The organism is Streptomyces sp. NPDC037273, from assembly GCF_055603625.1.
Genome location: NZ_JBVJVO010000007.1, coordinates 114070 through 170034 on the forward strand (window position 1 = coordinate 114070; position 55965 = coordinate 170034).

The following is a 55965-nucleotide window of genomic DNA, read 5'->3' on the forward strand; positions in this document are numbered from 1 at the left end:
GGCGCTGCTGGGGGTCGGCGGCCTGTAGCGGGCGGGCGACCTCGGGGCATGGGGCTGCTTATGGAAGTCATAAGTTCGCCTTATGGGCTCATAGACCGGGCCCGGGTACCACTTCGCGCGAAGAATTATTTAGGGTGACCTAAGTGTCGGCGGCTTCGCCGCCACGTCGCTTGCGAAGGGAATCCGTCATGCCCCGCCCCCTCCGGGTCGCGATCGTCGGCGCCGGCCCCGCCGGCATCTACGCCGCCGATGCGCTGCTGAAGTCCGACGCCGCCGCCGAGCCGGGCGTGTCCATCGACATCTTCGAGCGGATGCCCGCCCCCTTCGGCCTGATCCGCTACGGCGTGGCGCCTGACCACCCGCGCATCAAGGGCATCATCACCGCGCTGCACCAGGTGCTCGACAAGCCGCAGGTCCGCCTCTTCGGCAACGTGAACTACGGCACCGACGTGCACCTCGACGACCTGCGCTCGTTCTACGACGCGGTGGTCTTCTCCACCGGCGCGATGTTCGACCGCGAGCTCCGGATACCCGGCGTCGAGCTGGACGGCTCGTACGGCGCGGCGGACTTCGCGTCCTGGTACGACGGGCACCCGGACGTCCCGCGCACCTGGCCGCTGGAGGCCGAGAAGGTCGCCGTCCTGGGCGTCGGCAACGTGGCGCTCGACATCGCCCGCATCCTCGCGAAGACGGCGGACGAGCTGCTGCCGACCGAGATCCCGGCCAACGTCTACGAGGGCCTGAAGGCCAACAAGGCGCTCGAAGTGCACGTCTTCGGCCGTCGTGGCCCCGCGCAGGCGAAGTTCAGCCCGATGGAGCTGCGCGAGCTCGACCACTCGCCGAACATCGAGGTCATCGTCAACCCCGAGGACATCGACTACGACGAGGGCTCGATCGCCGAGCGCCGCAAGAACAAGCAGACCGACATGGTCGCCAAGACCCTGGAGAACTGGGCGATCCGCGACATCGGCGACCGCCCGCACAAGCTCTTCCTGCACTTCTTCGAGTCGCCCGTCGAGATCCTCGGCGAGGACGGCAAGGTCGTGGGCCTGCGCACCGAGCGCACCGAGCTCGACGGCACCGGCAACGTCAAGGGCACCGGCGCCACCACCGACTGGGACGTCTCCGCCGTCTACCGCGCGGTCGGCTACCTCTCCGACGAGCTCCCGAAGATCCCGTGGGACACCACCACCGGCACCATCCCCGACCAGGGCGGCCGCGTGATCGAGGAGTCCGGCGAGCACATGGCCTCCACGTACTGCACCGGCTGGATCCGGCGCGGCCCGGTCGGCCTCATCGGCCACACCAAGGGCGACGCCAACGAGACCGTCGCCAACCTCCTGGACGACTTCGCCAGCGGCCGTCTGCTCACCCCCGAGACCCCCGAGACGGACGCCATCGTGTCCTTCCTCGAGGGCAAGGGCCTCACCTACACGACGTGGGAGGGCTGGTACGCCCTGGACGCGGCCGAGAAGGCGCTGGGCGAGCCCCAGGGCCGCGAGCGCGTGAAGATCGTCGAGCGCGAGGACATGCTGCGCGCGAGCGGCGCGATCCAGTAGCCACGAGGCCCTCGCCTCTTCCCGGTCCTACCCTGAAAGGACCGGGAAGAGGTGAGGGCCATGTCCGCACCCACGACGCACACGGCCACGGGCGCCATGGCGGCCACCGGCGCCCGGACCGCCGCCACCGCGTCCGCCGTGGCCGACGCGGTCGAGCGGGCCCGCGCGGCCGCCGGGCGGGAGTCCTGGGCGGAGGCGTACGCGCTGCTGCGCGCCCACGACCGGCACCCCTCGCGCGCGCTGACCGCCGACGACCTGTCCGTGCTCGCCGACGCCGCCTGGTGGTCGGGGCACGTCGACGAGTCGGTCACCGCACGGCTCCGCGCGCACGCCGCCTACCTCGCGGCCGGGGACCACAGGGGCGCCGGGCTCGCCTCCTGGTGGCTGTTCTTCGAGTACCGCTCCCTGGGACGGCCCGCGGCGGCGGCCGGCTGGCTGCACCGGGCGAGGCACCACCTCGAAGACCTGCCGCCGTGCCCCGAGCAGTGCTTCCTGGCCTGGACGGACTCCGAGGAGGCCGAGCAGCACGGCGACCGTGCCGCCGCCCTCGCCGCCACCCACCGGATGACCCGCCTCGCCCTGCGTTCCGGCAACCCGGACCTGCTCGCCCTGGCCCGCCAGGCCGAGTCCGCCGTCCTCCTCGCCGGCGGCCGCCGCGCGCAGGCCCTCGCCCTCCTCGACGACGCCATGTGCGCCGTCTCCGCCGGCGAGCTCACGGGCATGTTCACCGGCCTGCTGTACTGCCTCGCCATCACCCAGTGCATGGAGGCCGCCGACTTCGGCCGGGCCGTGGAGTGGACGGACGCGGCGATGGAGTGGTGCGCCCCGCCCTGGTCGGGCCGTACGACGAACGACACGACGGACGACACGACGGACGGCACGGCGAACGGCACGGCGACCGACGCGGCCCCCATGGCCGTCCCCTCCGGGGAGAACCCCTTCCGCGGGGTCTGCCGGGCGCACCGGGTCCAGGTGCTCGACCTCCTCGGCGCCTGGGACCTCGCCGAGGCCGAGGCGCGGCTCGCGTGCCGGGAGGTGCCGGTGGACTGTCTGGAGTCGGCGGCGGCCGCGTACTACGCCGCCGGGGACGTACAGCGGCGGCAGGGGCGGCTGGACGCGGCGGCCGTGTCCTACGCGCACGCGCACGAGCTGGGGCGCATCCCGCAGCCGGGGCTCGCGCTGCTGCGCCTGGCGCAGGGCAGGGCCGACGCGGCGGTCGCGGGCGTCGAGCTCGCGCTCGCCTGCCAGAGCGACCCGCGCCACGACGTCCTGGGCCGCGCCCGCCTGCTCGCCGCCCGCGCGGAGGTGGCGCTCGCCGTCCGGGACGTGCCCGGCGCGACGGAGGCGGCGGCCGGCCTGGACGCGCTCGCCGGGGACGTACCCCTGCTGCGGGCGATGGCCGACACGGCGTACGGCGCGGTCGCCCTCGCCTCCGGCGGAGCCCCGCTGCCCCCGCTGCGCCGGGCGCTCGCCGGCTGGCTCGACCTGCGGGTGCCGTACGAGGCGGCGCAGGTACGGATGCTGCTCGCGGCGGCCTGCCGGGCGGCGGGTGACGAGGAGGCGGCCCGGCTGGAGCTGGCGGCCGCGCGGGCGGTTTTCGAGCGGCTCGGCGCGGTGCCGGACGCCCGGCGCGCGGCGGCGCTGCTCTCCGGCGGCAAGCGGCGGCGGCTGCCGGGCGGTCTGACGGCCCGCGAGGCGGAGGTCCTGCGGCTGGTCGCCACCGGCGGCACCAACCGGGACATCGCGCGGACCCTGGTGATCAGCGAGCACACGGTCTCCCGCCACCTGAACAACATCTTCGCCAAGCTCGGCGTCGGCTCCCGCGCCGCCGCCACGGCGTACGCCTACGCCCACGACCTGGTCTGACCGGGCCGGCCGTCCTCGGAACGTGGTGCGAACGGCCCATCCCGCGCACCACCGCTTCCATGGGCGGTTCGGGCGATGTGCGGCAGGGTCCCCCGGGGCTAGACCGGAGGCATGACCACCACGACCGAATCCCTGGACACGCTTCGCGGTGCCGTGCGCGGCACCGTCGTGACCCCCGGAGACCCGTCGTACGACGTCTCCCGCCGGGTCTACAACGCCCTGCACGACCGCCGTCCCGCCGTCGTCGTCCACGCCGTGGACGCCGGGGACGTGATCGCGGCGGTGCGGTACGCCCGGGACCACGAGCTGCGGCTCGCGGTGCGGGGCGGCTCCCACGCGGTCGCCGGTTTCGGCACCGTGGACGACGGGCTCGTGGTCGACCTGTCCCGGATGCGGGGCGTCCGGGTCCAGCCCGAGATCCGCCGGGCGCGCGCCGAGGGCGGCGCCACCTGGGGCGACTTCAACCACGCCACGCACGCCTTCGGGCTCGCCACCACCGGCGGCGTCGTCTCCACGACCGGTGTCGGCGGTCTGACGCTCGGCGGCGGCATGGGGCATCTGGCCCGCAGGTGCGGCCTGAGCTGCGACAACCTGGTCGCGGCCGATGTGGTGACGGCCGAAGGGACGCTGGTCTCCTGCGACGCGGAGCGGGACCCGGACCTCTTCTGGGCGCTGCGCGGCGGCGGCGGGAACTTCGGGGTCGTCACCTCGCTCGCGTACCGGCTGCACCCGGTCGACGACATCTTCGGCGGGATCACCTGCTATCCGCTGGACGGCGACGTGGCCCGGGCCTGGCGGGCGATGATCGCGGAGACCTCGGCGGAGCTGAACTCGATCTTCGTGCTCGCGCTCGGCCCCGAGGAACCGTTCCTGCCCGAGCGCTGGCACGGCCGCCCGATCTGCGCCGCGTTCACCTGCTTCTCCGGCCCGTCCTCGGAGGACGAGAAGGTCCTGGCGCGCCTGGACGCGCTCGGCCCGGTCGTCGGCCGGTTCATGGACCGGATGCCGTACCCGGTGATCAACACCCTCTTCGACGAGCAGCTGCCGCCGGGGCTCTACCACTACTGGAAGGGGAACTTCAGCCGCGAGCTCTCCGACGGCGCCATCGCGGTCCACACGGAGTACGGCGAGACGATGCCGTCCATGGAGTCGGACACCGCGATCTTCCCGATCGACGGCGCCTGCCACGACGTGGGCCCCGAGGACACCGCCTTCGCCTACCGCGACGCCTTCTACTCGCACTCCTTCGGCGGCACCTGGACCGACCCGGCGGACAACGACCGCAACATCGCCTGGACCCGCGCCTACGACAAGGCGCTCCGCCCGCACACCCAGGAGGGCGGCTACGTGAACTTCATGGACACCGACGACCAGGACCGGGTCCGGGTCAACTACCGGCAGAACTACGACCGGCTGCGCGAGGTGAAGCGGAGCTACGACCCGGACAACGTGTTCCGGCTGAACCAGAACATCACGCCGTGAGGGGTTCTACGGCACCGTCCGCGCCGAGGCGAGGAGCCGGACGGTGTCGTCGGGCGCGAACGCGAGGGCGTTCCCGACGGTACCGAGGACCTCCATCTCGGCCGGGCTGTACGCCCCGTCGGCGAGGGCGATCCGCGCGGCCTGCAGCAGGATCGACTCCCGGCCGGCGGGCGCGAGGTGCGGGGTGAGCGGTTCGAGGGCCTCGTGGAGCTCGATCGCGAGGAGCGTGCCCTCGGGGTTCACCTCGGGCATGAACCGGCCGGTGTCGGCCGCGAGCGCCTCGACGAGGTCGACGAGCTGGACGGCCGTGCACTCGGTGAAGCCCGCCGCGCGGACGGCGCTGACGGCCCGGTCGAGGACCGCGCGGGAGTCCGTGCCCCCGGCCGCGAGGACGGCCAGGGCGACGGTGTGGACGCCGTCCCTCAGCATCGCGGAGAAGCGGCTCGTCGTGGGGTGGTCGAGGACCTCCGTGCCGAAGTGCGTGTGACAGGCCGCGCACTCGACGACGGGGCCCGTACAGCCCCGGGGCAGGACGGGGACGCCCAGGACGGCGAACCTGCGGCGGCCGGTGCGCCGCCGGTAGTTGCGGTCGCCTCCGCACTCCTCGCAGAAGAACTCGCCGTCTCCGACGGTGTTCCAGGAGGTGCGGATTCCGCAGACGCCCACTTTCCCACCACGTGAATTCCGGGCAGACCGCACACGCACCTCCTCAACGGCCCGGCTGCACTGCCGGCGTTGGCGTGATGTTAGCCACATCCATGATGCGACGTCAGCACCCCGTCAGGAGTTCACCGAGGAGTTGGCCGAGACACGTCACCGCGACGGATTCCGCATCAGGCGCGGCGACGACGCTTTGCGAAGGCCAGGAAGCCGCCGCCGATCACGACGGCGGCCGCCGCCGCGCCGATCACGCCGGGGCCGATGGCCGATCCGGTCGTCGCGAGATCACCCTCCGGGGTGGCGGACGGCGCCGGCGTCGGGGCCGTGCCGGGCGTCGTGGCGGACGCCTCCGGGGTGGCGGGCGCCGACGGGGACGCGGAGCCGCCGGGGGTCTCGGAGGCGCCCGGCGTCGCGCCGCCCTCGCTGGGGGTGGGCGCGGGGGTGTCGGTCGGCTTCGGGGCCTCGGGGGTGACGACCGGGCCGGGGGTGGTCACCTCGGGGAGGCAGCCGGTGAAGTTCATCTGGTGGGTCTCGGCACCGGGGACGGTGACGAGCTCCTCGGCGATGACCGAGCCGTTGATGTGTCCGCTGGTCATCGTGACGGTGGCGTGGGGCGCCAGGATCGTGCCGGGCCAGGCGGAGGAGTTCTTGTCGACGGTCTCAGCCTGCGGGAAGTTCCACAGCAGCTTGGAGCGGATGCTCTTGTGGCCGGCGGTGTGCCGGTCGTAGTCGTCCTGGACGTACGCGCCGCCGTCCCAGATCCACACGCCGGAGGTGGGCTTGGCCCGCATGTCGTACGAGGTGCCGACGACGTTCACGAGGGTGGAGGAGCCGACCGGGACCTTGAGGTAGATCTCGCCGGCCTTCTCCAGGTCGGCACCGCTCACCGCGAAGACGTTCAGCTTCGCGTCGGAGCCGGTGAGGTAGAGGCTCCGCCCGTCGGTGGACACCTCGCCGTCGGGCCGCGCGCCCGCCCAGCCGGTCGAGAGCGTGCGCAGCGCGGCGAACTCCTTGCCGAAGTCGACCGGGGAGGGCCCCGTGCCGACCTTGTCGCCGTCGACGTCGAAGCCTTCGCCCCGGGAGTTGTCCACGACCTTGCCGGCGATGCCGGAACCCTTGACCAGGACCACGCCGTTGGCCTTCAGGGTGCCGCCGACGACGAGGCTGTGCCCGCCGGGCAGCTTCGCGAGGTCGGCCCCGGAGAGACCGGAGCCGACCGAGAAGCCGGACCGGCCCGGGTCACCGAACGTCGCGTCGCCGCCGACCGCGACCGCGCCCTCGGAGTCCGAGTGGCGGGTGGAGTCCTTCTCGACGAACTCGGCGTACAGACCGGCCGTGCCGAGCGGGTTCGTCGCGCACTCCGCGGGGTTCGTGGCGGAAGCGGCGGGGGCCCAGGCGAGGGCGGCACCGGTCACCGCGAGAACGGCGGCCACGGCAGCGGTCGTGCGCATACGAAACTCCAGGTCAGGGAGGTATGGAGGGGGCGCGTGGGGGGATGTCCGACGGGGACGGACCGACCTTCCGCCATTCCCCGATCTGCCGTCAACTCACCTGATATGACGCCGAATCCGACATGGCGCCACCATCTTCCTTAAGCGAACCTGAAACCGTGACGCAGCTCACATACGGCGGCCGCCCCGCACCCTCCGGGAGGAGGGGTACGGGGCGGCCGTCGGGCGCGGTGGAGGTCAGCGGGCGGAGCGGTTGACCGCCGAGATGACCGCCTTCAGGGAGGCGCGGGTGGTGTTGGCGTCGATGCCGATGCCCCACAGGACCTGGCCGTCGATGGCGCACTCGATGTACGAGGCGGCCTGCGCGGAGGCGCCCTCGCTCATCGTGTGCTCCTGGTAGTCCAGCAGGCGGGCGTCGACGCCGATGGACTGCAGCGCGGCGAAGAACGCCGAGATCGGGCCGTTGCCGGAGCCCGTCAGGACGGTGTCGACGCCGTCCACGACCGCCTCGACGGTCAGCGTGTCCGTGCCGTCGGTGTCGGAGGTCGACTGGCCGGAGCGCAGCTGGATGCGCCCCCAACGAGCACCAGCGTTGTCGGGGTTGGGCAGGTACTCGTCCTGGAACACGGACCAGATCGCGGCCGGCGTGACCTCGCCGCCCTCGGCGTCGGTCTTCTGCTGGATGATCTTCGAGAACTCGATCTGCATCCGGCGGGGCAGGTCCAGCTTGTGGTCGTTCTTCAGGACGTACGCGATACCGCCCTTGCCGGACTGCGAGTTGACCCGGATGACGGCCTCGTAGGAGCGGCCGACGTCCTTCGGGTCGATCGGCAGGTACGGGACGGCCCACTCGATGTCGTCGACGGTGACGCCCTTCGCGGCCGCGTCGGCCTCCATGGCGTCGAAGCCCTTCTTGATGGCGTCCTGGTGGGAGCCGGAGAAGGCGGTGTAGACCAGGTCGCCCGCGTAGGGGTGGCGCGGGTGGACCTCCATCTGGTTGCAGTACTCGCTCGTGCGGCGGATCTCGTCGATCTGCGAGAAGTCGATCTGCGGGTCGACGCCCTGGCTGAACAGGTTCATGCCCAGGGTCACCAGGTCGACGTTGCCGGTGCGCTCGCCCTGGCCGAACAGGCAGCCCTCGATGCGGTCGGCGCCGGCCATGATGGCCAGCTCGGCCGCGGCGACGGCGGTGCCGCGGTCGTTGTGCGGGTGGACGGACAGGCAGACGTGCTCGCGGCGGGTCAGGTTGCGGGACATCCACTCGAAGCGGTCCGCGTGCGTGGACGGCGTCGAACGCTCCACGGTGGCGGGCAGGTTGAGGATGATCTCGCGGCCCTCCCCCGGCTGCCAGACGTCACAGACGGCCTCGCAGACCTCCAGGGCGAAGTCCAGCTCGGTGTCGGTAAAGATCTCGGGGCTGTACTGGTAGCCGAAGGTGGTCTCCGGGCCCAGCAGCTTCTCCGCGTACTCCATGACCAGGCGGGTGCCGTCCACGGCGATCTGCTTGATCTGCTCCTTCGAGCCGCGGAAGACGACCCGGCGGAAGGTGGGCGCGGTGGCGTTGTACAGGTGGACGGTGGCGCGCTTGGCGCCGACCAGGGACTCCACGGTCCGCTCGATCAGGTCCTCGCGGGCCTGGGTCAGTACGGAGATGGTGACGTCGTCCGGAATCGCGCCCTCTTCGATGATCGAGCGGACGAACGCGAAGTCGGTCTCGCCGGAGGACGGGAAGCCGACCTCGATCTCCTTGTAGCCCATGCGGACCAGCAGGTCGAACATCTCGCGCTTGCGCGCCGGGGACATCGGGTCGATCAGGGCCTGGTTGCCGTCGCGCAGGTCGGTGGACAGCCAGCGGGGCGCCTTGGTGATGCGCTGCTCGGGCCAGGTGCGGTCGGGGATCTGCACGGCCTCGTAGCGGCCGTACTTGTGGATCGGCATCCCGGACGGCTTCTGCAGCTGCGTCGCGTTGGTGATGGGCGTCGGGCGGCTGACGAAGGGGGACTGAGACATTGCGTTGGGCTCCTCGGGTCCAGCAAGAAGGACGGCCGACTGTCGAACGCAACACCAGGTCCCGCGGGGAGGGGGTCGGCCTACGACTACAGGCCCTCGCCGCGGCAGCTAAGGAGAAGCAGCCCGAAACGCATGATGTGCCGCAGCCTAGCCCAGGATCGTCGAGACGGACGTCCTGTTTCAGTATGCGGGACGGCGTCGGCGTCAAGCCCGAACAGTGACGCATCACTCCATTTCGCCAATCATCGTCTCCCCTCGTGACAGTGGCGTCACGCAGTGCCACATTGCAGGGATGACTTCCCACTCGTCCGTCTTCTGCTCGATCGTGCCGCCGCACCTTCTGGAGCACCTGGCGCACTCCTCGAACCCGGCCGTCGCGGCCGCCGCCCGCCGCACCCTGGTCGCGGACGCCGCCGCCCGCACGTTCCGGGTGCTGCCGCTGCCCGGCGCCGCCCCGACGCTCGGCCCCGGCGACGCCGGGAAGCCGCACCGCACGGTCCACGACTGCGCGCGCGGCACCGCCCTGCCGGGCACCAAGGTCCGCGGCGAGGGCGAGGAGGCCGTCCCCGACGCCACCGTCAACCGGGCCTACGCCGGCCTCGGCGCCACCTTCGACCTCTTCATGAACGCCTTCGGGCACGACTCGATCGACGGCTCGGGACTGCCGCTCGTCGCCTCCGTCCACTACGACGAGAACTACGGCAACGCCTTCTGGAACGGCGAGCAGATGGTGTTCGGCGACGGCGACGACGAGATCTTCCTCGACTTCACCCTGCCGGTCGACGTCATCGGCCACGAGCTCGCCCACGGCTTCACCCAGTACACGGCGAACCTGGAGTACTTCAGCCAGTCCGGCGCCCTCAACGAGTCCGTCTCCGACGTCTTCGGCTCCCTCGTCAAGCAGTACGCCCGCGGCCAGAGCGCCCAGGACGCCGACTGGCTCATCGGCGAGGGCCTCTTCCACCCGAGCGTGGAGGGCACGGCGCTGCGCTCCATGAAGGCCCCGGGCACCGCGTACGACGACGACGTCCTCGGCAAGGACCCGCAGCCCGGCCACATGGACGACTACGTCCGCACGTCCCGCGACAACGGCGGGGTGCACATCAACTCCGGCATCCCCAACCACGCCTTCTACCTGGTGGCGACCGAGCTCGGCGGCCACGCCTGGGAGCGGGCCGGGCAGATCTGGTACGACGTGATGACCGGCGGCACCCTCGCCCCCGAGACCCGGTTCGGGGAGTTCGCGGCGGCCACCGTGGCGGCGGCGCGGGCCCGGTACGGCGACGGCGAGGAGATCCAGGCCGTCCTGAAGGCGTGGACGGCGGTGGGGGTGCCCACCGACTGACCGGCTGGTAGACAGGGCCCATGCGGATTCGAGTGCGGCGCACGGGCGGTTTCGCGGGCATCGAGCGGTCGGCGGAGGTGGAGACCTCCGGCCGGCCGGACGCCGGCGACTGGCACGCCCTGGCCGGCACGGTCCTCGACGAGGGCAGCGACGAGAGCCGGGGCGTGCCGGACGGTTTCGCGTACGAGATCACCGTGGACGGCGTCACGGTCCGCTGCTGCGACCCGCGCCTCACGGACGCCCAGAGGACCCTCATCGCGAGGGTCCTCAAGGAAGGCGCCTGAGCGTCACGCCCCGGTGGACGCGCCGGTGCGGCGCAGCGCGGTCTCGCGCAGTTCCCTGACCCGGGTGGCGCCGGCCCACGAGGACTTCGGCAGCCGGGCCTGGACGCGTTCCTGAGCGGTACGGGTCACCGAGGCGAGGTCGCCGCGGTCCTGGCAGAGCGCGTCCCGCCGGGCGAGTTCCTGCTCGCGGCGGCCGGTCCGCAGCAGCGCCGAGCGGTCCTCGCCCGCCTTGGCCACCGCGTCCTGGATGAGCCCGCGGGCCTCCTGGATGGTGCCGACCTTCTCCCCCTGCTCCGCCATGCAGGCGGCCCACGCCTTCTGCGCGGCGAGGAACTCGGGGGCGGCGGCGACCTCGGAGACGATCCGCGCGGTCGCCCCGGTGGCGTCGACCTCGGCCTGCTCCCACGCGCCGCCGTACACCTCGCGGCGGGCGAGGTACACGCAGCCGTCGGTGTTGAGGCGCAGTTCGGGCGCCCCCTCCGTGGTCAGGACGACCTGGTGCGCGCTCGTGCCGACGAGCGCCTCCTGCCAGGCCGCGCGCCGGGCCTCGGTCAGCTTCGCGAGGACGGGCGCGTTCGGGTCGTCGGGCAGGCCTTCGAGCGCGGCGGACGCCAGGCCGTACCCGTCGTTCCTGGCGGCTTCCTCGGTCAGCAGCCCGTACGGGTTGTCGGTGACGGGACGGGTGGCCGGGACCGGTGCGTACGGGAATCCGCGTCGCCGCATGCATCCGGCGACGGCCTTCTCCTCGGCCTGGTGGAGCGTCCCGGCCTGCTGCGCCGGGACGACGGTGGCCCCGTCCAGGGGGACGGGGAAGGTGCTCGCGTCCCGGTGGGCGGGTGCCGAGGAGCACCCGCCCACTGCCAGCAGGCACAGGACGAACAGGGCCGCTGGTCGCAGGTTCACGGCATCAGCACCACTTGTTCGAGGCGACGTTCTTGTAGTAGACGGTGCCGGAGAGGTCGCCGATGCCGTAGCCGCGGGGGATGTTCACCGACGAACCGGTCTTGCCCGTTCCGCTGTAGATGCGGACGCTGCACTGGGTGCCGGAGTTGGACACCGAGACCGCGTTGTTGAACTTGTTGTACTGGAGCAGGTTGTTGTTGTCGCCGTAGACCGTGCCCGGGTCGCCCGTGTAGTTCGTCGACAGGTACGCGCAGAGCGCCCCCGACGGACACGGCGACGCGGCGGCCGGCGTGATGGAGAGGCCGGCGCCGAGCCCGGCCGCGGAGATCACGGCCACACTCGCGATCAGCTTCTTCAGCATGTGGGTTTCCTCCCGTATCGGTCGGTGGTGGTTCCACCGCCGGGCAGGACGCTAGCCAGCCCCACCACGGCCGGGCATTCGCACCGCGCGCCAGGTCGTTACCCCTGCGCGCCCGCGCTCCGCAGGGCCTCTTCCCGGTACGCGCCCGGGGGCATCCCGTACGCGGTGCGGAAGGCCCGGCTGAAGATGGCGGGCCTCGGGAAGCCCCAGCGCGCGCCGATGGCGTGCACGGTGAGGTGGCTGAGGTGGCGGGCGGCCAGATCGCGCCGGCAGTGTTCGAGGCGCTGGCCGCGGATGAACCCGGCGACCGTCGTGCCGTGGTGGCCGAAGAGCCGGTGCAGGGCGCGGACGGACATCTGGTGCGCCGCCGCGACGGCCGCCGGCGTCAGGTCCTCGGAGGCCAGGTGGGCGCGGATGAACGCCTCGATCCGCAGGAACGCGACCCGTCCCCCGGTGTCGACCGGCGGCCGCCGGTCGAGGTGGTGGGCGAGCACCGCGCCCGTCAGGCCGAGCAGGGCGCTCCGGACCCGGTCGGCGTCCTGCGGGGTGAGGTGCGGTGCCTCCTCGCCGAGCCCGGTGAGGAGGCGTGCCAGGAGCCGGCCCACCCCGTGCCCGGCGGACATCGGCACGGCGAGCAGCTGGGCGAGGTGGCCGTCGCGGAACGGCAGCAGCCGCTTGGGGAGGTTCAGGACCAGCGTGCCGGCCACCGGCCCGTGCGGGGCGACCGAGGCCTCGAACGGGCGCGAGGTGTCGTACAGGACCAGCTCGCCCCGGCCGAGCGACACCCGCCGGTCGCACTGGTCCAGGTCCTGCCGCCCGCTCCTGATCAGGGCGAGCTGGTACAGCTCCGGGTCCGAGCGCCTGATGAGCGCCGGGGTCCGCCGGCAGGCCAGCGAGCTGTACGTCAGCGAGGAGAGCTGCACGCCCTCCCGCAGGTCGGCCACCCCGAGCCGCACCTTCAGGCCGCCGACGTCCGGGAAGCGGATCTGCGTGGCGCACAGCGCCCTCGCCGTCACGTCCTCCCAGCCGTCGGCCCGGCCGCCGGCGGGTAACGCGTCACTGTCGAAAACGGTCTGCATGATTCCCCCTGCTGTTCGATCGACCGGTCATGTCGATACGCACCGACGGGTCAAGTCGTCGCGTACCGACCGGATGATGTCCCCGCCGACGCGGGGCGAACAACAGGACGAATCGGAAACCGGCTAGAACCCCAGCTTCCGCAGCTGCTTCGGGTCGCGCTGCCAGTCCTTCGCGACCTTGACGTGGAGGTCGAGGAAGACGGGGGTGCCGAGGAGCGCCTCGATGTGCTTGCGGGACTTCATGCCGACCTCCTTGAGGCGGCTGCCCTTGGGGCCGATGATGATCCCCTTCTGGCTGGGGCGCTCGATGTACACGTTGGCGTGGATGTCGAGCAGCGGCCGGTCCGCCGGGCGGTTCTCGCGCGGGATCATCTCCTCGACGACCACCGCGATGGAGTGCGGCAGCTCGTCGCGTACGCCTTCGAGCGCGGCCTCACGGATCAGCTCCGCGACCATGACCTGCTCGGGCTCGTCGGTGAGGTCGCCCTCCGGGTAGAGCGGCGGGGACTCCGGGAGGAGGGGGATGATCAGGTCGGCGACGAGCTGGACCTGCTTGTCGCCGACGGCCGAGACCGGGACGATCTGCTGCCACTCGAAGCCCAGCTCCTTGCCGAGCTGGTCGACGGCGATGAGCTGCTCGGCGAGGGTCTTGGAGTCGACCAGGTCGGTCTTGGTGATGATCGCGACCTTGGGGGTCTTCTTGATCGCGGCGAGTTCCTTGACGATGAACTTGTCGCCGGGGCCGAGCTTCTGGTCGGCGGGCAGGCAGAAGCCGATCACGTCGACCTCGGCCCAGGTGGTGCGCACGACGTCGTTGAGCCGCTCGCCGAGCAGGGTGCGCGGCTTGTGGAGGCCGGGGGTGTCGACCAGGATCAGCTGCGCGTCCGGGCGGTGCACGATGCCGCGGACGGTGTGCCGGGTGGTCTGCGGCCGGTTCGAGGTGATGGCCACCTTCTGGCCGACCAGAGCGTTCGTGAGGGTGGACTTGCCCGCGTTGGGGCGGCCGACGAAGCAGGCGAAGCCGGCCCGGTGGACGGCTTCGGTTTCTTGGTTGCGAGCGCTCATGGGGGCCATTGTCCCCGATGAGCGCCCGCCTCACGTACTCAGTGCGGTCTCAGGCCCCGACCAGGGCCTCGGCCGGAGGTTCCGCCGGTGCCTCGGGCCGTGCTCGGCGGCGGCGTATCCACAGGCCGGCGAGGCCGGCGGCGGCGCCCGCGGCGAGGACCGAGGCGGCGAACCAGGGCACCGCGAGGAACGACGCGCGGCCCGTCTCCCGCACGTCCTTCGCGGTGGCCGTGAGGGTGACCTCGCCCCGGTCGAACTGCGGGGAGCCGGTCCACCGCTCGGTGAGCCGGATCTTCTGCCGGGGCAGCAGCTCGGCCGGGACCCCGGCCAGGTCGCGTTCGAGCAGGGTGCGGCCGAACAGGCCCTCGGCCTTCAGGACGACCTTCGGGCTGAGCGTGACGTTGCCCAGGTTGTGCAGGGTGTACGAGACGACGGCGCTGCTCTTGCGGGTGCCGGGGACGAGCGGCCGGTCCTGGTCGACGCGGACGTCCTCGACGGCGAGCGCGGGGACGGTCGGCCCGTCGACCCGCAGGTAGAGGCGGGCCGCGACCGCCCGCTGGACGCCGACGGCGACGGTCCCCCGCCCGCCGGCGCTGATCCGCTCGTCGAGGGCGACGAGGGCGCCGGGGTGGTCGCCGGGGTCCGCGTCGGCGGGGACGGCGAGGGTGTAGGCCACGGTGACGGAGGAGCGGGCCGGGACGGTGATCCGGGTCTTCTCGGGCTTGATCCAGGCGCCCGCGCCGGTCTGCTTCTCGGCCTGGGTGCGGACGGCGAAGCCGCCGTCCCGGTCCGTGTTGTAGGCGTCGGCGCCGTACAGCCGGAAGGTGAGCGGGGCGGCGGTCTTGTTGGCGACGGTGACCCGGTCGGTGAGGGTGCTGCCGGGTTCGGCCGAGAGGAAGAAGTAGGGGCGGCTGCCCAGCCGCGCGGCCGCCGGATAGACGGCCCACTCGCCGTTCTCGGCGGCCCGTGCGCTCGGCGCGAGGGCGAGCAGCAGCAGGAGGGTGCTCAGGAGGAGGACGTACGGCTTGGTGCGCACGGGTGCGGAACCCCCCGGGGGTGCGGAGACGGAGCGGGCCGGCCGGGTGCGCGCCCGGCCCGCGGGGTGGTCAGGACAGCGTCAGCGTCAGGACGCCCGCGTACGAGCCGGGCGCGGTGAACGCCGGGACGTCGAGGGAGAGCCCGGCGTCGACGGTGAACTCACCGCCGGTGAGGGTGCCGTTCGGGGTGGAGGCCAGGGTCGCGCCGCCACTGCCGACCGCGCCGGCCGAACCGGCCGCGCAGACGCTGGGGCTGCCCGCCTTGGCCGTACAGGCGGGGGTCCAGCTGAGGTTCCCGGCGCCGATGGCTCCGCCGGGACCGGTGAAGTCGGTGACCTTGCCGGTCAGGGACCAGCCCGCGGGGCCGCCGCGGAAGTCCTTGACGGTCACCGTCTGCAGGGCGCCGGTGGCCGCGCCGCCCGCGCCGAAGTCCACCGAGGACAGCTGGACCGCGTCCCCGGCCTGGGTCATGGACAGCTCGCCCGCGGTCACGCCCGCCGTGATCGTCTGGCTGTTCGGCGGGGCCGGGACGATCACCTTGTACGCGGCGGGTCCTGCGCCCTTCTCCGGGTCCCAGGCCGCGCCCTCGTAGGCCACGATCCCGGTGGTCGCCGGGTCGTTGACCTTCAGGCGGGCGGCGAACCCGCCCTCGCTGTCGGTCGTGACCGTCATCTTGTCGGCGGTCTCGGCGCCGCCGGCCCGGCCGACCACGGTGACCTCGCTGAGCGGGGTGAACTTGGCGCCGGTGACCGTGACCCGGACCCCGGGGTCACCCGAGGCCGCGTCGAGCTGGAGCGTCCGGGTGTTGGGGTTGGCGACGGGGCTCGCGACGACCGTCTCGGAGACCGGGGCGGGCGGGTTGAGCACCGTACAGGGGGTGTCCAGCTCCATGAGGTAGCTGGTGTGGATGTTGTAGTCGCCGGGCGAGAGGGTGATCGAGCCCGCCGCGGTGGCCGTGAACGTGCCCGTCATGGAGAACGCCGGGAACGAGCCCTTGGCCGGGACCGGCGGGTTCTTCTTCGGGCCGGTCACGGTGACCGCGCCCGTCTGGGCGCCGCCGAGGACCACCTTGCCGCTGGGCGTCAGGATGTCGGCCGGGAGCGCGAGGTCGACGGGGTTGGACGCGGCGGGCTTGGTGACCGTGTAGGTCACGGTCACGGTCTCGCCGACCTTCGGGCTCGGCTTGTCGACCGTGATCTGGGCGGTGGTGGTGCCCTCGATCGGCGGGATGTTCGCGATCGGCGGCGGGACGCAGCGGGTCTGGAATTCCACCGCCTGCGAGGTGGTGGCCGCGCCCGCCGGGGCGGCGAGCGCGCCGCCGCCGACCGCGAGGGCGGTGACGCCGAGGACGGCGGTCCAGCGCCGTCTTCGGGTCGCCGCCCGGGATCGGTTGAGTGCCATGGATGTGCCCCCTCCTGAGGGATGAGTGGGCGCCATTGACGGCCGCGGGCGGAGAGAAGTCAATGGCATCGAAAACCATCGGCTGATGACCCATCAGATTCTGTCAAGATCGTCCCACGGTCCCGCCGTTCGCCGCGTTTGCCCAGGTCACGCCAGAGACCGGTGCCACCATCGGCGACACCGGTCAGGGGTGGAGCGGGGGTCAGCTGAAGACGAACGGACCCGGCGACTGCGACGTCACCGCGTCACAGTTGATCGTCACGCCGAAGACCACCATCTTGAGGGCGACGCCCGCGAAGTACGAGTTGAGACTGTCGCCCGAGGCCACGGTCCCGGTGAGGGGGCCGATGGTGACGGGCTGGTTGGCGCCGATCGCCGGGTTCTTCTTGCCGGTGAAGACCCGCGTGCCGCCGCCGGCCTTGGCCATCGTCAGCGTGGCGTTGATCTGGTCGGCGCCGATCGCGAGCGGCGTCGTGACGGCCGTGTTGATCTTGATGGTCGCGGTGGTGCCGGTCTGGGTGGCCGTGAGGGTGGCCACTCCGGTGTTGTACGGAGAACAGTCGTACGTCGCCGTGGCCGACCCCGGCGAGACGGCTCCGGCCGTCGGGGCGAAGGCGAGTCCGGCGGCGGCGAGCGCTCCGGTCAGTACCGCGACCGTCCCTAAGGTGCTTCTGCTTCTCATGGCGAGTTCGTACCCCTTCCGATGGAGAACGCAGGGGTGCGGACACTGCGTGAATGGCGAACATCTGACGGTCCGTCGGGCGAACCGATGCCATTGATGCGCAGACGACCGGGGAAGGCAAGAGAAGGTGCGGTGATCCTTCACAAACGCGCAAGGGCCCGGCGCGCCGCCGGGCCCTCGGGGATGTCCTGCCGGTCGGGCCGGGGACTCAGCCCGCCGTGACCGCCGTACGCAGCTGCCCGTCGGGGCCGGCGAGCAGCACCGGGGTCCCGGGCCCGCCGAGGTCCCGCACCGCCGCGCGGTCCTCGTCCGAGGCGGCCTCGGCGTTCGACACGACGGCCGCCGCCTCCAGGGACTGGGCGCCGCTGGCCACCGCCATCGCGACCGCCGTCCGCAGCGCGCTCAGCTTGAGCGACTCCAGCTCCACGGTGCCGGCCACGTACGTCCGGCCGGTCTCGTCGCGGACGGCCGCGCCCTCGGGCACGCCGTTGCGGGCGCGGGCGCTGCGCGCCAGCGTGATGATCTTGAGGTCCTCGGCGCCGAGGTCGCCGTGCTCGCTGCTGAGTGTCATGCCCCGAGCATAGGTCGGGGCCCCCGGGCGGCCGGGGAGCGTCTCAACCCTCGATCGGACCGTCTCAGCCGGCGACCGACCGGGGCGCCCCGGACCGCGGCCGTCCGGGCGGCTCAGCCCGCGACCGGGTACATCGCGCCGCGGCGGCCCTCCGGGGAGACGAGCCATTCGAGCTTCTCGGCGGTGTCGGCCTCGGGGAGCGGGGTGTGGAGCACGATGACCAGGTCGGGGCGGGCCGGGACCCGGAGCTGGGTCGCCTCGACCACCAGCGTGCCGACGAGCGGGTGCTCCATCTCCTTGCGGTTCTGGCCGCCCGGCAGGATGTCACGCCGCTCCCACAGCTTCACGAACTCCTCGCTGCGCTCCTTGAGCTCCTCGATCACCAGCTGGAAGCCCGCGTCGTCGTCGCACTCCGAGCACGCCGAGCGGAACTGCGCGACGACCTTCGGCGCGAGCTCCTCCCAGTGGCCCATCCGCGAGCGGTACAGCGGGTCGGTGAAGAACGCGATCATGCAGTTCTGGGAGATGCCCGGCCGCATCCCGAGCACGATCGCCGCCGCGTCGTTGTACATGACCGTGTTCCAGTACTGGTCCATGATGTGCGCCGGGAACGGCATCCACGCGTCGATCAGCCGCCGCAGCCCGTCGCACATGTCCCGGTCCTCCGGGGCCGCTTCGAGCGCCGGCGGGTTCAGCGCCGCGAGGACGTACAGATGGCGCCGCTCGGCCGGGCTCAGCCGCAGCACCCGCGCCACCGAGTCGAGGACCTGCGGCGAGACCGTGATGTCCCGGCCCTGCTCAAGCCACTGGTACCAGGAGACGCCGACGCCCGCGAGGACCGCGACCTCCTCCCGGCGCAGCCCCGGCGTGCGGCGGCGCGCCCCGCCGTCCGGGAGCCCCGCCTCCGCCGGGCTGACCCGCGCCCGGCGGCTCATCAGGAACTCGCGCAGTTCCCCGAGTCGGCGCTGCTTCGCGCCGGTGCTCTCCAGCGTGGTGGCCACGTCTGCTTCCTCCCCCTGGACGCATGGTGGATGCCTGGTGGTGCGACCAACAGGATAAGTTCCCGCTCCCCACCGCTATTCCCGGGCGCGGAAGGTGGGGACATGGCAACGACGACCTCTCCCCCGACCGCTCCCACCACCCCCACGGCTCCCCCGGCGCTCACCGGCCGCAGCCGGCTCATCCTCTTCGTGCTGTGCGCCGCCCAGTTCATGGTCGCGCTCGACTTCTCCGTCCTGAACGTGGCGCTGCCCGTCCTCGGCGCCGACCTCGGGCTCAGCCAGTCCGCCCTCCAGTGGGCCGTCACCGCCTTCGCCCTGCCCTCGGGCGGCTTCCTGCTCCTCTTCGGGCGGATCGGCGACCTCTACGGGCGCAAGAAGCTCTTCCTGGGCGGGCTCGTGCTCTTCGGCGCCGCGTCGCTGCTCGCCACCCTCGCCTGGAACCCGGCGGCCTTCCTGACCGGCCGCGCCCTCCAGGGCCTCGGCGCGGCGGCGATCGTCCCCACCGGCATGTCGCTCCTGACGACCACGTTCCCCGAGGGGCCGCTGCGCGACCGGGCGCTCGGCATCTCCGGCACGGTGCTCTCGCTCGGCTTCACCGTCGGCATGGTGCTCGGCGGTGTCATGACCGACACCCTCGGCTGGCGCTCCACGATGGGCCTGCTCGCCCTCTTCACACTGATCGTGCTGCCGATCGCGCCCGGCCTGCTGCCCGAGTCCCGCACCCCGGAGCGGCCGCGCCTCGACGTGCCGGGCGCGGTGACCGTCACCGCCGGCCTGCTGGCCCTGATCTACGCCCTGTCGACGGCGGCCCAGCGCGGCTTCGGCGGCGCCGACGTGCTGGTGACGCTGGTGGCGGGGGTGCTGCTGCTCGCGGTCTTCGTGCGGGTCGAGTCCCGGCACGCCTCCCCGCTGGTCTCGCTGCCGATGCTGCGGCGGCGGACGGTCGCCTTCGGCAACCTGGCCGGTCTGATCACCTTCTCGATGATGTCGACCGTCGTCTTCGTGCTGACCCTGTACCTCCAGGAGACGCTGCACCTCTCGGCCTTCGTCACCGGCCTGATCTTCGGTGTCCAGGGCGGGGCCGCGATCCTGGCGGGCACCCTCGCCCCGAAGGTGATCGGCCGGTTCGGCAGCCGCCGCGTCCTGGTCGGCTCGCTCGTCGGCCAGGGCGTCCTGACGGCCGCGATCCTCGGCATCGGTCAGGAGTCCGGCGCGGTCCTCGCGACCGTCGCGGCCTCGCTGGCCTGCATGTTCCACCTGGGCGCGATCATCTCGTACGGGCTGACCGTCACCTCCGGCGTCCCGGACGAGGAGCAGGGCCTGGCGACCGGTCTGGTCACCACCACCCAGCAGGTCGGCCTCACGATCGGCATCCCGCTGCTCGGGGTGCTCGCGACCACCGCCGGCGACCTCTTCGGGGGCGTCCGCACGGTCCTCGCCCTGGACGCGGCGATCGTCCTCGCCACGGCGGTCCTGGTCGGCCTCGGCCTGCGGCGCCGGTCCTGAGTCAGGGGCGGTCGAGGCGGAGCCGTACCGCCTTCGGCAGACCGGCGACGACGAGGTCGTACGAGTCCTCGACGAGCTCCCGGACCATCCGGTCCGGGAGCTCTCCGACGGTCACGGTGTTCCAGTGCCGCTTGTTCATGTGGTAGCCGGGGGCGACCGCCGGGTGCTCGGCCCGGAGCCGTACCGCCTCGTCCGGATCGCACTTGAGGTTGACCCGCAGCGGCTCGGCGTCGAGCCACGACAGCGCGAACATCTTCCCGGCGACCTTGAAGACGGAGACCTCCGGGCTGAAGGGGAACTCCTCCGTCGCGTCGTTGAAGTCCAGGCAGAACGCTCGCAGCTGTTCGGGGGTCACTCCTGCTCCTCCTCCGGTTCCAGGGGTTCCACGAGCACCGTGACGATCTTGTTCCGGCGGCCGGCCGGCGCCTCGGCCGTCAGCCGGAGCGACCGCCCGTCCGGCAGCTCCACGACCGCCTTGGCGCCCGCGATCGGGACGCGGCCGAGGGCCTTGGCGAGCAGCCCGCCGACGGTCTCCACGTCCTCGTCGTCGTACTCGTCGGGGCCCAGGCCGTACAGCTCGCCCAGGTCGCCGATGTCGAGCCGGGCGGTGACCCGGTGGCGGCCCTCGCCGAGGTCCTGGACCGGCGGCAGCTCCCGGTCGTACTCGTCGGTGATCTCGCCGACGATCTCCTCCAGGATGTCCTCGATGGTGACGATGCCGGCCGTGCCGCCGTACTCGTCGATGACGACGGCGACGTGGTTCCGCTCCTGCTGCATCTCGCGCAGCAGGTCGCCCGCGTTCTTGGTGTCGGGCACGAACGCGGCCGGCCGCATCGCGGTCGACACCAGGTCGGCCTCGGAGTCGCGGTTGATGTGCGACTTGCGGACCAGGTCCTTCAGGTACACGATGCCGACGATGTCGTCCTCGTTCTCGCCGGTCACCGGGATCCGGGAGAAACCGGAGCGCAGCGCGAGCGTGAGGGCCTGACGGATCGTCTTGTACCGCTCGATGCAGATCAGGTCCGTACGGGGCACCATGACCTCCCGTACGAGCGTGTCGCCCAGCTCGAAGACGGAATGCACCATGCGGCGCTCGTCGTCCTCGATCAGCGACTCCTGCTCGGCCAGGTCGACCATCGCCCGCAGCTCGGCCTCGGAGGCGAAGGGGCCCTTGCGGAAGCCCTTGCCCGGGGTCAGCGCGTTGCCGATGAGGATCAGCAGCTGCGGGATCGGGCCCATGATCCGGGCCAGCGGAAGCAGCACGTACGCGGCGGCGGTCGCCGTGTTCAGCGGGTGCTGGCGGCCGATGGTGCGCGGCGAGACGCCGACGGCCACGTACGAGACGAGGACCATCACGGCGATCGCGACGAGCAGCGCCTCCCAGGTCTCCGGGAAGGCCTCCAGACAGGCGTACGTGACGAGGACGCCGGCCGCCATCTCGCAGGAGACGCGGACGAGCAGCGCCACGTTGAGGTAGCGGGTCGGGTCGGCGGCGACCTGGGCCAGCTTCTCGGCCCCGCGCCGGCCGGACCGTACGGCCTCGGCGGCGCGGAAGGTGGAGACGCGGGCGAGCCCCGCCTCGGCGCAGGCCGCGAGCCAGGCCACGATGACCAGGGCGACGGCGCCGAGGATCAGCGAAACGTCCATCGGGTCAGGAGACGGTCGGCGCCGGGGACGGGCCGGTGAGGCCCTTCTCCGCGCGCCAGCCGTCGACGATCGCCGCCTGGAGGCCGAACATCTCGGCCTTCTCGTCCGGCTCCTCGTGGTCGTAACCGAGGAGGTGGAGCACCCCGTGGACGGTGAGGAGCTGGAGCTCCTCGTCCATCGAGTGCTCGGTCGGCGCGTCCTTGCCCTGCTGGGTGGCGACCTCGGGGCAGAGCACGATGTCGCCGAGGAGCCCCTGCGGGGGCTCCTCGTCGTCCTTCGACGGCGGGCGCAGCTCGTCCATCGGGAAGGACATGACGTCCGTCGGGCCCGGCAGGTCCATCCACTGGATGTGCAGCTGCTCCATCGCCTCCGCGTCCACGACGATCACCGAGAGCTCGGAGAGCGGGTGGATGCGCATGCGCGCGAGCGCGTAGCGGGCGATGTCGAGGATCGCCTGCTCGTCGACCTCGGTTCCGGACTCGTTGTTGACGTCGATCGACATGGTGCTCAGTAACTACTTCCCGTTGCGGCTGTCGTACTTCTCGTACGCGTCGACGATACGGCCGACGAGCTTGTGCCGGACGACATCCTGGGACGTGAGCGTGGAGAAGTGGACGTCCGGGACCCCGTCCAGGATGTCCCGCACCTGCCGCAGACCGCTCTTCGTCCCGTTCGGCAGGTCGACCTGGGTGACGTCACCGGTGATGACGATCTTCGAGTCGAAGCCGAGGCGGGTGAGGAACATCTTCATCTGCTCGGGGTTCGTGTTCTGCGCCTCGTCGAGGATGATGAACGCGTCGTTGAGCGTCCGGCCGCGCATGTACGCCAGCGGCGCGACCTCGATCGTCCCGTTCGTCATGAGCTTCGGGATCGAGTCGGGGTCGAGCATGTCGTGCAGCGCGTCGTAGAGCGGCCGCAGGTACGGGTCGATCTTCTCGTAGAGCGTGCCCGGCAGGAAGCCGAGCCGCTCGCCGGCCTCGACGGCGGGGCGGGTCAGGATGATCCGGGTGACCTGCTTGGACTGCAGGGCCTGGACCGCCTTGGCCATGGCCAGGTACGTCTTGCCGGTACCCGCGGGGCCGATGCCGAAGACGATCGTGTGCTTGTCGATCGCGTCGACGTAGCGCTTCTGGTTGAGCGTCTTGGGACGGATCGTGCGGCCCCGGTTGGAGAGGATGTTCTGGGTGAGCACCTCGGCCGGGGTCTCGTCGCCGCCTTCCGATCCGTTCTCGCTCGCCCTGAGCATGGCGATCGAGCGTTCCACTGCGTCCTCCGTCATCGGCTGTCCGGTGCGGAGCACCAGCATCATCTCGTCGAACAGGCGCTGGATCAGGGCGACTTCCTTCGCGTCCCCGACCGCGCTGACCTGGTTGCCGCGGACGTGGATGTCCGATCCCGGGAACGACCGCTCGATGACGCGGAGCAGCGCGTCACCGGAGCCGAGCAGGCTCACCATCGGGTGCTTGGCGGGGACCGTGAACTGGGCGCGGGCCTGGTCGGGCGCGCCGCCGTGGGGCGCGCCGTTGTGGGCTGTGGGTGTCTGAGTCATGGGCCGGCACTGTGGCCTGCGCCTACCTCCCGGTGCGGGGTTCTCGCCGCTCGACAACCTCTCGGTCTCCAAGCCTACGACTTGCCGCCGGACGGTCGAAGAGATTTACGAGGCCGCCGCCCGGAAGCCGATCGTCGGCACCGCCCTCCGCAGCGGCCACGGCCGCGCGGGCGCGGGCAGCAGCCGCTCCAGGAACGCGTAGCGGCCCCGCAGCGCTTCCGGGTCCTGCTTGGCGTGCCCCTGGACGTGCTGCCACCAGGCCGCGATCTCGTCCCAGGTCGGCGCGGACAGCGAGCCGCCGAACTCCTGCACCGAGAGCGCCGCCGTCAGACCGGCGAAGGCCAGCCGGTCCGCCAGCGGCCAGTCGGCGAGCGTGCCGGTGACGAACCCGGCCACGAAGACGTCCCCCGCGCCGGTCGGATCGAGTGCCGAGACCTGGATGGCGGGGACCTCCGCGGTCTCCCCGGTCGCCCCGTCCACGGCGTAGGCGCCTTCCGAGCCGAGGGTCACGACGGCGTAGCGGACCTTGTCGGCGAGGGCACGGGCGGCGGCGCGGGGGCAGTCGGTACGGGTGTAGCGCATCGCCTCCGCGGCGTTCGGCAGGAAGGCCTCGCAGTGCTCGAGGTCGGTGAGCCCGGCCAGGTCCCAGCGGCCGGTGTCGTCCCAGCCGACGTCCGCGAAGACCTTGGCGCCGCCCCGCGCGGCCCGGGCGACCCAGTCCTCGGAGCGGCCCGGGGCGAGCGACGCGACGGCGGCCCGGGCGTGCGGCGGATAGGCGGGCAGCGCGCCGTCCAGCGGCGGCGCCTCGTGGCCGTGCGACACCATCGTCCGCTCGCCCTCGTACGCCATCGAGACGGTCACCGGCGAGTGCCAGCCGGGAACGGTCCGCGACAGTGACAGGTCGATGCCCTCGCCCTGTTCCAGGGCGTCCCAGCAGTACTCCCCGTAGTGGTCGTCGCCGAAGGCCGCGGCGAGCGAGGTGCGCAGCCCGAGCCGGGCGAGGGCGGTCGCCATGTTGGCGACGCCGCCGGGGCTCGACCCCATCCCGCGGGCCCAGGACTCGGTGCCGCGCACGGGCGCGCTGTCGAGTCCGGTGAAGATGATGTCCAGGAAGACCGTTCCGGTCAGGAAGACGTCGCAGGCGGGGTCGGTCGGTTCACGCACGCACACCAACGGGTCGACCCCGGCGTCGTGTTGCGGCTGGTCTCCCCTTGCTGTGGTCACGGCGGACTCCTCGCTGCGGTGCGGATCAGGCCCAGTGTGCCCGATGGGGAGTACGTGACGGGTGTGACGCAGTGAGGAAGACCGCCCCTACCCGGGAATCCGTGCGCCAAACCGAACGTGACCCGGATCACGTGGCGAATCGGCGGATACCACCTTCTCCGCCCAAGCACCTGCTTGATACACATGGTTCCGCGACCCCGTGCTCCCCGCACCACCGGGCGCTCCCCCTTCTCCCCTTCTGTTCCTGGGAACGCCCATGTCGTCGCGGACTCGCGCCCCGGGGGCCCTCGTCGCCCTCGTCGCCCTCTTCACGGCCGGTTACCTCGCCCCGTACCTCCTCCCGACCGTCGTCGGCCGGCTCTCCGCCGGCCTCGGCCTCACCCCCGCCCAAGCGGGCCTGGTGGGCTCCGTCCTCCTCCTCGGCTCCTCCACCGCCGGCTTCACGCTCGCCGCCCGCGGCCACCGCCTCACGCCCCGCGCCGCCGCCCGCGCCGGCCTCCTCCTCATGGCCCTCGGCTACGCCTCCGCCGCCGCGACCCACACCACCCCCCTCGTCATCGCGGGCGCGGTCCTCGGCGGCCTCGGCTCCGGTACCGCCACCGCCGTCGCCGCCACCGGCATCGCCGGCCGGCCCGACCCCCACCGGGCCTCCACCCTCGGCCTCCTCACGGTGTCGGCCACGGCGGGCGCCCTCTACCTGACGCTGCCGCACCTCGGCGGCGGCCACGCGACGCCGTTCCTGGCCATCGCGTGCGCGGCGGTCGTGGTGTGGCCGCTGACCGGGCGTCTGGACGGCGGCGGGCACGGGCGGGTGAACGGCCTGCCGGGTTCCCCGCGCGTGCGTGACGGCCGGTCCGAGCGCCCCGCGCGCGGACCGCTGCCGCACCGGCGGGCCGGGGCCGTGCTCGCCGCGGGCATCCTGTTCTGGTCGCTCGCGCAGAACGCCCTCTGGGGCGTCAGCGGCCGCATCGGAACCACCCAGGCGGGCCTCTCCGAAGTCACCGTCGGCGCGGTCTTCGCGGCCGCCCTCGGCGCGGGCCTCGCGGGCGTCACGGCGGCCGGGGCCCTCGGTTCGCGCCTGGGCCGCGCGATCCCGATCGGCGTCGGGACGACGGCGATCGCGGCCTGCGTCCTGCTGAGCTCCACCGCCGTCGACCTCGCGACCTTCGCGACCGGCGAGATCCTCTGGAACGCCGTCTACCCGGTCGTCCTCTCCTACCTCCTCGGCCTCGCCGCCTCCCTCGACCCCCACGGCCGCTGGGCCGTCCTGGTCGGCTCCGCGTCCTCCCTCGGCGTCGCCTGCGGCCCGGTCGCCGGCAGCCTCCTCTCCGAGACCGCCGGCTACCCGGTCATGGGCGCGGTCCTGTGCGCCCTCCTCGCCCTGGTCGCCCTCCCCATGACGGCGGTCGCCCGCCACGCCTCCGGCCGTCCCCTGGTCCCCGGCTCCGTCCGCCGCCGGGGCGGCGCCCCTGCGGCGGTCCTGGCGGGCACGGCCTCGCCGACGCCGGCGCTCGTCCCGCAGATGGGCGCGCCCGAGCAGGAGGTCGCGGCGATCCGCGTCCCCGCGGGCCGGCGGCGCGCCGCGAAGTCGTCCTATCGGCTTGCCCGGCCGAGCGACCGGGGCTGAAGGCCCGGCTCCGGGGCTACGAGCCGTCGAAGTCGTACGCCGCCACCTCGGCGAGGTACCGCGCCCTGCGCGGCTCGTCGTCGTCCAGGAACGAGGCCTCGAACGAGTTGCGGGCGAGCTCGCGGAGCTGGTCCGGCGAGAGCCCGAGCGCGTCCCGCACGCCGTCGTAGTTGTCGCCGACATAGCCGCCGAAGTAGGCGGGGTCGTCGGAGTTGACGGTCACGACGAGGCCCGCCGCGAGCATGGCGGGGAGGGGGTGGTCGGCGAGGGTGTCGATGACACGGAGGCGGACGTTGGAGAGCGGGCAGAGGGTGAGCGGGACGCGCTCGCGGGCGAGGCGGGCGACGAGCTCGGGGTCCTCCATGCAGCGGAGGCCGTGGTCGACGCGCTCGACGCCGAGGACGTCGAGGGCTTCGCGGACGTAGGCGGCGGGGCCTTCCTCGCCGGCGTGGGCGACGCGGCGCAGGCCGAGACGGGCGGCTTCCTCGTACACCTCGCGGAACTTGGCGGGCGGGTGGCCGACCTCGGCGGAGTCGAGGCCGACGCCGGTGATCCGGTCGAGGTACGGCTCCGCGGCCCGGAGCGTGGCGAGGGCCGACTCGGCGGACTCGTCGCGGAGGAAGCACATGATGAGCCGGGTGGAGATCCCGTACCGCTCCTCGGCCCGGTCGAGGGAGGCGCGGAGTCCTTCGACGACGGTCCCGAAGGGGACGCCACGGGCGGTGTGCGCCTGGGGGTCGAAGAAGATCTCGGCGTGCCGGACGCCCTGGGCGGCGGCCCGTTCCAGGTAGGCGTCGGCGAGCTCGGTGAAGTCCTCGGCGGTGCGGAGGACGCCCATCAGGCCGTAGTACAGGTCCAGGAAGGACTGGAGGTCGCTGAAGCGGTACGCCTCGCGCAGCGCCGCCGTGTCGGCGTACGGCAGGGTGACGCCGTTGCGCTCGGCGAGGGCGAAGGCCAGCTCGGGTTCGAGGGTGCCTTCGATGTGGAGGTGCAGTTCGGCCTTGGGGAGGCCGGCGGGGAGGGGCATGGTCACGTTCGTTTCGGTACGGGGACCCGCATGAGGTCCTGGGCGATGCTCAGCTCGCCGTCGAACCCGGCCGCCCGCGCCTGCTGTTCGAACGCGGAGGGGTCGGAGTAGCGCTGCGAGAAGTGGGTGAGGACGAGGTGCCGCACGCCCGCGTCCCGCGCGACCGCCGCGGCCTGTCCGGCCGTGAGGTGGCCGTGGTCGGCGGCGAGGCGGACGTCCTCGTCGAGGAAGGTGGACTCGATGACGAGCATGTCCGCGCCCTCGGCGAGCGCGTGCACCCCGTCACAGAGCCGGGTGTCCATGACGAAGGCGAAGCGCTGCCCGCGCCGGACCTCGCTGACCTCGTCGAGGGTCACGCCGTTCAGGACGCCGTCGCGCTGGATCCGGCCCACGTCGGGGCCCTTGATGCCGTGGGCGGCCAGCTGCTCGGGCAGGATGCGGCGCCCGTCGGGCTCGACGATCCGGTAGCCGTACGACTCGACGGGGTGCGAGAGCCGGCGCGCTTCGAGGGTGTAGGACCCGGTGACGGCGACGGGACCGTCGGCGGCGACGGGCGACTCGGCCAGCTTCACGGTCTCGCGGTACGCCGTGGCGTACCGCAGCCGCTCGAAGAAGTGCTGCCCGCTCGCGGGGTAGTGCGCGGTGACCGGGTGCGGGACCTGGTCGAGGTTGATCCGCTGGATCACCCCGGCCAGGCCCAGCGAGTGGTCGCCGTGGAAGTGCGTCACGCAGATCCGGTCGAGGTCGTGCGCGGCGACCCCGGCCCGCAGCATCTGCCGCTGGGTGCCCTCGCCGGGGTCGAACATGATGCCCTGGCCGTCCCAGCGCAGCAGATAGCCGTTGTGGTTGCGGTGCCGGGTCGGGACCTGGCTCGCGGTCCCGAGGACGACCAGTTCGCGTACGGACACGGGGCTATCCGGGGGGCCAGTTGAGGCCGCGGCCGCCCAGCACGTGCGCGTGCGCGTGGAAGACGGTCTGGCCGGCGCCCGCGCCGGTGTTGAAGACGATCCGGAAGCCGTGGCCGTCGACCTTCTCCTGCGCGGCGACCTCGCCGGCCTCGCGCAGCACGTCGGCGGCGATGGCCGGCTCGGCCGCGGCCAGGGACGCGGCGTCCGGGTAGTGGGCGCGCGGGATGACGAGGACGTGCGTGGGCGCCTGCGGGTTGATGTCGCGGAACGCCACGGTCGTCTCGCTCTCGCGCACGATCGTCGCCGGCACCTCCCCTGACACGATCTTGCAGAACAGGCAGTCGCTCTGCGGCTCTCCGGCCATGGCCCGGGCCTCCCTCGCCTCTGTCGGTCGGTACACGCGCATGCTATCGGCCGCCCCCGACATCGCCGCGTCCCTGGTCAGTCCTTGGGTGCGCGCCGGTTCAGGGCCGAGCGGCTCACCCAGTACGTGATGATCACGGCCCAGAACAGCGGCGTCCCGAACCCGCTCACCATCCCCGAGTCCAGCGCCCACAGGGCGAGCGCGAGCAGCGAGTAGAGGCCGAGGAGCCCCACGGCACCGGCCATGAACAGCACGGGCCGGCAGTTGCGCGCCACGAGGAGCAGGGGCCGGCGCAGCCGGGGCGGCACCCGGCGGGCCATCCACACCGCCCATCCGGTCCAGGAACCGACGACCACGGCCCCGCCCACGAGGAGCGGGACGGCAGCCTCGGCCCAACCGGCGCCGTCGGGGATCCAGGCGAGGGCGACGGCGGAGGCGATGAAGCCGAGCAGCGCCACCCAGCGGGCCCCGGCGGCGGTGTTCCAGGCCATGGCCTCCAGGTTGTAGCGGGCCTTGCGGTCCTGGAGGTCGAGCGCGGCGGAGGCGACGAAGCCCTCGGCGGCCTCGGTCCACGCGCCGCGCCGGAACCAGCGGCGCCGCAGCCGCAGCAGCGAGAGGTTGTTGTGGGCCTCGCTGCTCTGCGGGTTGAGCCGCAGCGTCGTCTCGTACGCCCGCTGCGCGGTCACCCGGTCGCCGCGCCGCTGGGCGGTCAGGCCGACCAGGAAGTGCGCCGCGTCCTCCTCGGGCGCGAGGGCGACGGCGGCCCTCGCCGCCTCGTACGCCTCGACGGTACGGCCGGGGGTGCGGGCGTGTTCGCCGTGCTCCGCGAGGGCGGTGCCGAGCGCGTAGTGGGTGCCCCAGTACTGCGGGGCCAGCTCGACCGCGTGCCGGGCGGAGGCCTCGGCCTCCGGGTACCGCTTGGCGGCGAGCAGGATGTGGACCCGCATCAGCCAGCCCCCGAGCAGCTCGGGCTGGGCCCGCAGCGCCTGGTCCACGGCGGCCAGGGCGGCCGGGCCCTCGCCGTTGCGGTGGTGGCAGCGGGCGAGCAGCACGAGGGCCTCGGCGTCCTCCGGGTCGGTCGCCAGGTGCTGGGCGACGAGCGCCCCGGCCTGCGCGTACCGCCCGGCGTCGTACAGCGCCTCGGCACGCAGGAGGGCGGTCGGGCCGCCGGAGGTGGTCACAGCTTGCGCTTCCGCTTGAGGTGGGCGAGGAGGTCGTCGTACAGGCCGCCCTCGTTGGCGAACATGGCGACGTTCCGGGCCGAGGCGAACCACGGCTCCGTGGACGGCTTGATCTGCTTGGCCGCGCCGAGCAGGTCCTTGGTGGTGATCAGGCGTACGGAGCCGGTGCGGGCGGAGTCCAGCAGCGCGGCCTCGGCGGCCGTCTCGCACAGGTGGGCGAGGTCGGCGCCGGAGAAGTCCTCGGTGGCCTTGACGAGCTTGCCGAGGTCGACGGCCTCGATCGGCCGCTCCCGCAGGTGGTAGCGGAGGATCGCCTCCCGTGCCTTGGCGTCCGGCGGCAGCACGAGCAGCGTGCGGTCGAGCCGGCCGGGGCGGCGCAGCGCGATATCCACGTCCCAGGGCACGTTGGTGGCGGCGAGCACGAAGACGCCCTCGTTGCCGGCGCCGCTCGCGATGCCGTCGAGCTCGGTGAGCAGCTGGTTGACGACGTTCCGCAGCCCGCTGTGGTGGGTGCGCGAGCGCTTGCCGCCGAGCGCGTCCAGCTCGTCGAGGAAGACGACGCAGGGCGCCTGGCGGCGCGCGGTCTCGAAGATGTCGTGGATGTTCTTCTCGGACGCCCCGATCCACATGTCGAGGACGTCGGACAGCGACACGGTGAGGAAGTTCGCGCCCAGCTCGCCCGCGACCGCCCGCGCGATGAACGTCTTGCCGCAGCCGGGCGGCCCGTAGAGCAGCAGTCCGCCGCGCAGCGACTTCCCGTACAGCCTGCGCAGTTCGGGGTTGCGCATCGGCGCGAGGAAGGCGGCCTCCAGGCGGTCCTTGACCTCCTCCATGCCACCCACGTCGGCCAGCCGCACCGCCCCCGGCGCGTCGACGTCCCACGCGGCCGCGTCGCCCGCCGGTCCGTCCCCGCCGTCCGCCTGCGGCTCGTCGAGGAACCGGGGCCCGACGAGGTCCTGCACCTGCTGCTCCGCGGCGGCCCAGTCGAAGGCGACCGGGTCCGCGTCACCCACCGGCGCCTCGGGCTTCACAGCGGCCTCTGTCGGCGCACTGACCGGCGGCTCGGCCGGCGGCATCCCCATCGCCCGCACCATCAGCGCCCGCGCGTCCGCGTCCCCGGGGGCGTGCTGGAGCGCGACCGCCGCCTCGGCGACGGCCTCGTCGTTCCGCCCTTCGGCGAGGAGGAGCTCGGCGAAGTGAAGACGCAGGGGTACGTCACCGGGCGCGGCGGCCACGGCGGCGCGCAGACTGCGGATCAGGGGGGACTCGTCGGCCATGCGGCCACCCTAAGGAGCGACCGGGGGCCGTTGTCCAGCGGGTCCGTGCGGCGACGTTCCGCCGGACACCCCGTAGCTGCCTAGCTCCAGCGGCCGGTGCGGCCGAGGACCAGGGCCGTGGCGGCCGTGCCCGCCGTGGAGGTGCGCAGGACGCTGCGGCCCAGGCGGTACGGCTGCGCGCCGGCGGCCTCGAAGGCGGCGAGCTCGTCCGGGGAGACCCCGCCCTCGGGGCCGACGACCAGGACGATCGAGCCCTTCGCCGGGAGCTCGGCGGTGGCGAGCGCGCCGCTGGGGTGGTCGCGGTCCTCGTGCAGGACGGCCGCGAAGTCGGCGCCGGAGAGGAGCGCGGCGACCTGCTTGGTCGTCATGAGGTCGGCGACCTCGGGGAAGCGGGTGCGGCGCGACTGCTTGCCGGCCTCGCGCGCGGTGGACCGCCACTTGGCGAGGGCCTTGAGGCCGCGGTCGCCCTTCCACTGGGTGATGCAGCGGGCGGCGGCCCACGGCACGATCGCGTCGACGCCGGTCTCCGTCATGGTCTCCACGGCGAGTTCGCCCCGGTCGCCCTTGGGGAGCGCCTGGACGACGGTGATCCGCGGCTCCTCCTCGGGGTCCTCGTGCACCGTCGAGAGCTCCACGGTCAGCCGGTCCTTGCCCTCGGCCGCGGTCACCACGCAGTCGGCCCAGCGGCCGCGGCCGTCGGTCAGGACGATGTCCTCGCCCGGGTTCAGCCGCTTCACCGAGACGGCGTGCCTGCCCTCGGGGCCGTCCAGGACGAACTGCCGGGTGTCGGGGACGGCGTCGACGACGAAGACGGGTGCGGTCATGAGGCGCTCCTGTGGGCGATCTCGGAGAGGGCGGTGTCGAGTTCGGCGGCCAGCACCTCGACCAGCTCCCCGGCGGGCAGCGGGCGGGCGAGCCGGTGCCCCTGGCCGGCCCACAGGGCCATGCCCTGGGCGTCGCCCGCGTCGGCCGCGGCCTTGCGGAGGGGGGCGGTGAGGTGGTGGACCTCGGGGTAGGCGGCGGGGGCGTACGGTCCGTGCTCGCGCACGAAACGGTTCACGAGTCCGCGCGCCGGGCGTCCGGAGAAGGCCCGGGTGAGGGCGGTCCGGGTGAACAGCGGATCGGTCAGGGCCCGCTTGTGCAGCGGATGGGCGCCCGATTCGGGGCAGCAGAGGAAGGCGGTGCCGAGCTGGGCGGCGTCCGCCCCGGCGGCGAGCACGGCGGCGATCTGAGCGCCGCGCATGATCCCGCCTGCGGCCACGATCGGCAGTCCCACGCGCTCGCGTACCTGCGTGACGAGGGCGAGCAGCCCGGTGCCCTGAGGTCCTTCGTCGGCCGGGTCGTCGCGGTACGTGCCCTGGTGACCGCCCGCCTCGACGCCCTGGACGCACACGGCGTCGGCGCCCGCCTCCTCGGCGGCGAGGGCCTCGTCGGCGGAGGTGACGGTCACGATCGTGAACGTACCGACCCGTGCGAAGGAGGTGAGGACCTCGGCCGTCGGGCAGCCGAACGTGAAGGACACGACCCGGACCGGGTCCTCGCGGAGGATCGCCAGCTTGGCCTCGTAACCGTCGTCCCGGGAGTCGTCGGTCTCGCCGAGCGGTGTCTGGTACCAGGTGGCCTCGCCCGCGAGCTGGTGGCGGTAGACCTCGACGGCCGAGGGGTCGGCGTACCGCCCGCCCTGCGGCATGAACAGGTTCACTCCGAACGGCCGCCCGGTCAGCCCGCGCACCTGCTTGATCTCCTGGTACATCCCGCCGGCCGTCTTGTAGCCGCCCGCCAGGAAGCCCAGCCCCCCGGCCTCGCAGACGGCCCCGACCAGCCCCGGGCCGGAGGCTCCACCCGCCATGGGGGCCTGCACGATCGGAAACCGAGAGAGATCGTTCAGTGCGGTGGTGGACATATGGGCATCGTGTCATGCCCCTGCTTCCCGGCCGAATCCGTACGTCAGGTCCCGGAACGATCCGTTCCGAAAACGAGGAGGGGGGGTGCCCACCGGCACCGCCCCTCCTCACGACCAAGCCCTACCGCCCGTTGAACGCATCCTTCAGGCGCGAGAACAACCCCTGCTGTCCGGGCTGGAACTGGCCGGTGGGCCGTTCCTCGCCGCGGAGCTTGGCGAGCTCGCGGAGCAGGCGCTCCTGCTCGGCGTCGAGCTTGCCGGGGGTCTGGACCTCGACGTGGACGACGAGGTCGCCCCGGCCGTTGCCGCGCAGGTGCGTGACGCCGCGGCCGTGGAGCGGGATCGACTGGCCGGACTGCGTGCCCGGACGGATGTCGATCTCCTCGAGGCCGTCGAGGGTCTGCAGCTGCACCTTGGTGCCGAGCGCGGCTGCCGTCATCGGGATGGTGACCGTGCAGTGCAGGTCGTCGCCGCGCCGCTGGAAGGTGTCGTGCGGGATCTCGTGGATCTCGACGTACAGGTCGCCGGCGGGGCCGCCGCCGGGGCCGACCTCGCCCTCGCCCGCGAGCTGGATGCGGGTGCCGTTGTCGACACCGGCCGGGATCTTGACCGTGAGCGTGCGGCGGGAGCGGACCCGGCCGTCGCCCGCGCACTCGGGGCACGGGGTCGGGACGACGGTGCCGAAGCCCTGGCACTGGGGGCAGGGCCGGGAGGTCATGACCTGGCCGAGGAAGGACCGGGTGACCTGGGAGACCTCACCGCGGCCTCGGCACATGTCGCAGGTCTGCGCGGAGGTGCCGGGCGCGGCGCCCTCGCCGGAGCAGGTCGTGCAGACGACGGCCGTGTCGACCTGGATGTCCTTGGTGGTGCCGAAGGCGGCCTCGTTGAGGTCGATCTCCAGGCGGATCATGGCGTCCTGGCCGCGGCGGGTCCGCGAGCGCGGACCGCGCTGCGAAGCCGTACCGAAGAAGGCGTCCATGATGTCGGAGAAGTTGCCGAAGCCACCGGCTCCGAAGCCGCCCGCGCCGCCTCCGCCGGAGGCCGAGAGCGGGTCGCCGCCCAGGTCGTAGACCTGCTTCTTCTGCGGGTCCGAGAGGACCTCGTAGGCGGCGTTGATCTCCTTGAAGCGTTCCTGCGTCTTCGGATCGGGATTGACGTCCGGGTGCAGCTCGCGGGCGAGCCTCCGGAAAGCCTTCTTGATCTCGTCCTGGGACGCGTCGCGGCGCACGCCGAGCACGGCGTAGTAGTCCGTGGCCACTTACGACTCCGCCAGGATCTGTCCGACGTAACGTGCCACTGCGCGTACCGCTCCCATCGTTCCGGGGTAGTCCATGCGGGTCGGTCCGACCACGCCGAGTTTGGCGACTGCCTCGCCGCCCGAACCGTAGCCGACCGAGACGACGGACGTGGAGCTCAGCCCCTCGTGGGCGTTCTCGTGCCCGATCCGTACGGTCATGCCCGATTCCTTGGCCTCGCCGAGCAGCTTGAGGAGCACGACCTGCTCCTCCAGGGCTTCCAGGACGGGCCTGATCATCAGGGGGAAGTCGTGTCCGAAGCGGGTGAGATTGGCGGTGCCGCCGATCATCAGCCGCTCCTCGTGCTCCTCCACGAGCGTTTCGAGGAGGGTCGCGAGCACGGTGGAGACCGTGGCGCGGTCCTCGATCTCCTCGAAGGACTCGGGGAGGTCCTGCACCAGCTGCGGCACGTCGGCGAACCGGCGGCCGACGACCCGGCTGTTGAGCCGGGCCCGCAGGTCGGCCAGCGAGGCCTCGCCGAAGGGCGCGGGACAGTCCACGACCCGCTGCTCGACCCGGCCGGTGTCCGTGATGAGGACGAGCATCAGGCGGGCCGGGGCCAGCGAGAGCAGCTCCACGTGCCGGACGGTCGAACGGGTCAGCGAGGGGTACTGGACGACGGCGACCTGACGGGTCAGCTGGGCGAGCAGCCGGACCGTACGGCCGACGACGTCGTCCAGGTCCACCGCGCCGTCGAGGAAGTTGTGGATGGCGCGCCGCTCGGGCGTCGACAGCGGCTTGACGCCGGCGAGCCGGTCGACGAAGAGGCGGTAGCCCTTGTCGGTCGGGATGCGCCCGGCACTGGTGTGAGGCTGGGCGATGTACCCCTCCTCCTCCAGGACCGCCATGTCGTTGCGCACGGTGGCGGGCGAGACTCCGAGCTTGTGCCGCTCGGTGAGCGCCTTGGAGCCGACGGGCTCCTCCGTCCCGACGTAGTCCTGGACGATGGCGCGCAGCACCTCGAGTCTGCGTTCGCTGAGCATCGTGCGCACCTCCAGCTGTCGTCGTTCCGGTTGCTCCGCTTTTGGCACTCACCCTGTCTGAGTGCCAGCAATCCCCCGGCTAGTGTACGGCGGCGGGCAACGCTCCTGGCAAGGAGGAGGGCCGCCCGACGGTTAGCGTCGCCCCATGGACATCGATTGGGAAGCGTACGGCTGGGAGCGTCTCGCGGACGGAGTCGGCCGGCGCCGACTCCCGGGCTGGGACGCCACGGTGGGCCTCGTCGTGGGCGAGCGGGGGATCCTGATGTACGACACGGGGTCCTCGCTCACCGAGGGAGCGGAGCTCCGCGAACAGGTGGCGCGGCTCACGGGCGGCCGCAAGGTGACGCACATCGCACTCGGCCACCCCCACTTCGACCACGTCTTCGGCACGGCCGTCTTCGCCGGCGCCGAGGTCTTCGGCGCCGTCGGCTCGGACGAGCTCCTCTCCCTGCCGCGCGAACGCGAGGCGCTCCGCGAGGACGCGGTGGGCCAGGGCCTCGACGCCACGGCCGCCGCGGAGGCCGCGGACGTCCTCGTCGCCCCCCGCCACGTCGTCTCCGGCGAATGGACCCTCGACCTGGGCCGACGCCAGGTCCTCCTCGCCAACGTCGGCCCGGGGCACACCGGCCACGACCTCGCCGTCTGCGTCCCCGGCTCCCGCGAGGTCGTCTTCTGCGGCGACCTCGTCGAGGAGTCCGGCGAGCCCCAGGCCGGCCCCGACGCCATCCCCTCCCGCTGGCCCGACGCCCTGGACCGTCTCCTCTCCCTGGGCGGCGAGGAGGCGGCGTACGTGCCGGGCCACGGCGCGGTCGTGGACGCCACGTTCGTCCGGGCACAGCGCGATGAACTGGCACGGCGCTTCCAGGTGTCGTAGCGTCGCCCAAATGCGCAGCTACGACCCGGACCTGACGCCTTCTTGGAAGAAGCCGAAGCCCGTCCCGGAGGTCCCGGCGGACCCCGACCTCGTCGTCGAGGAGGTCACGACGGGCTTCTGCGGCGCGGTGATCCGCTGCGAGGCGGGCACCGTGACCCTGGAGGACCGCTTCGGCAAGCACCGGGTCTTCCCGCTTGAGCCGCGCGGCTTCCTCCTGGAGGGCAGGGTCGTCACCCTCGTCCGGCCGGCCGCGGGCGCCCCCGTCCGCCCCACCCGTACGGCCTCCGGCTCGATCGCCGTACCCGGTGCCCGCGCCCGCGTGGCCCGCGCCGGCCGCATCTACGTCGAGGGCCGCCACGACGCCGAACTTGTCGAGCGCGTCTGGGGCGACGACCTCCGCATCGAGGGCGTCGTCGTCGAGTACCTGGAGGGCGTCGACGACCTCCCGTCGATCGTCGCCGACTTCGCCCCCGCCGCCGACGCCCGCCTCGGCGTCCTCGTCGACCACCTCGTCCCCGGCTCCAAGGAATCCCGCATCGCCGCCCAGGTGACCTCCCCGCACGTCCTCGTCGTCGGTCACCCCTACATCGACATCTGGGAGGCCGTGAAGCCCTCCTCCCTCGGTATCCCCGCCTGGCCCGCCGTCCCCCGCGGCCAGGACTGGAAAACCGGCGTCTGCCGCACCCTCGGCTGGCCCTCCGACAACACCGGCGCCATCTGGCAGGCCATCCTCAAGCGCGTCACGTCCTACAAGGACCTGGAACCGCAGCTCCTGGGCCGGGTGGAGGAACTGATCGACTTCGTGACGGCGCCGTAGGGGGCAGGGCCCCCGTCTGCGCCGTCCTGGGACGTCCCGGCCCGCCCCCGCACGGGCATCCCGGGACACGGGACCCGTGCCGGGACGGAGGCGGCCGTGCCAGCGTGGCGGCATCACATCGCCCGCCTTCGAACGAGCACCGCCGGGGAGTGGCCGCCAGGTCACGCCTCTCCCGGCCGCGCGCCGCCACCCGATCGGAAGATCATGAACCGCCAACGACTGCCCAAGATCATCGGCGCCGCCGTCGCGGCGGCCACGCTGGCGCTGGCCGCTGCCGGCACGGCCAACGCCTCACCCTCGGCCCCCAACATCGGCGACGGCTACGCCAACAACAACCACGCCGTCTGGTGCGTCCAGCACAACCTCAACCACTACATGCGCACCACCACCGACCCCACCCACCCGGCCCTGCTCGCGGAGGACGGACTCTGGGGCCCGAACACCAAGGCCGCGGTCCAGTGGCTGCAGACGAACGCCTACGTCAACGGCGAGCAGTTGCAGACCGACGGCATCGTGGGCCCGCTCACCGGCGGCCTCATCATGCAGTTCGGCGACCCGTACTACGTCGGCAGCTACAACGCCTACTGCTGGCAGTACATCCCCACCAACTACGGCCCCTGACCGGTCCCGCGCAAGGAGAAGAATCATGAACCTCACCGCATTGCGGCGCGGGGCCGCAGCCATGGCGCTGGCGGGCAGCGTGCTGCTGGGTCTGTCCGGCACGGCCCAGGCCTCGATCGGCGCCCCCTACATCGGCGACGGCTACGGCAACAACACGCACGCCGTCTGGTGCGTCCAGCACAACCTCAACCACTTCGCCCGCAAGTACCCCTCCGGGCTGCAGTACACGATGCCGATCGTCGCGGAGGACGGCATCTGGGGGCCGCAGACACGCAACGCCCTGGTCCAGTTCCAGAAGAACATCCCCATCCTGACCCCGGACGGCGTCGTCGGCCCGAGGACGGGCCGCTACATCATCCAGCAGGGCGACCCGTACTACACCGGCTACCAGGGCGATTTCGTCGCCGACGGCTACTGCTACGGCTACATCCCGACCGACTTCTGACACCCCCCTTCCCCACAACGGATGATGCGACGATGACGAAGAGGTTCCTCTCCCGCGCGGCGGTCGTGGCCGCCGGCGCCCTGCTGACCGCGGGTGCGTCGGTCGGCACCGCCCAGGCCTCGACGACCGCCGGCTACATCGGCGACAACTACGCGAACAACACCCACGGCGTGTGGTGCGTCCAGCACCTGATCAATGACGTGGCCCGCGAGCGCGGTCGCCAGGTCGTCGCCGAGGACGGGGTGTGGGGTCCGCAGACCAAGGCCCAGGTCCAGTGGTTCCAGGAGCTCTACCACCTCAAGCCCGACGGCGTCGTCGGCCCGTTCACCGGCGATTACGTCCTCTACTACGGTGACCAGTACTACGGCGGGACCAACGGCTACTGCTTCACCTACGTACCGAGCGACTCCGGTCTCTTCGAGTGACCTCCCCCTCGGCCTGACGGGCTGAGCACCACACGACGGCCGGCGGCCACCCCCTACGGGTGGCCGCCGGCCGTGGTCGGGGTCCGGCAGTGATCCGCCGGACAGGACCTGGCTAGTCCACCAGGTCCCGCACCACCGCGTCCGCCAGCAGCCGCCCCCGCAGCGTCAGGACCGCCCGCCCCGCCCCGTACGCCCCGGCGTCGAGCAGCCCGTCCTCCAGCGCCTTGCGCGAGGCCGCGAGCCCCGCCGGCTTGAGGATCGAGAGCTCCACGCCCTCGCGCAGCCGCAGCTCAAGGAGGATCCGCTCGACCCGCCGGTCCTCGGCCGACAGCAGCTCCCGCCCGGCCCCCGGCGACCGCCCCTCCGCCAGCGCGGCCGCGTACGCCCCCGGGTGCTTCACGTTCCACCAGCGGACGCCGCCGACGTGGGAGTGGGCGCCGGGACCGGCGCCCCACCAGTCGGCGCCGCGCCAGTACAGCTCGTTGTGGAGGCAGCGCCCCGCTTCGGAGGTGGCCCAGTTGGACACCTCGTACCAGGAGAAGCCGGCCGCCTCGAAGGCCGCGTCGGCGATGAGGTAGCGGTCGGCGTGCACGTCGTCGTCGGTCATGGGGACCTCGCCGCGCCGGATGCGCCGGGCGAGCTGTGTGCCCTCCTCGACGATCAGGGCGTACGCGCTCACGTGGTCCGGCCCGGCGCCGATCGCCGCGTCAAGGGAGGCCCGCCAGTCGTCGTCGGTCTCGCCGGGGGTGCCGTAGATGAGGTCGAGGTTGACGTGGTCGAAGCCGGCGGCCCGCGCCTCGGCGACGCACGCCTCGGGGCGCCCGGGGGTGTGGGTACGGTCGAGGATCTTGAGGACGTGCTGCTTGGCGCTCTGCATGCCGAAGGAGATCCGGTTGAAACCGCCCTCCCGCAGCTCGGCCAGGTAGGCCGGGTTCACGGACTCGGGGTTGGCCTCCGTGGTGACCTCGGCGTCGTCCGCGAGCCCGAACTCGTCCCGGATGGCCCCCAGCATCCGGACGAGGTCCCCGGCGGCGAGCAGCGTCGGGGTGCCGCCGCCGACGAAGACGGTCCGCACCGGCCGCGGGTCGTCGCCGAGGACCTTGCGGGCGAGCCGGATCTCGTCGACGACCTGCTCGGCGTAGTTGTCGCGGGAGGCGAGCACGCCGCCGGTGCCGCGCAGCTCGCTCGCGGTGTACGTGTTGAAGTCGCAGTACCCGCAGCGCGTCGCGCAGTACGGCACGTGCAGGTAGAACCCGAGCGGCCGCTCCCCCGCCCCTTCGAGGGCGTGCGGGGGCAGCGCCCCGTCGTCGGGAACGGGCTCACCATCGGGCAGTACGGAAGGCATGAGCCCCATTGTCCCGTACTGCCCGGCGGAACGGTCCTGCCGGACCGTTCCGCCCGCGGGCGACGAGGCCCGCGCGCCGGGTCAGGACTCGCGGGAGCCCTCGTACATCTCCTCGATGAGTGCCTTGTACTCGCGCTCGACGACCGGCCGCTTCAGCTTCAGCGACGGGGTGAGCTCGCCGTGCTCGATGTCGAGGTCGCGGGGCAGGAGGCGGAACTTCTTGATCGTCTGCCAGCGCTGGAGGCCCTCGTTGAGCCGGTCCACGTAGCCCTGGATGAGCTTGACGGTCTCCGGGGCGGCGACGACGTCCGCGTACGACTTGCCGCCGAGGCCGTGCTCGGCGGCCCAGCCGAGGAGGGAGGGCTCGTCGAGGGCGATGAGCGCGGTGCAGAAGTTCCGGTCGGCGCCGTGGACGAGGATGTTGGAGACGAACGGGCAGACGGCCTTGAACTGGCCCTCGACCTCGGCCGGCGCGATGTACTTGCCGCCGGAGGTCTTGATGAGGTCCTTCTTGCGGTCGGTGATCCGCAGGTAGCCGTCGGCGGACAGCTCGCCGATGTCACCGGTGTGGAACCAGCCGTCGGACTCCAGAACCTCGGCGGTCTTCTCCGGCAGGCCGTGGTAGCCCTCCATGATGCCGGGGCCGCGCAGCAGGATCTCGCCGTCGTCGGCGATGCGGACCTCGGTGCCGGGGAGCGGCTTGCCGACGGTGCCGGTGCGGTAGGCCTCGCCGGGGTTGACGAAGGAGGCGGCGGAGGACTCGGTGAGGCCGTACCCCTCCAGGATGTGGATGCCGGCGCCGGCGAAGAAGTAGCCGATCTCGGGGGCGAGCGCGGCGGAGCCGGAGATGCAGGCGCGCAGGTTGCCGCCGAAGGCCTCGCGGATCTTGCCGTAGACGAGCGCGTCGGCGACCTTGTGCTTCGCGGAGAGGCCGAAGGGCGCGGAGGCGGTGCCGGTGCGGCGGAAGTTGTCCTGGGTGGTCTTGGCGTACTCGCGGGCGACCTCGGCCGCCCACTGGAAGATCTTGTACTTGGCGCCGCCGCCGGCGCGGGCCTTGGCGGCGACCCCGTTGTAGACCTTCTCGAAGATGCGGGGGACGGCGGCCATGTAGGTCGGCTGGACCACCGGCAGGTTCTCGATGATCTTGTCGACACGGCCGTCGACGGCCGTGACGTGGCCGACCTCGATCTGGCCGGAGGTGAGGACCTTGCCGAAGACGTGCGCGAGGGGCAGCCAGAGGTACTGGACGTCCTCCTGGGTCACGAGACCGGTGGCGGCGATGGCCTTGGCCATGTACGACCAGTTGTCGTGCGGGAGGCGGACGCCCTTGGGGCGGCCGGTGGTGCCCGAGGTGTAGATGAGGGTGGCGAGCTGGGTGGAGGTGATCGCGGCGACCCGCTCCTTCACCGCCTCGGGGTGCTTCTCCAGGTACGCCTTGCCGCGCGCCTCCAGGTCGGCGAGGGAGAGCACGAAGTCCCCGTCGCTCTCCACGCTCTCCACGCCGGTGGCGTCGACCACGACCACGTGGCGGAGGTTCGGCAGGTCCCCGCGGCGCTCGACCGCCTTGGCGAGCTGGGCGGCGTCCTCGGCGATGAGGACCTTCGACTCGGAGTCCGAGAGGATGAACGCCGACTCCTCGGCGTTGGTCTGCGGGTAGACCGTGGTGGTCGCGGCACCGGCGCACATCACGCCGAGGTCGGCGAGGATCCACTCGACGCGGGTGGAGGAGGCGAGGGCGACCCGCTCCTCGGCCTGTACGCCGAGGTCGACGAGCCCGGCGGCGATCGCGTAGACCCGCTCGGCGGCCTGCCCCCAGCTGAGCGACTTCCACTCGTCCGGACCGGCGCCGGAGGCGGCACGGACCGGATAGCGGTAGGCCTCCGCGTCCGGGGTCCGCTCGACGCGCGTAAGGAAGAGGGACGCCACGGAGGGCGGCCGGTTCTCGATCTGGGTCTGTGTGTCGCTCACGACGTCCTCCGGGCGGCGGCGGTGCCTTCTGGCGGTGCGTAACTAACTGGCGAGTAACCTGCGATTCGGGATCAGAGTAAAGGCCCGAGGACCGGCGCGTAAGGCCTTACCGGGCGTCGCTTCATAACGAACGGGCCCACGCGCGCGTGGCACGTGGACCCGTTGGTTGCACAGGGCAGCTACTTCCGCCCGCGCCGTTACTTCTTCTTGCCGGAGGACTCGTCGCTCGACAGGACGGCGATGAAGGCCTCCTGCGGCACCTCCACCGAGCCGACCATCTTCATGCGCTTCTTGCCTTCCTTCTGCTTCTCCAGCAGCTTCCGCTTACGGGAGATGTCACCGCCGTAGCACTTGGCGAGGACGTCCTTCCGGATGGCGCGGATGGTCTCGCGGGCGATCACCCGGGAGCCGATGGCGGCCTGGATCGGCACCTCGAAGGCCTGCCGCGGGATGAGCTCGCGCAGCTTGGCGACGAGCCGCACACCGTAGGCGTACGCCGCGTCCTTGTGGGTGACGGCGGAGAACGCGTCCACCTTGTCGCCGTGCAGCAGGATGTCGACCTTGACCAGGCTGGAGGCCTGCTCGCCGGTGGGCTCGTAGTCGAGCGAGGCGTAGCCGCGGGTCTTGGACTTCAGCTGGTCGAAGAAGTCGAAGACGATCTCGGCGAGGGGCAGGGTGTAGCGGATCTCCACCCGGTCCTCGGAGAGGTAGTCCATGCCGATCAGCGTGCCGCGACGGGTCTGGCAGAGCTCCATGATCGCGCCGATGAACTCGCTCGGGGCCAGGATCGTGGCGCGTACGACGGGCTCGTACACATCGTTGATCTTGCCCTCGGGGAACTCGCTCGGGTTGGTGACGGTGTGCTCGCTGCCGTCCTCCATGACCACGCGGTAGACCACGTTCGGCGCGGTGGCGATCAGGTCGAGCCCGAACTCGCGCTCCAGCCGCTCGCGGATCACGTCGAGGTGCAGCAGGCCGAGGAAGCCGACGCGGAAGCCGAAGCCGAGCGCGGCGGAGGTCTCCGGCTCGTAGACCAGCGCGGCGTCGTTCAGCTGCAGCTTGTCGAGCGCCTCGCGGAGGTCCGGGTACTCCGAGCCGTCCAGCGGGTACAGACCCGAGAACACCATCGGCTTGGGGTCCTTGTACCCGCCGAGCGCCTCGGTCGCGCCCTTGTTCAGGGAGGTGATCGTGTCACCGACCTTGGACTGGCGGACGTCCTTCACGCCGGTGATGAGGTAACCCACCTCACCGACACCGAGACCGTCGGACGCGGTCATCTCGGGCGACGAGACACCGATCTCCAGGAGCTCGTGCGTCGCGCCGGTCGACATCATCTTGATGCGCTCGCGCTTGTTGAGCTGGCCGTCGACCACACGGACGTACGTGACGACGCCCCGGTACGAGTCGTACACGGAGTCGAAGATCATCGCGCGCGCGGGCGCGTCGGCGACGCCGACGGGCGCCGGAACGTCCCGCACGACCCGGTCGAGCAGCGCCTCCACACCCATACCGGTCTTCGCCGAGACCTTCAGGACGTCCTCGGGCTGGCAGCCGATGAGGTTCGCGAGCTCCTCGGAGAACTTCTCCGGCTGGGCGGCCGGAAGGTCGATCTTGTTGAGCACGGGAACGATGGTGAGGTCGTTCTCCATGGCCAGGTACAGGTTGGCGAGCGTCTGCGCCTCGATGCCCTGCGCCGCGTCCACGAGCAGGATCGTGCCCTCACAGGCGGCGAGCGACCGCGACACCTCATAGGTGAAGTCGACGTGCCCGGGGGTGTCGATCATGTTCAGGATGTGGGTCTTCCCGTCACCCTGCCCGTCGGTGGGCGCCCAGGGCAGCCGGACCGCCTGGGACTTGATCGTGATGCCGCGCTCCCGCTCGATGTCCATCCGGTCGAGGTACTGAGCACGCATCTGCCGCTGGTCGACCACACCGGTGAGCTGGAGCATCCGGTCGGCGAGCGTGGACTTGCCGTGGTCGATGTGCGCGATGATGCAGAAGTTGCGGATCAGAGCCGGGTCGGTACGGCTCGGCTCGGGCACGTTGGTAGGAGTCGCGGGCACGCAGGGATCTCGTCTCGGGCGATGTTCAGAACGGATACGTAGACACCATGGTCCCATGCCCGTCGCCCGGCGCCCGGTTTGGGCGGCTCAGAGGGTGGCTGGTACTGTGGACAGCTGTGTCTCGCGTGCCCTCTCAGCCTGCGAGATCGCATCCAGAAGGAACACCGAACCTGTAAAGGCTCTTTTCGTGGCGAACATCAAGTCCCAGATCAAGCGGAACAAGACCAACGAGAAGGCGCGCCTGCGCAACAAGGCCGTCAAGTCGTCGCTCAAGACCGCGATCCGCAAGGCCCGTGAGGCTGTCGCCGCCGGCGACCTCGAGAAGGCCACCATCGCTTCTCGCGCCGCCTCGCGTCAGCTCGACAAGGCTGTCTCGAAGGGTGTCATCCACAAGAACGCCGCCGCCAACAAGAAGTCGGCGCTGGCCACCAAGGTTGCCTCCCTCCAGGGCTGAGCTCTGATCTAACCGGTCGTACGGGACCCAGCGGGCCCTCTCTCCCGCTCCCGCCGACCCCCCGGACTCGCACGCGGACGCGTTCGCCACGCGTGTGCGAGCCCACCCACTTCACGCCGAAGGCCCCCTGCCTCCTCCCCAGGAAGCCGGGGGCCTTCGTCGTATCGGGGGCGGGGCCTGAGGGGTATCCGAGGCGGGGGCCTAAGGGGCCGACGGCCAGACGGGTCGACGCCTGGACGCGCTGGGGGCTGGACGCGCTGGGGGCTGGGGGCCGGATGGCCGGCGCCTGGACGCGCCTGAGGGGGCTGGGGGCTGGGCGGGGCGGCGCCTGGACGCGCCTGGGGGGGGCGGGCGGCCAGACGGGTCGGCGCCTGGACAGGCTTGGGGGGGGCTGGGGGCCGGACGGTCGGCGCCTGGGGAGCCGGACGGTCGGCGCCTGGGGGCCCGGGCGGGCCGAGCGGGTCGGCGCCCGGACGCGCCCGAGGCGGCCGGACGGCCGGACAGGTCGGCGCCTGGACGCGCCTGGGGGCTGGGCCGGACGGTCGGCACCTGGGGGCCCAGGCGGGCCGAGCGGGTCGGCGCCCGGACGCGCCCGAGGCGGCCGGACGGCCGGACGGGCGACGCCTGGGGGGGACGGCCGGACAGGTCGGCGCCTGGGGGGCCGGACGGCCCGGACGGGTCGGCGTCCCGAGGGCGCCGGGCGGCCGGACGGGTCGACCCCTGGACGCGCCTGAGGCGGCCGGGCGGCCGGACGGGCGGCGCCCTGAGGGCGCCGGCGGTCAGCGCCCGCCGCAGGGCCGGCGGCCGGGCCGCGGGGCGGCCCGCACCCGGGACCGGCCCGCACCGGGGGCGGCGGCCCGCATCACGGCGGCCCGCACCCGGGACCGGCCCGCACCGGGACGGCCCGCGTGCCAGGCCCCGTCAGCCGCGCCGCATCCGCGCCGCGCGCGCCACCGCGACGACGGCCTTTTCGAGGGCGTACTCGGGGTCGTCGCCGCCGCCCTTGACGCCGGCGTCGGCGTCGGCGATGGCGCGGAGGGCGAGGGAGACGCCGTCGGGGGTCCAGCCGCGCATCTGCTGACGGACGCGGTCGATCTTCCAGGGGGGCATGCCGAGCTCGCGGGCGAGGTCGGCGGGGCGGCCGCCGCGGGCGGAGGAGAGCTTGCCGATGGCCCGTACGCCTTGGGCGAGCGCGCTGGTGATGAGGACGGGCGCGACACCGGTCGAGAGGGACCAGCGGAGGGCTTCGAGGGCTTCCGCGGCCCGCCCCTCGACGGCCCGGTCGGCGACGTTGAAGGAGGAGGCCTCGGCGCGGCCGGTGTAGTACCGCCCGACGACGGCCTCGTCGATCGTGCCGTCGACATCGGACGTGAGCTGCGCGACCGCGGACGCGAGCTCGCGCAGATCGCTGCCGATCGAGTCGACGAGCGCCTGGCAGGCCTCCGGTGTCGCCGAACGCCCCAGCGCCCGGAACTCCTGGCGTACGAACGTCAGCCGCTCCGCCGGCTTCGTCGTCTTGGGGCAGGCCACCTCCCGCGCACCGGCCTTGCGCGCGGCTTCGAGCAGGGCCTTGCCCTTGGCTCCGCCCGCGTGGAGCAGGACGAGGGAGATGTCCTCGACGGGGTCGCCGAGGTAGGCCTTGACGTCCTTGATCGCGTCGGCGGAGAGGTCCTGCGCGTTCCGCACGACCAGTACCTTGCGCTCGGCGAAGAGCGAGGGGCTGGTGAGCTCCACCAGCGCGCCGGGCTGGAGCTGGTCGGGGGTGAGGTCCCGCACGTCCGTGTCGGCGTCGGCGGCCCGGGCGGCCGCGACCACCTCCTGGACGACACGGTCGAGGAGCAGGTCCTCCTGGCCCACCGCGAGGGTCACGGGGCCGAGGAGGTCGTCGGGGGAAGTCTTTCTGGTGGCCATCGCGATCCAGCATCCCACGGGCCACTGACAGCCCGTCCCCGCCGCCGCGCGAGAATGGCGGGGTGAGCGAACGACACGTACTGGTGCTTCCCGACCGCGACGCCGCCGAGGAGGTGGCCGAGGAACTCCCCGACCGTTTCGGCGTGACCGAGGAGCCTCAGCTCGTACGGGACTCCCTCGCCGGCGAGGACGACGCCGAGGACGCGCAGTGGCTGGTGGTCGTGGAGGACCCGGACGGCCGCCTCGACCCAGCCGCCCTCGACGCCCTCGCGGCCGAACACGAGGGCTGGCTCGAAGCCCCGTGAGCCCGGGGCGCCCGGCCCCGGCCCTCGGCGCCCGGCCCTCGGCCCTCAGCCCTTCTTCGGCACGATCTGGATGTCGAGGTCGATGCTGATGCTGGACCCGACGGCCGCGATGCCGCGCGCGAGCAGCGTCTGCCAGGTGAGGGTGAAGTCCTCGCGGTGGAGTTCGGTGGAGGCGCGGCAGGCGCAGCGCGTCTCGCCTTCGAGGCCGTTGCCGAGGCCGAGGTACTGGGTGTCGAGCGTGATGGTGCGGCTCACGCCGTGAAGGGTGAGGGCGCCGGTGACGGCCCAGCGGGTGCCGCCCCGGTGGGTGAAGCGCTCGCTGAAGAACTCCAGCGTCGGGTAGGCGCCGACGTCGAGGAAGTCGCCGGAGCGCAGGTGGTCGTCGCGCATCTGGACCCCGGTGTCGATGGAGGCCGCGTCGATGACGACGTGCATCGCGGAGTTCTCCATGCGGTCGGCGATCCGCACGGCGCCCGCGAAGCTGTTGAACCGGCCGTGGATCCGGGCGAGCCCGATGTGGCGCGCGGTGAAGCCGATCTGCGAGTGCGCCGGGTCGATCTCCCAGTCGCCCGGCTCGGGCAGCTGGGGCTGCGGGGCGACCTGGAGGAGGACGTCGCCGAGGCCGGTGTGGCCGCCCTCGGCGACGACGGCGGTGCCGTGGTGCGGGGTGTACCCCTCGGCGGTGACGGCGAGCCGGTACTCCCCCGCGGGCACAGTCGCGAGGGCCGTGCCGTACGGGTCGGTCTCCCCCGCGAGCACCTTGCGGCCGGCCGCGTCGCTGACGACGAACTCGGCCTGGCGGACGGGCTCGTGCACGGGGTCGAGCACCCGGCAGCTCAGCACCCCGGCCGAGGAGGGTACGGCGACACCGGCGAACGGGCCGCCCCGTGCGGCACCCGCCGCGCGCTTCCCGAAGAGACGGTCGAACATTCTTCACGCACCCCCGTGCGACTCGTTCACACTGCAACGAATCCGCATTCGATCACCGTCGAGGGGTTCGAGGCAAACGCGGCAAGTGTTACCGAGGGTCCGAATTGGGGATTCCGCTTAAGACGTCCGGGTATCGGGTCAAGCGGTCCGCTTATCGGGATTTCCCCCTCGTACGACCGGCAGCGCGTCGAGCACGATGCCGAACAGGTCCCGGTACGCCTCCCGCACTTCCGCCTCGCCTTCGAGTTCCCGCTCGGTCCGCTCGCCGTGGGCCCGCGTGATCAGCTTGCGGTCGCTGAGCGTGATCCGGCCGTCCTCGGTCAGCCGGGAGCAGATGAGGGAGCGCGGGAAGTGCGAGTCGGGCGAGGTCTGGTGGTACCAGGCCCCGGCCGTGAAGTCCGCGAGCTCGCGCGGCCTGGTCTCCAGCCGGTACTGCGGCTTCCCGTCCCGCAGCACGTCCAGGTCACCGCCGTCGGCCTCCTCGATCCGGAAGACACCGCCCGGGTCCTCTTGGTCGCCGCGCTCGTCGAAGGCCAGCGGGAAGTGCCCGTGGTCGCCGAAGCCGACGTCGGCCAGCCACCGCTCCCCCTCGGCCGTCTCCACCAGCAACGCCATGTGGTCGTACGGGATGCCCGGCCTGCCCTCCGCCCCGATCACCCGCGCCTGGAGCAGCGCCACCTCGTACCCGAGACCGCGGAGCAGCACGGCGAAAGCGGTGTTGACCTCGTAGCAGAAGCCGCCCCTCCCCGCCCCGACCACCTTGTCGAGCAGCGCCTTCTCGTCGAGGACGACGGGCTCGCCGAGGTGGATCGACAGGTTCTCGAACGGCACCGTCCGCAGGTGCCGCAGATGCAGTTCGCGCAGCGCCTCCGCATCCGCCCGCACCGGCCGCTCCGCACCGATCCTCCGCAGATACGCGTCGACAGCGGCCGGCTCGGGCGGGGCGAGCGGGCCGGACGGGACAGGCAGACCGGACGGGACAGGTGAACCGGACGGCTTCGGCGGCGTCGGTGATGTAGTCATACCCGCAGTCTGCCGAAGACCTCCGAAGACCGCCGACAGAGGCCCGTCCTTATCCGACCGGCACGGACTCCTCCTCCCTCCTGGGCAGTTCGCGCATCCGCGGCAGCGGCGAGGGCAGCAGCCAGAGCACGGCGAGTACGGCTCCGGCGGTGGCGATCCACAGCGTCGGGCGCAGCCCGATCGCGGTGCCGAGGAAGCCGCCGACGAGCGCGCCGAGCGGGCGGAAGCCGTGGTTGAGCGTCCGGTACGCGCCCATGACGCGGGCCCGCATGGCGTCGGGTATCAGCGCCATCTGGAGCGACCCTCCGGCGGTGTCCGCGATCATCACCCCGACGCAGGAGAGGAACTCCGCCGTGAACATGACGGCCACCACCAGCGCGAGCGGCCCGTCGGCCAGGGGTATCAGCAGCAGGGGCAGCGTGAATCCGAGGAAGCCGGCGACGAGCGAGGGGCCGACGCCGATCCGCCGGACGACCGCTCCCGCGAACGCAGCGCCGATCAGACCGCCCACCGCTCCGGCACCGAGGATCAGACCGAGCAGCCCCGCGCCGACGCCGAGCTCGGTGGCGGCGTAGAGCACGAAGAGGGTGTGGAACATGTAGTTGAAGAACTGGAGGGTGCCGGAGCCGGCGAACAGCGCGCGCATCGAACGCTCGCGGATCACCCAGCGCAGCCCCTCGGTGAAGTGCCCCTTGGCCACGGGGGCCGGCGGGGGTTCGACGGGCCTGATCCGGGCCAGGTAACCGGCCGACACCAGGTAGGTGAGGGCGTCCGCGACGAGGGCGAACGGCGCCGTGAGCACCTGCACGAGGATGCCCCCGATCCCGGGTCCGGCGAGCCACGCCACCGAACGGCTGCCGTTGACCAGCGAGTTCGCCTGCACATAGCGCTCGGTGGGGACGAGCGCCACGAGGAGCGTGCTGTTGCAGACCTCGAAGAGCACGGTGAGCGCCCCGATCCCGAAGGCCACCGCGTAGAGCTGGCCGAGCGTCAGCGCGTCGAGGGCGTAGGCCACGGGGAGGGTCAGCACCAGCGCCGCCCGGCCGAGGTCGGCCGCGATCATGGCGCGCCTGCGGTGTGCCTGCCGGTCGGCCCAGGCTCCGAGCGGCAGGTTGAACAGGAGGGTGGGCAGGAGCTCGGCGGTCTTGAGCCAGCCCATCGCGGCGGCGTCGGCGCCGAGGATCAGGACGGCGGCCAGTGGGATGGCCATGAGCGATATCTGGTCGCCGGTGAGGGAGATGGTCTGGCCGGTCCAGTAGCGGCGGAAGGCACGCTCGCGCAGCAGTGCCGGTACTCGTTCCACGAGGGCCATCCCTCTCACTCCTCTTCGCTGTCGGTGGGGTCCTGGTCCAGGTAGGCGATCCGCAGGACGGTGACCCGCTTGGCGCCCTCGGGCCTGAGGGACGGGTCGGTCGCGCGCGCGTCGTACGGGGCGAGCAGCGCGTCGATCCGCTCGGCGAGGCCGACGAGCTCCTCGGGGGTCAGGTGGAGCACGGAGTCGCCGAAGCGCTCGGCCTCCCGCCACTCCTTCGGCAGCCGGTGCCGGTTCTCCATGGCCCGGGTGACCCGCTCGAAGTAGCGCTCGGCGACCGCGGCGGTCAGCGCCTCGGCGGCCTCCGCGACGGCGCCGTCCTCGCTGTGGTCGGGCCACTCCGTGTACCGCGCCGTGGCCCGCCAGGGCTTCTCCCGCCCCCGCCCGCCCGGCGCCTCCTCCACGAGCCCGTACTTGGCGAGTATCCGCAGGTGGTAAGAGCAGCTGGCCACGGACTCGCCGGTCAGCTCGGCCGCCCGCGTGGCGGTGAAGGGCCCGTGACTGCGCAGCAGTCCCACGAGGGTCATCCGCAGGGGATGGGCGTAGGCCCGCAGGGCGCGCGGGTCGGTCAGGCGGATGCTGCGGGGCTGCTCGTCCCCGGGGTGCGGCTCACTCGTCTCCGGCATGATGTAAAGCTAGCTTTAGAAAGACTTCTTTACAAGGACTTCTTTACAAGGATCCCCTGCGAGGACTCCTCACGGGCTCGTGGCCGCCATCAGCCCCCTCCCCTCCCCCACCACCGCGATCGCCCCGTCCACATCCGTCCGGAGCACCCGCGCCCCACCCGCCCTCAGCGCCTCCACCGTCCGCGGCGAGGGATGCCCGTACGGGTTGTCCCGCCCCGCCGACACCAGCGCCAGCCTCGGCCTCACCACCTCCATGAGCCCCGGGTCCTGATGCGCGGACCCGTGATGCGCGACCTTGAGCACGTCCACCGGCGCCAGCCCGGGATACGCCCGCACCAACTCCCGCTGCGCGGGCGGCTCCAGATCCCCCAGAAGCAGCACACTCACCCCACCCCGCGCACGCACCAGCAACGTGACGCTGGCGTCGTTGGCCCCGCCGACGCTCCCGACCCCCACCGCTCTCCCTGCCCCGGGGCCCAAGCCGGCCGGAGGCCAGAGCACCCGCCACTCCAGGCCCCCCACCCGTCGCACCTCCCCCGGGTTCGCCGGGATCAGCGGCACCCCCGCGGCCGCCGCGGTCCGCCGCACGAACGCCGCCTGCGCCGGGGGCTCTTCGAGCCCCGTGGTCTGGATCGCCCCCACCGAACGCCCGCGCAGCACACCCGGCAGACCCGCCACGTGGTCCGCGTGGAAGTGGGTGAGGACCAGCAACGGCACCCGGCTCACCCCGAGCTCCCGAAGGCACCTGTCCACCGGTACGGGGTCGGGGCCGGCGTCCACCACCACGGCGGCGTCCCCGCCCGCCGCGAGCACCGTCGCGTCCCCCTGCCCCACCTGGCACATCGCGAACACCCAATCCGGTGGCGGCCACCCGGTGACCCACCGGGCCAGCGGCGCCGGCCGCACCACCACGACCAGGAGCAGCGCGGCGAGGAGCACCGCGACGGGCCCCCGGTACGGCAGCTTCCGCACCCCGAGCACCACAAGCCCGGTGAGCAGCGCGAGGCCGAGACCGCCCCACCATCCCCCGGGCCAGGCCACTTCCGCCCCCGGCAGCGAAGCGCACCACCGGGCCACCCACGCGATCCACCCGGTCGGCCACCCGGCCACCCACGCCAGGCCTTCCGCCCCCGTCGCCCACATCGGCGCCAGAGCGAGCGTGGCGAATCCGAGCACCGTGGCGGGCGCGACCGCGAGTTCCGCGAACAGGTTCGCCGGAATCGCCACCAGGCTCACCCGCGCCGCGAACACGACCACGACCGGAGCGCAGACCGCCTGCGCGGCGAGCGCCGCGGCCAGCGCTTCCGCCAACCTGCCCGGCACCTTGCGCCGCCGCAGCGCGTCGCTCCACCGCGGGGCGACCGTGAGGAGCGACCCGGTGGCCAGCACCGAGAGCAGGAATCCGTAACTCCGCGCGAGCCGGGGGTCGTAGAGCACCAGGACGAGCACGGCGGCCGCAAGCGCCGGGATCAGCGATCTCCTGCGCCCGGTACCGATCGCGAGGAGGACGACGAATCCACAGGCCGCCGCGCGCAGAACACTGGGATCGGGCCGGCAGACGACCACGAAGGCCGATGTCAGCGCTCCCCCTGCCAGCGCGGTCACCCGCAGCGAAAGCCCGAGCCGTGGCGCGAGCCCGCTCCTCTCCACCTGGTGCGCCCGCCCCGGACGCCCGACGAGCAGCAGCAGGACGATCGACAGATTGCTTCCGGACACCGCCAGCAAGTGCGTGAGATCGGCGGCTTCGAACGCGTCCCGCAGATCGGGGCCGACCCTGGAGGTGTCCCCGACCACCAGCCCGGGCAGCAGGGCCCGCGCGTCCGGGTCGAGCCCCTCGCTCGCCTTCCTCAGCCCCGCCCGCAGCTCCCCCGCCGTCCGCTGCAACACGCTCGGCGGGCCCACGATCCGCGGCGGCCCGGCCCTGTCCGCCTTCAGCACCGCGGCGAACGGCTCGCCCGACCGCAGCGGTGGCACGAGCCGCCCGCCGACCCGCAGCCGCGTGGAAGGAAGGAGCCGCAGCCATTCGCCCCGCCCCTCCCCCGGCGGCACGATCACCAGCACCGGCGCGCGCGTCCGGTACACCGATCCGTCCGCCCGCTCGACCCGGACCACCTCCCCGTCCAGGACCACCGAGACCGGCGCCATCGCGTTCCCCCGCACCCGGGGCCTGGTGAGCCGTGGATCGGACGTCACCGTCACCTCCACCCGCACCCGCGCCTGCTCCCCCGCCAACCCCGGCACCGGCCCCCGCCGCAGGTCCGCCGCATGCAGCCCCGCCGACGCGGCCCCCGCCGCCGCACACAACAACACCCCCGCCCACACCGTCACCCCCAACCGCCACCGCCGAGCCATCGCCGGCCCCAGCAGGACCACGGCCCCGAGCACGCACACCGCGACCCCCGTCACCGCCCACCACCCCGAAACACCCCATCCGCAGGCGGCCGCCACCCACGCCGCCATCGCGAGCGGCACGAGCCGGAGATCCACCGGCCCCTCGGCCACCGAAGCCACAGAAGCCGGAAGGGGCGTCACCGCGGCCGTCTCGCCCCTCACGGCCGGACCAGTGGTTCCAGGTCGGCGAACCGACGCTCGCCGATGCCGTTGACCTCCCGGAGCTCCGCGACCGAGCGGAAGCCCCCGTGCGCGACACGGTGGTCCACGATGTGCTGCGCGAGAACCGGGCCGACACCGGGGAGGGTGTCGAGCTGCTCGACCGTCGCGGTGTTGAGGCTCAGCGGCGCCCCGGGCAACCCGCCGCCACCGCCCACGTCTCCGCTTCCGCCTCCACCGCCTCCACCGGCCGGGACCCCCGGCAGCCCCACGAGCACCTGCTCGCCGTCGAACAGGACCCGGGCCCGGTTGAGCCCGGTGAGATCGGCGCCCGGACGCACACCACCCGCCGCGTGCAGGGCGTCCGCCACCCGCGAGCCCGCCGGCAGGGTCAGCACCCCGGGCCTTCGCACCTTGCCGCCCACATCGACGACCACCTTCGCCCCGGCCGGCCCGGCCCCCTCCCCCGCCTTCGCACCGAGCCCGCCGCGCACCCCAGGCGCGGCAGGTACGGCAGGCGCGGCTGGCACGGCGGGCGCGGTCGCCGGACGGGCGGCGCGAACGAGCTCGGGGGCCCGCACCCGCTCCGGCCGCCCGGTCCAGAAGTAACCGCCCGCGAGCCCCGCGGCCACGACGAGGAGCACCGTCAGCGCGGCCAGCGTCCTCGGTTCGAGCCCGCACCTCGTCTGCACCCAGACCGGCATCCGCTCACGGACGGCCACCCCCAGCCGCCCCCGCAGCCCACCCGGCGAGCCCCGCTCCGGCGCCGCCGGTTCCTCCCGCACCTCCGGCGCCGCGGTCGACTCCTGCGATTCCCGCGGTTCCCGCCATTCCTGCGATTCCTGCCTTGCCTGCCCGCCCGGCAAGGCAGCCGGGAACATCGCCTCTCCCCGCCACCGAGCCCCGACACCAGGCGGCCCCGCGGCGACACGCCTCACCCGGGCGCGCCTCCGCGCCCGGCCGGGCCCCGTGCCGCGTCCGCCGCCTCCGCCGTGGCGGCTCCGGCCGTCCGAGCCGGGCGGCCGGCCGGGCCCACTCGTCGAAGGCCCCGTGGAGCCGTGGGTCACTGTGGAGCCCAGGGGCACTGCGGAGCCTTGGGTCACCGTGGGGCCTTGGGTCACCGTGGAGCCCGGGGTCCCTGGTGCGGTCGATGCGATGCGTGTACGAAGAGTCATGCTCGTGACGGTAGGAGTCACGGAGCGTCAGTGCGGCGCTCGTCACCGATCCGTGGACAGCGCGGCGGCTGTGGAAAACTCCGTCACTCTCCCGGGGGACGGACGGTCTCAGCGCGGGGAGACGACCACCGCGAGGAGTCCGGGTCCCGTGTGGGCGCCGATGACCGCGCCGACCTCGCTGACGTGCAGTTCTTGGACTCCGGATACGCGCTCCCTGAGGCGGTCCGCCAGGGCGGCGGCTCGTTCGGGCGCGGAGAGGTGGTGGACGGCGATGTCGACGGGGCCGGAGCCGGCGCGTTCGACGGCGATCTCCTCAAGGCGGGCGATGGCCTTGGAGGCCGTGCGCACCTTCTCCCGGAGTTCGATGCGTCCGCCGTCGAGTTCGAGGAGGGGCTTGACCGCGAGGGCGGAGCCGAGGAGCGCCTGGGCAGTGCCGATGCGGCCGCCTCGGCGGAGATAGTCGAGGGTGTCGACGTAGAAGTAGGCGGAGGTGCCCGCGGCGCGCTTCTCGGCCGCGGCGACGGCCTCGTCGAGGGAGCCGCCCGCTTCGGCGACCTCGGCCGCGGCCAGGGCGCAGAAGCCGACCGCCATACCCATCATGCGGGTGTCGACGACCCGTACGGGTACGGGCGCGTCCTTCGCCGCGAGGGCGGCGGCGTCATAGGTCCCGGATACCTCGGCGGAGAGGTGGAGCGAGACGATGCCCGTCGCCCCGGCCTCGGCGGCCTGCCGGTAGGCGGCGGCGAACACCTCGGGACTCGGGCGCGAGGTGGTGACGGGCCGCCGCTTCTGCAAGGCCTCGGCGAGGGCCACGGCCGAGATCTCGGTGCCCTCCTCAAGGGCGCGGTCGCCGATGACGACGGTCAGCGGGACCGTGGTGATCGCGTGCCGCTCCCTCGTCTGGCGTGGCAGATAGGCCGTGGAATCGGTGACGATCGCGACATGCCGGGACATGAGCGGGAGGTTACCCGCCGGGGCGGCCGCACGGCAGCCCGACCCCCCTCGTCGTCACCACGTCCCGGTGTCCCGGAGCGCCGTCCGTCAGGTGGTCGTCTCCGGCCGGGCGGCCTTCTCCCAGGGGTAGGCGGCCCGCCGGGGGTCCGGCGCCGTGATCGCGGACGGCTCTCCCCCGTGCGTCGCGCCCGCCGCCCCACCGGCCGCCGTACCGGAAGCGGAAGGCCCGGAAGCGGCCCCGTGCGCCGTACCGGAAGCAGAGGGCCCGGAAGCAGTCCCGTGGGCCGCGCCGGGAGCGGTCGAAGTCCCCTGGGCCGCGTCCGGCCCGGTCCAGTGGCGCAGGGCGCCCGCCTCGACGTCGATCTGGGCGCTGAGCGACGACAGGTCGTCCTCGGCGAACTTGAGGGCCCGGTCCCGGGCGGCGCGGCGCAGTGCGTCGGCCGAGCCGGTGATCCGCTCGGTCCGCGCGGCGAGTTCGGGGAGCTGACCGGAGACCCACGCCCGGTCGGGCTCGCGCTCCAGGCGCTTGAGGTCGCTGTCCAGTTCGAGCCCGTGGGCGCTGAGCCGCTGGAAGAGTTCGAGGGACTCCTTCAGCGAGGCGTCCTCGACGGCGCCCGCCTGCAGCGCCTCCTGGGTGGCGCGCATGGAGGTGCGCAGCGACAGCCGCAGCCTGGCCAGCTCGCTCGCGACGCCGGCCTGGCCGAAGCTCTTGGCCCGCAGCGTGGTGTCCTCGACGGTGCGCCGGGCCTGGTCGAGGGTGCGGTCGACGCCGCGCTTGGCCGCCTTGGCGACCTTCACGGTCACGAACACCCCGAGCGCCACGAAGGCGAAGAAGAGCAGCGCCATGATCGTGATAATCGTGGCTTCCATGTGCGCCCCTCCGGCGTCGGTCGAGTCCCCACGGCTGTGGTTCCTCCAC

Annotated in this window: 53 protein-coding genes (1 of these 53 only partly in view); 15 read left to right on the forward strand and 38 right to left on the reverse strand. The window is 72.7% G+C overall.

The window, feature by feature from the left end; all coding sequences use genetic code 11:
* The 4 genes from ACZ7G1_RS20195 to ACZ7G1_RS20210 form a co-directional block, all read left to right on the forward strand.
* Positions 1 to 28, forward strand: partial view of a hypothetical protein gene (locus ACZ7G1_RS20195; protein ID WP_470873117.1) — the end only. 785 nt of this gene lie to the left of the window's left edge; the window shows 28 of its 813 coding nt (coding positions 786–813); its start codon lies off the left edge, out of view; the stop codon is at positions 26 to 28.
* A gap of 160 nt (positions 29 to 188) precedes the next feature.
* Positions 189 to 1559, forward strand: a complete 1371-nt coding sequence (locus tag ACZ7G1_RS20200; RefSeq protein ID WP_470873115.1) for an FAD-dependent oxidoreductase — start codon at positions 189 to 191, stop codon at positions 1557 to 1559.
* 60 nt (positions 1560 to 1619) lie between these two features.
* The gene (locus ACZ7G1_RS20205) at positions 1620 to 3425 is read left to right on the forward strand and encodes a helix-turn-helix transcriptional regulator (RefSeq protein WP_470873114.1); all 1806 of its coding nucleotides are present in this window, start codon (positions 1620 to 1622) and stop codon (positions 3423 to 3425) included.
* A gap of 111 nt (positions 3426 to 3536) precedes the next feature.
* On the forward strand, positions 3537 to 4907 hold the full coding sequence (locus tag ACZ7G1_RS20210; protein WP_470873113.1) for an FAD-binding oxidoreductase: 1371 nt from the start codon (positions 3537 to 3539) through the stop codon (positions 4905 to 4907).
* A 6-nt stretch (positions 4908 to 4913) separates the two neighbouring features.
* On the opposite strand, the gene ACZ7G1_RS20215 is transcribed toward ACZ7G1_RS20210, so the two are convergent.
* The 3 genes from ACZ7G1_RS20215 to leuA form a co-directional block, all read right to left on the reverse strand.
* Complete coding sequence (locus ACZ7G1_RS20215) at positions 4914 to 5606, reverse strand: TerB family tellurite resistance protein (RefSeq protein WP_470873111.1); 693 nt, start codon at positions 5604 to 5606, stop codon at positions 4914 to 4916.
* 134 nt (positions 5607 to 5740) lie between these two features.
* Positions 5741 to 7018, reverse strand: coding sequence for a choice-of-anchor A family protein (locus ACZ7G1_RS20220; RefSeq protein WP_470873110.1), 1278 nt, complete (start codon positions 7016 to 7018; stop codon positions 5741 to 5743).
* A gap of 237 nt (positions 7019 to 7255) precedes the next feature.
* Positions 7256 to 9028 (reverse strand): 2-isopropylmalate synthase, encoded by a 1773-nt coding sequence (leuA, locus tag ACZ7G1_RS20225; RefSeq protein ID WP_470873108.1) that lies wholly within the window; start codon positions 9026 to 9028, stop codon positions 7256 to 7258.
* 292 nt (positions 9029 to 9320) lie between these two features.
* On the opposite strand from leuA, the gene ACZ7G1_RS20230 reads away from it, so the two are divergent.
* Both ACZ7G1_RS20230 and ACZ7G1_RS20235 read left to right on the forward strand, forming a co-directional pair.
* Complete coding sequence (locus tag ACZ7G1_RS20230; RefSeq protein ID WP_470873107.1) at positions 9321 to 10373, forward strand: M4 family metallopeptidase; 1053 nt, start codon at positions 9321 to 9323, stop codon at positions 10371 to 10373.
* 20 nt (positions 10374 to 10393) lie between these two features.
* Positions 10394 to 10657 carry a protealysin inhibitor emfourin gene (locus tag ACZ7G1_RS20235; RefSeq protein WP_470873105.1) on the forward strand — a complete coding sequence of 88 codons (264 nt, stop codon included), beginning with the start codon at positions 10394 to 10396 and terminating at the stop codon, positions 10655 to 10657.
* Between the two features lie 3 nt (positions 10658 to 10660).
* On the opposite strand, the gene ACZ7G1_RS20240 is transcribed toward ACZ7G1_RS20235, so the two are convergent.
* From ACZ7G1_RS20240 to ACZ7G1_RS20280, 9 genes are all read right to left on the reverse strand, one after another.
* Positions 10661 to 11560: a hypothetical protein gene (locus ACZ7G1_RS20240; RefSeq protein ID WP_470873103.1), complete on the reverse strand. Its 900-nt coding sequence runs from the start codon at positions 11558 to 11560 to the stop codon at positions 10661 to 10663.
* 4 nt (positions 11561 to 11564) lie between these two features.
* Entirely contained in the window at positions 11565 to 11921 is a 357-nt protein-coding gene (locus ACZ7G1_RS20245; RefSeq protein ID WP_470873101.1) for a peptidase inhibitor family I36 protein, read from the reverse strand.
* Positions 11922 to 12019: 98 nt separating this feature from the next.
* Positions 12020 to 13000: an AraC-like ligand-binding domain-containing protein gene (locus tag ACZ7G1_RS20250; RefSeq protein ID WP_470873099.1), complete on the reverse strand. Its 981-nt coding sequence runs from the start codon at positions 12998 to 13000 to the stop codon at positions 12020 to 12022.
* Positions 13001 to 13123: 123 nt separating this feature from the next.
* A complete protein-coding gene (era, locus tag ACZ7G1_RS20255) occupies positions 13124 to 14074 on the reverse strand; it encodes a GTPase Era (RefSeq protein ID WP_470873097.1) in 951 nt (316 codons plus the stop codon).
* 40 nt (positions 14075 to 14114) lie between these two features.
* Positions 14115 to 15101, reverse strand: a complete 987-nt coding sequence (locus tag ACZ7G1_RS20260) for a DUF916 domain-containing protein (RefSeq protein WP_470873095.1) — start codon at positions 15099 to 15101, stop codon at positions 14115 to 14117.
* A 70-nt stretch (positions 15102 to 15171) separates the two neighbouring features.
* Positions 15172 to 16503 (reverse strand): beta-xylosidase, encoded by a 1332-nt coding sequence (locus ACZ7G1_RS20265; RefSeq protein ID WP_470873093.1) that lies wholly within the window; start codon positions 16501 to 16503, stop codon positions 15172 to 15174.
* 202 nt (positions 16504 to 16705) lie between these two features.
* Entirely contained in the window at positions 16706 to 17185 is a 480-nt protein-coding gene (locus ACZ7G1_RS20270; RefSeq protein WP_470873091.1) for a hypothetical protein, read from the reverse strand.
* A 208-nt stretch (positions 17186 to 17393) separates the two neighbouring features.
* On the reverse strand, positions 17394 to 17756 hold the full coding sequence (locus ACZ7G1_RS20275) for a cytidine deaminase (RefSeq protein ID WP_470873089.1): 363 nt from the start codon (positions 17754 to 17756) through the stop codon (positions 17394 to 17396).
* A gap of 113 nt (positions 17757 to 17869) precedes the next feature.
* Positions 17870 to 18691, reverse strand: coding sequence for a helix-turn-helix transcriptional regulator (locus ACZ7G1_RS20280; RefSeq protein WP_470873363.1), 822 nt, complete (start codon positions 18689 to 18691; stop codon positions 17870 to 17872).
* 168 nt (positions 18692 to 18859) lie between these two features.
* On the opposite strand from ACZ7G1_RS20280, the gene ACZ7G1_RS20285 reads away from it, so the two are divergent.
* Positions 18860 to 20263, forward strand: coding sequence for an MFS transporter (locus tag ACZ7G1_RS20285; RefSeq protein ID WP_470873087.1), 1404 nt, complete (start codon positions 18860 to 18862; stop codon positions 20261 to 20263).
* Position 20264: 1 nt separating this feature from the next.
* Here ACZ7G1_RS20285 and ACZ7G1_RS20290 read toward each other — a convergent pair whose 3' ends face one another.
* From ACZ7G1_RS20290 to ACZ7G1_RS20310, 5 genes are all read right to left on the reverse strand, one after another.
* Positions 20265 to 20618 carry an MmcQ/YjbR family DNA-binding protein gene (locus ACZ7G1_RS20290; RefSeq protein ID WP_470873085.1) on the reverse strand — a complete coding sequence of 118 codons (354 nt, stop codon included), beginning with the start codon at positions 20616 to 20618 and terminating at the stop codon, positions 20265 to 20267.
* On the reverse strand, positions 20615 to 21910 hold the full coding sequence (locus tag ACZ7G1_RS20295; protein ID WP_470873084.1) for a hemolysin family protein: 1296 nt from the start codon (positions 21908 to 21910) through the stop codon (positions 20615 to 20617). The genes ACZ7G1_RS20290 and ACZ7G1_RS20295 overlap by 4 nt, the downstream gene beginning before the upstream one ends.
* 4 nt (positions 21911 to 21914) lie before the next feature.
* Entirely contained in the window at positions 21915 to 22412 is a 498-nt protein-coding gene (ybeY, locus tag ACZ7G1_RS20300; RefSeq protein ID WP_017239253.1) for an rRNA maturation RNase YbeY, read from the reverse strand.
* A 12-nt stretch (positions 22413 to 22424) separates the two neighbouring features.
* The gene (locus ACZ7G1_RS20305; RefSeq protein ID WP_470873081.1) at positions 22425 to 23459 is read right to left on the reverse strand and encodes a PhoH family protein; all 1035 of its coding nucleotides are present in this window, start codon (positions 23457 to 23459) and stop codon (positions 22425 to 22427) included.
* 105 nt (positions 23460 to 23564) lie between these two features.
* A complete protein-coding gene (locus ACZ7G1_RS20310) occupies positions 23565 to 24683 on the reverse strand; it encodes a carbohydrate kinase family protein (protein ID WP_470873079.1) in 1119 nt (372 codons plus the stop codon).
* 256 nt (positions 24684 to 24939) lie between these two features.
* Here ACZ7G1_RS20310 and ACZ7G1_RS20315 point away from each other — a divergent pair, with 256 nt between their 5' ends.
* Entirely contained in the window at positions 24940 to 26310 is a 1371-nt protein-coding gene (locus ACZ7G1_RS20315) for an MFS transporter (RefSeq protein WP_470873078.1), read from the forward strand.
* 16 nt (positions 26311 to 26326) lie between these two features.
* Here ACZ7G1_RS20315 and ACZ7G1_RS20320 read toward each other — a convergent pair whose 3' ends face one another.
* The 9 genes from ACZ7G1_RS20320 to hrcA all read right to left on the reverse strand — a co-directional run bounded on the left by ACZ7G1_RS20320 (position 26327) and on the right by hrcA (position 35248).
* Positions 26327 to 27337, reverse strand: a complete 1011-nt coding sequence (locus tag ACZ7G1_RS20320; RefSeq protein ID WP_470873361.1) for an adenosine deaminase — start codon at positions 27335 to 27337, stop codon at positions 26327 to 26329.
* A gap of 2 nt (positions 27338 to 27339) precedes the next feature.
* Entirely contained in the window at positions 27340 to 28245 is a 906-nt protein-coding gene (locus tag ACZ7G1_RS20325) for a ribonuclease Z (protein WP_470873076.1), read from the reverse strand.
* 4 nt (positions 28246 to 28249) lie between these two features.
* Complete coding sequence (locus tag ACZ7G1_RS20330; protein WP_470873074.1) at positions 28250 to 28609, reverse strand: histidine triad nucleotide-binding protein; 360 nt, start codon at positions 28607 to 28609, stop codon at positions 28250 to 28252.
* A 77-nt stretch (positions 28610 to 28686) separates the two neighbouring features.
* A complete protein-coding gene (locus tag ACZ7G1_RS20335) occupies positions 28687 to 29790 on the reverse strand; it encodes a tetratricopeptide repeat protein (RefSeq protein ID WP_470873072.1) in 1104 nt (367 codons plus the stop codon).
* Entirely contained in the window at positions 29787 to 31067 is a 1281-nt protein-coding gene (locus ACZ7G1_RS20340) for an ATP-binding protein (protein WP_470873070.1), read from the reverse strand. Before ACZ7G1_RS20340 ends, ACZ7G1_RS20335 begins: the two co-directional genes overlap by 4 nt.
* An 80-nt stretch (positions 31068 to 31147) precedes the next feature.
* Positions 31148 to 31891 carry a 16S rRNA (uracil(1498)-N(3))-methyltransferase gene (locus ACZ7G1_RS20345; protein WP_470873069.1) on the reverse strand — a complete coding sequence of 248 codons (744 nt, stop codon included), beginning with the start codon at positions 31889 to 31891 and terminating at the stop codon, positions 31148 to 31150.
* On the reverse strand, positions 31888 to 32970 hold the full coding sequence (locus tag ACZ7G1_RS20350; protein WP_470873067.1) for a nitronate monooxygenase: 1083 nt from the start codon (positions 32968 to 32970) through the stop codon (positions 31888 to 31890). The genes ACZ7G1_RS20345 and ACZ7G1_RS20350 overlap by 4 nt, the downstream gene beginning before the upstream one ends.
* 121 nt (positions 32971 to 33091) lie before the next feature.
* The gene (dnaJ, locus tag ACZ7G1_RS20355; RefSeq protein WP_470873065.1) at positions 33092 to 34228 is read right to left on the reverse strand and encodes a molecular chaperone DnaJ; all 1137 of its coding nucleotides are present in this window, start codon (positions 34226 to 34228) and stop codon (positions 33092 to 33094) included.
* Entirely contained in the window at positions 34229 to 35248 is a 1020-nt protein-coding gene (gene hrcA / locus ACZ7G1_RS20360) for a heat-inducible transcriptional repressor HrcA (RefSeq protein ID WP_470873063.1), read from the reverse strand. It abuts the gene before it with no gap.
* 145 nt (positions 35249 to 35393) lie between these two features.
* Between hrcA and ACZ7G1_RS20365 the strand changes: the two genes are divergently transcribed.
* From ACZ7G1_RS20365 to ACZ7G1_RS20385, 5 genes are all read left to right on the forward strand, one after another.
* On the forward strand, positions 35394 to 36122 hold the full coding sequence (locus tag ACZ7G1_RS20365; RefSeq protein ID WP_470873061.1) for an MBL fold metallo-hydrolase: 729 nt from the start codon (positions 35394 to 35396) through the stop codon (positions 36120 to 36122).
* Between the two features lie 10 nt (positions 36123 to 36132).
* Positions 36133 to 36939, forward strand: a complete 807-nt coding sequence (locus ACZ7G1_RS20370; protein ID WP_470873059.1) for a DUF3097 domain-containing protein — start codon at positions 36133 to 36135, stop codon at positions 36937 to 36939.
* A gap of 204 nt (positions 36940 to 37143) precedes the next feature.
* On the forward strand, positions 37144 to 37560 hold the full coding sequence (locus tag ACZ7G1_RS20375; RefSeq protein WP_470873057.1) for a peptidoglycan-binding domain-containing protein: 417 nt from the start codon (positions 37144 to 37146) through the stop codon (positions 37558 to 37560).
* A gap of 25 nt (positions 37561 to 37585) precedes the next feature.
* Entirely contained in the window at positions 37586 to 38005 is a 420-nt protein-coding gene (locus ACZ7G1_RS20380) for a peptidoglycan-binding domain-containing protein (RefSeq protein WP_470873056.1), read from the forward strand.
* A gap of 32 nt (positions 38006 to 38037) precedes the next feature.
* Positions 38038 to 38430, forward strand: a complete 393-nt coding sequence (locus ACZ7G1_RS20385) for a peptidoglycan-binding domain-containing protein (RefSeq protein ID WP_470873054.1) — start codon at positions 38038 to 38040, stop codon at positions 38428 to 38430.
* 112 nt (positions 38431 to 38542) lie between these two features.
* On the opposite strand, the gene hemW is transcribed toward ACZ7G1_RS20385, so the two are convergent.
* The 3 genes from hemW to lepA form a co-directional block, all read right to left on the reverse strand.
* Positions 38543 to 39775 (reverse strand): radical SAM family heme chaperone HemW, encoded by a 1233-nt coding sequence (gene hemW / locus ACZ7G1_RS20390; RefSeq protein ID WP_470873052.1) that lies wholly within the window; start codon positions 39773 to 39775, stop codon positions 38543 to 38545.
* Positions 39776 to 39856: 81 nt separating this feature from the next.
* Entirely contained in the window at positions 39857 to 41743 is a 1887-nt protein-coding gene (locus ACZ7G1_RS20395; RefSeq protein ID WP_470873050.1) for an AMP-dependent synthetase/ligase, read from the reverse strand.
* A 197-nt stretch (positions 41744 to 41940) separates the two neighbouring features.
* Positions 41941 to 43806, reverse strand: a complete 1866-nt coding sequence (gene lepA / locus ACZ7G1_RS20400; protein ID WP_470873048.1) for a translation elongation factor 4 — start codon at positions 43804 to 43806, stop codon at positions 41941 to 41943.
* A gap of 187 nt (positions 43807 to 43993) precedes the next feature.
* Here lepA and rpsT point away from each other — a divergent pair, with 187 nt between their 5' ends.
* Positions 43994 to 44260: a 30S ribosomal protein S20 gene (gene rpsT / locus ACZ7G1_RS20405; RefSeq protein WP_470873046.1), complete on the forward strand. Its 267-nt coding sequence runs from the start codon at positions 43994 to 43996 to the stop codon at positions 44258 to 44260.
* A 921-nt stretch (positions 44261 to 45181) separates the two neighbouring features.
* Here the strand turns inward: rpsT and holA are convergent.
* Positions 45182 to 46171 carry a DNA polymerase III subunit delta gene (gene holA / locus ACZ7G1_RS20410; RefSeq protein WP_470873044.1) on the reverse strand — a complete coding sequence of 330 codons (990 nt, stop codon included), beginning with the start codon at positions 46169 to 46171 and terminating at the stop codon, positions 45182 to 45184.
* A gap of 62 nt (positions 46172 to 46233) precedes the next feature.
* On the opposite strand from holA, the gene ACZ7G1_RS20415 reads away from it, so the two are divergent.
* Positions 46234 to 46476, forward strand: a complete 243-nt coding sequence (locus ACZ7G1_RS20415; RefSeq protein ID WP_470873042.1) for a hypothetical protein — start codon at positions 46234 to 46236, stop codon at positions 46474 to 46476.
* A 45-nt stretch (positions 46477 to 46521) separates the two neighbouring features.
* On the opposite strand, the gene ACZ7G1_RS20420 is transcribed toward ACZ7G1_RS20415, so the two are convergent.
* From ACZ7G1_RS20420 to ACZ7G1_RS20455, 8 genes are all read right to left on the reverse strand, one after another.
* Positions 46522 to 47406 carry a YceI family protein gene (locus ACZ7G1_RS20420; protein WP_470873041.1) on the reverse strand — a complete coding sequence of 295 codons (885 nt, stop codon included), beginning with the start codon at positions 47404 to 47406 and terminating at the stop codon, positions 46522 to 46524.
* 138 nt (positions 47407 to 47544) lie between these two features.
* Positions 47545 to 48429, reverse strand: coding sequence for an arylamine N-acetyltransferase family protein (locus tag ACZ7G1_RS20425; protein WP_470873039.1), 885 nt, complete (start codon positions 48427 to 48429; stop codon positions 47545 to 47547).
* A 49-nt stretch (positions 48430 to 48478) separates the two neighbouring features.
* On the reverse strand, positions 48479 to 49741 hold the full coding sequence (locus tag ACZ7G1_RS20430; protein ID WP_470873037.1) for an MFS transporter: 1263 nt from the start codon (positions 49739 to 49741) through the stop codon (positions 48479 to 48481).
* A 5-nt stretch (positions 49742 to 49746) separates the two neighbouring features.
* Positions 49747 to 50367: a winged helix-turn-helix domain-containing protein gene (locus ACZ7G1_RS20435; RefSeq protein WP_470873036.1), complete on the reverse strand. Its 621-nt coding sequence runs from the start codon at positions 50365 to 50367 to the stop codon at positions 49747 to 49749.
* Between the two features lie 69 nt (positions 50368 to 50436).
* Entirely contained in the window at positions 50437 to 52827 is a 2391-nt protein-coding gene (locus ACZ7G1_RS20440) for a ComEC/Rec2 family competence protein (protein WP_470873359.1), read from the reverse strand.
* An 89-nt stretch (positions 52828 to 52916) separates the two neighbouring features.
* Positions 52917 to 53798, reverse strand: a complete 882-nt coding sequence (locus tag ACZ7G1_RS20445; protein ID WP_470873034.1) for a ComEA family DNA-binding protein — start codon at positions 53796 to 53798, stop codon at positions 52917 to 52919.
* Positions 53799 to 54200: 402 nt separating this feature from the next.
* Complete coding sequence (locus ACZ7G1_RS20450; protein ID WP_470873032.1) at positions 54201 to 55046, reverse strand: DegV family protein; 846 nt, start codon at positions 55044 to 55046, stop codon at positions 54201 to 54203.
* 87 nt (positions 55047 to 55133) lie between these two features.
* On the reverse strand, positions 55134 to 55916 hold the full coding sequence (locus ACZ7G1_RS20455; protein ID WP_470873030.1) for a hypothetical protein: 783 nt from the start codon (positions 55914 to 55916) through the stop codon (positions 55134 to 55136).
* Positions 55917 to 55965: the final 49 nt, after the last annotated feature.

Excerpts from the sequence above, each read along its gene's own strand:
- ACZ7G1_RS20340 (WP_470873070.1), bottom strand. The coding sequence starts at position 31,067 with ATGGCCGACGAGTCCCCCCTGATCCGCAGTCTGCGCGCCGCCGTGGCC.
- era (WP_470873097.1), bottom strand. The coding sequence starts at position 14,074 with ATGGCCCCCATGAGCGCTCGCAACCAAGAAACCGAAGCCGTCCACCGG.
- ACZ7G1_RS20350 (WP_470873067.1), bottom strand. The coding sequence starts at position 32,970 with ATGTCCACCACCGCACTGAACGATCTCTCTCGGTTTCCGATCGTGCAG.
- ACZ7G1_RS20205 (WP_470873114.1), top strand. The coding sequence starts at position 1,620 with ATGTCCGCACCCACGACGCACACGGCCACGGGCGCCATGGCGGCCACC.
- ACZ7G1_RS20285 (WP_470873087.1), top strand. The coding sequence starts at position 18,860 with ATGGCAACGACGACCTCTCCCCCGACCGCTCCCACCACCCCCACGGCT.
- ACZ7G1_RS20275 (WP_470873089.1), bottom strand. The coding sequence starts at position 17,756 with ATGACACTCAGCAGCGAGCACGGCGACCTCGGCGCCGAGGACCTCAAG.
- ACZ7G1_RS20370 (WP_470873059.1), top strand. The coding sequence starts at position 36,133 with ATGCGCAGCTACGACCCGGACCTGACGCCTTCTTGGAAGAAGCCGAAG.
- ACZ7G1_RS20295 (WP_470873084.1), bottom strand. The coding sequence starts at position 21,910 with ATGGACGTTTCGCTGATCCTCGGCGCCGTCGCCCTGGTCATCGTGGCC.
- ACZ7G1_RS20375 (WP_470873057.1), top strand. The coding sequence starts at position 37,144 with ATGAACCGCCAACGACTGCCCAAGATCATCGGCGCCGCCGTCGCGGCG.
- ACZ7G1_RS20280 (WP_470873363.1), bottom strand. The coding sequence starts at position 18,691 with ATGAGCCGCCGGGCGCGGGTCAGCCCGGCGGAGGCGGGGCTCCCGGAC.
- leuA (WP_470873108.1), bottom strand. The coding sequence starts at position 9,028 with ATGTCTCAGTCCCCCTTCGTCAGCCGCCCGACGCCCATCACCAACGCG.
- hrcA (WP_470873063.1), bottom strand. The coding sequence starts at position 35,248 with ATGCTCAGCGAACGCAGACTCGAGGTGCTGCGCGCCATCGTCCAGGAC.
- ACZ7G1_RS20230 (WP_470873107.1), top strand. The coding sequence starts at position 9,321 with ATGACTTCCCACTCGTCCGTCTTCTGCTCGATCGTGCCGCCGCACCTT.
- ACZ7G1_RS20380 (WP_470873056.1), top strand. The coding sequence starts at position 37,586 with ATGAACCTCACCGCATTGCGGCGCGGGGCCGCAGCCATGGCGCTGGCG.
- ACZ7G1_RS20440 (WP_470873359.1), bottom strand. The coding sequence starts at position 52,827 with ATGGCGGCGTGGGTGGCGGCCGCCTGCGGATGGGGTGTTTCGGGGTGG.
- ACZ7G1_RS20270 (WP_470873091.1), bottom strand. The coding sequence starts at position 17,185 with ATGAGAAGCAGAAGCACCTTAGGGACGGTCGCGGTACTGACCGGAGCG.
- ACZ7G1_RS20235 (WP_470873105.1), top strand. The coding sequence starts at position 10,394 with ATGCGGATTCGAGTGCGGCGCACGGGCGGTTTCGCGGGCATCGAGCGG.
- ACZ7G1_RS20265 (WP_470873093.1), bottom strand. The coding sequence starts at position 16,503 with ATGGCACTCAACCGATCCCGGGCGGCGACCCGAAGACGGCGCTGGACC.
- ACZ7G1_RS20245 (WP_470873101.1), bottom strand. The coding sequence starts at position 11,921 with ATGCTGAAGAAGCTGATCGCGAGTGTGGCCGTGATCTCCGCGGCCGGG.
- ACZ7G1_RS20455 (WP_470873030.1), bottom strand. The coding sequence starts at position 55,916 with ATGGAAGCCACGATTATCACGATCATGGCGCTGCTCTTCTTCGCCTTC.
- ACZ7G1_RS20220 (WP_470873110.1), bottom strand. The coding sequence starts at position 7,018 with ATGCGCACGACCGCTGCCGTGGCCGCCGTTCTCGCGGTGACCGGTGCC.
- ACZ7G1_RS20425 (WP_470873039.1), bottom strand. The coding sequence starts at position 48,429 with ATGACTACATCACCGACGCCGCCGAAGCCGTCCGGTTCACCTGTCCCG.
- ACZ7G1_RS20320 (WP_470873361.1), bottom strand. The coding sequence starts at position 27,337 with ATGCCCCTCCCCGCCGGCCTCCCCAAGGCCGAACTGCACCTCCACATC.
- hemW (WP_470873052.1), bottom strand. The coding sequence starts at position 39,775 with ATGCCTTCCGTACTGCCCGATGGTGAGCCCGTTCCCGACGACGGGGCG.
- ACZ7G1_RS20315 (WP_470873078.1), top strand. The coding sequence starts at position 24,940 with ATGTCGTCGCGGACTCGCGCCCCGGGGGCCCTCGTCGCCCTCGTCGCC.
- ACZ7G1_RS20420 (WP_470873041.1), bottom strand. The coding sequence starts at position 47,406 with ATGTTCGACCGTCTCTTCGGGAAGCGCGCGGCGGGTGCCGCACGGGGC.
- ybeY (WP_017239253.1), bottom strand. The coding sequence starts at position 22,412 with ATGTCGATCGACGTCAACAACGAGTCCGGAACCGAGGTCGACGAGCAG.
- ACZ7G1_RS20330 (WP_470873074.1), bottom strand. The coding sequence starts at position 28,609 with ATGGCCGGAGAGCCGCAGAGCGACTGCCTGTTCTGCAAGATCGTGTCA.
- holA (WP_470873044.1), bottom strand. The coding sequence starts at position 46,171 with ATGGCCACCAGAAAGACTTCCCCCGACGACCTCCTCGGCCCCGTGACC.
- ACZ7G1_RS20450 (WP_470873032.1), bottom strand. The coding sequence starts at position 55,046 with ATGTCCCGGCATGTCGCGATCGTCACCGATTCCACGGCCTATCTGCCA.
- ACZ7G1_RS20210 (WP_470873113.1), top strand. The coding sequence starts at position 3,537 with ATGACCACCACGACCGAATCCCTGGACACGCTTCGCGGTGCCGTGCGC.
- ACZ7G1_RS20435 (WP_470873036.1), bottom strand. The coding sequence starts at position 50,367 with ATGCCGGAGACGAGTGAGCCGCACCCCGGGGACGAGCAGCCCCGCAGC.
- ACZ7G1_RS20365 (WP_470873061.1), top strand. The coding sequence starts at position 35,394 with ATGGACATCGATTGGGAAGCGTACGGCTGGGAGCGTCTCGCGGACGGA.
- ACZ7G1_RS20305 (WP_470873081.1), bottom strand. The coding sequence starts at position 23,459 with ATGACTCAGACACCCACAGCCCACAACGGCGCGCCCCACGGCGGCGCG.
- ACZ7G1_RS20200 (WP_470873115.1), top strand. The coding sequence starts at position 189 with ATGCCCCGCCCCCTCCGGGTCGCGATCGTCGGCGCCGGCCCCGCCGGC.
- ACZ7G1_RS20250 (WP_470873099.1), bottom strand. The coding sequence starts at position 13,000 with ATGCAGACCGTTTTCGACAGTGACGCGTTACCCGCCGGCGGCCGGGCC.
- ACZ7G1_RS20445 (WP_470873034.1), bottom strand. The coding sequence starts at position 53,798 with ATGTTCCCGGCTGCCTTGCCGGGCGGGCAGGCAAGGCAGGAATCGCAG.
- ACZ7G1_RS20430 (WP_470873037.1), bottom strand. The coding sequence starts at position 49,741 with ATGGCCCTCGTGGAACGAGTACCGGCACTGCTGCGCGAGCGTGCCTTC.
- ACZ7G1_RS20385 (WP_470873054.1), top strand. The coding sequence starts at position 38,038 with ATGACGAAGAGGTTCCTCTCCCGCGCGGCGGTCGTGGCCGCCGGCGCC.
- ACZ7G1_RS20345 (WP_470873069.1), bottom strand. The coding sequence starts at position 31,891 with ATGACCGCACCCGTCTTCGTCGTCGACGCCGTCCCCGACACCCGGCAG.